This window comes from Paenibacillus radicis (ex Xue et al. 2023), from assembly GCF_024722015.1.
GTDB lineage: Bacteria > Bacillota > Bacilli > Paenibacillales > NBRC-103111 > Paenibacillus_S.
Map to the genome: position 1 here is coordinate 57,672 of NZ_JANQBD010000032.1, position 45,193 is coordinate 102,864.

At 46.8% G+C, this 45,193-nt stretch carries 42 protein-coding genes, 1 rRNA gene and 1 riboswitch (1 of these 44 running past the window's edge); of the genes, 36 read left to right on the top strand and 7 right to left on the bottom strand.

Annotated features, from left to right (window positions below):
• Positions 1–2,148, top strand: partial view of a cyclic nucleotide-binding domain-containing protein gene (locus tag NV381_RS32035; protein WP_258217377.1) — the 3' portion only. Its footprint begins 1,527 nt before the window's first position; the window shows 2,148 of its 3,675 coding nt (coding positions 1,528–3,675); its start codon lies beyond the left edge, outside the window; it ends in the stop codon at positions 2,146–2,148.
• A gap of 72 nt (positions 2,149–2,220) precedes the next feature.
• Here the strand turns inward: NV381_RS32035 and NV381_RS32040 are convergent, their stop codons facing one another.
• Positions 2,221–2,976: a polysaccharide deacetylase family protein gene (locus tag NV381_RS32040; RefSeq protein WP_419182322.1), complete on the bottom strand. Its 756-nt coding sequence runs from the start codon at positions 2,974–2,976 to the stop codon at positions 2,221–2,223.
• A 258-nt stretch (positions 2,977–3,234) separates the two neighbouring features.
• Complete coding sequence (gene namA / locus NV381_RS32045) at positions 3,235–4,245, bottom strand: NADPH dehydrogenase NamA (RefSeq protein ID WP_258217378.1); 1,011 nt, start codon at positions 4,243–4,245, stop codon at positions 3,235–3,237.
• A gap of 466 nt (positions 4,246–4,711) precedes the next feature.
• Between namA and NV381_RS32050 the strand changes: the two genes are divergently transcribed.
• The 13 genes from NV381_RS32050 (at position 4,712) to NV381_RS32110 (ending at position 18,366) form a co-directional block, all read left to right on the top strand.
• Complete coding sequence (locus NV381_RS32050) at positions 4,712–6,628, top strand: serine/threonine-protein kinase (protein WP_258217379.1); 1,917 nt, start codon at positions 4,712–4,714, stop codon at positions 6,626–6,628.
• 14 nt (positions 6,629–6,642) lie between these two features.
• On the top strand, positions 6,643–7,347 hold the full coding sequence (locus NV381_RS32055) for an SAF domain-containing protein (RefSeq protein ID WP_258217380.1): 705 nt from the start codon (positions 6,643–6,645) through the stop codon (positions 7,345–7,347).
• 27 nt (positions 7,348–7,374) lie between these two features.
• Positions 7,375–8,718, top strand: coding sequence for a hypothetical protein (locus tag NV381_RS32060; RefSeq protein WP_258217381.1), 1,344 nt, complete (start codon positions 7,375–7,377; stop codon positions 8,716–8,718).
• A 4-nt stretch (positions 8,719–8,722) separates the two neighbouring features.
• Positions 8,723–10,378, top strand: coding sequence for an ATPase, T2SS/T4P/T4SS family (locus NV381_RS32065; RefSeq protein ID WP_258217382.1), 1,656 nt, complete (start codon positions 8,723–8,725; stop codon positions 10,376–10,378).
• A 109-nt stretch (positions 10,379–10,487) separates the two neighbouring features.
• Positions 10,488–11,480 carry a hypothetical protein gene (locus NV381_RS32070; RefSeq protein ID WP_258217383.1) on the top strand — a complete coding sequence of 331 codons (993 nt, stop codon included), beginning with the start codon at positions 10,488–10,490 and terminating at the stop codon, positions 11,478–11,480.
• Positions 11,481–11,509: 29 nt separating this feature from the next.
• Complete coding sequence (locus NV381_RS32075; protein ID WP_258217384.1) at positions 11,510–12,403, top strand: hypothetical protein; 894 nt, start codon at positions 11,510–11,512, stop codon at positions 12,401–12,403.
• A gap of 23 nt (positions 12,404–12,426) precedes the next feature.
• The gene (locus tag NV381_RS32080; protein ID WP_258217385.1) at positions 12,427–12,696 is read left to right on the top strand and encodes a hypothetical protein; all 270 of its coding nucleotides are present in this window, start codon (positions 12,427–12,429) and stop codon (positions 12,694–12,696) included.
• The gene (locus NV381_RS32085; protein ID WP_258217386.1) at positions 12,693–13,091 is read left to right on the top strand and encodes a hypothetical protein; all 399 of its coding nucleotides are present in this window, start codon (positions 12,693–12,695) and stop codon (positions 13,089–13,091) included. Before NV381_RS32080 ends, NV381_RS32085 begins: the two co-directional genes overlap by 4 nt.
• A 7-nt stretch (positions 13,092–13,098) precedes the next feature.
• Positions 13,099–13,593 (top strand): hypothetical protein, encoded by a 495-nt coding sequence (locus NV381_RS32090; RefSeq protein ID WP_258217387.1) that lies wholly within the window; start codon positions 13,099–13,101, stop codon positions 13,591–13,593.
• Positions 13,594–13,619: 26 nt separating this feature from the next.
• Positions 13,620–15,464 (top strand): hypothetical protein, encoded by a 1,845-nt coding sequence (locus NV381_RS32095; protein WP_258217388.1) that lies wholly within the window; start codon positions 13,620–13,622, stop codon positions 15,462–15,464.
• Between the two features lie 97 nt (positions 15,465–15,561).
• Positions 15,562–16,227 (top strand): S-layer homology domain-containing protein, encoded by a 666-nt coding sequence (locus tag NV381_RS32100; RefSeq protein ID WP_258217389.1) that lies wholly within the window; start codon positions 15,562–15,564, stop codon positions 16,225–16,227.
• 143 nt (positions 16,228–16,370) lie between these two features.
• Positions 16,371–17,141 (top strand): alpha/beta hydrolase, encoded by a 771-nt coding sequence (locus NV381_RS32105; RefSeq protein WP_258217390.1) that lies wholly within the window; start codon positions 16,371–16,373, stop codon positions 17,139–17,141.
• Positions 17,142–17,166: 25 nt separating this feature from the next.
• Positions 17,167–18,366 (top strand): M24 family metallopeptidase, encoded by a 1,200-nt coding sequence (locus NV381_RS32110; RefSeq protein ID WP_258217391.1) that lies wholly within the window; start codon positions 17,167–17,169, stop codon positions 18,364–18,366.
• Positions 18,367–18,524: 158 nt separating this feature from the next.
• On the opposite strand, the gene NV381_RS32115 is transcribed toward NV381_RS32110, so the two are convergent.
• Positions 18,525–19,160 carry a DUF2306 domain-containing protein gene (locus NV381_RS32115; protein WP_258217392.1) on the bottom strand — a complete coding sequence of 212 codons (636 nt, stop codon included), beginning with the start codon at positions 19,158–19,160 and terminating at the stop codon, positions 18,525–18,527.
• Between the two features lie 130 nt (positions 19,161–19,290).
• Positions 19,291–20,253, bottom strand: coding sequence for a LysR family transcriptional regulator (locus NV381_RS32120; protein WP_258217393.1), 963 nt, complete (start codon positions 20,251–20,253; stop codon positions 19,291–19,293).
• A 203-nt stretch (positions 20,254–20,456) separates the two neighbouring features.
• On the opposite strand from NV381_RS32120, the gene NV381_RS32125 reads away from it, so the two are divergent.
• The 6 genes from NV381_RS32125 (at position 20,457) to NV381_RS32150 (ending at position 27,299) form a co-directional block, all read left to right on the top strand.
• Complete coding sequence (locus NV381_RS32125) at positions 20,457–21,545, top strand: extracellular solute-binding protein (RefSeq protein WP_258217394.1); 1,089 nt, start codon at positions 20,457–20,459, stop codon at positions 21,543–21,545.
• Between the two features lie 12 nt (positions 21,546–21,557).
• Positions 21,558–23,261, top strand: coding sequence for an ABC transporter permease (locus NV381_RS32130; RefSeq protein WP_258217395.1), 1,704 nt, complete (start codon positions 21,558–21,560; stop codon positions 23,259–23,261).
• A 48-nt stretch (positions 23,262–23,309) separates the two neighbouring features.
• Entirely contained in the window at positions 23,310–24,398 is a 1,089-nt protein-coding gene (locus tag NV381_RS32135) for an ABC transporter ATP-binding protein (protein WP_258217396.1), read from the top strand.
• Entirely contained in the window at positions 24,391–25,017 is a 627-nt protein-coding gene (locus NV381_RS32140) for a metallophosphoesterase (RefSeq protein WP_258217397.1), read from the top strand. The genes NV381_RS32135 and NV381_RS32140 overlap by 8 nt, the downstream gene beginning before the upstream one ends.
• Before the next feature lie 126 nt (positions 25,018–25,143).
• Entirely contained in the window at positions 25,144–25,401 is a 258-nt protein-coding gene (locus NV381_RS32145; protein WP_258217398.1) for a YqkE family protein, read from the top strand.
• Positions 25,402–25,658: 257 nt separating this feature from the next.
• Complete coding sequence (locus NV381_RS32150; RefSeq protein WP_258217399.1) at positions 25,659–27,299, top strand: stalk domain-containing protein; 1,641 nt, start codon at positions 25,659–25,661, stop codon at positions 27,297–27,299.
• Between the two features lie 59 nt (positions 27,300–27,358).
• Here NV381_RS32150 and NV381_RS32155 read toward each other — a convergent pair whose 3' ends face one another.
• Positions 27,359–28,474: a HupE/UreJ family protein gene (locus NV381_RS32155; protein ID WP_258217400.1), complete on the bottom strand. Its 1,116-nt coding sequence runs from the start codon at positions 28,472–28,474 to the stop codon at positions 27,359–27,361.
• A 107-nt stretch (positions 28,475–28,581) separates the two neighbouring features.
• On the opposite strand from NV381_RS32155, the gene NV381_RS32160 reads away from it, so the two are divergent.
• The 6 genes from NV381_RS32160 to NV381_RS32185 all read left to right on the top strand — a co-directional run bounded on the left by NV381_RS32160 (position 28,582) and on the right by NV381_RS32185 (position 34,246).
• The gene (locus NV381_RS32160; RefSeq protein WP_258217401.1) at positions 28,582–28,962 is read left to right on the top strand and encodes an ATPase; all 381 of its coding nucleotides are present in this window, start codon (positions 28,582–28,584) and stop codon (positions 28,960–28,962) included.
• A 415-nt stretch (positions 28,963–29,377) separates the two neighbouring features.
• Complete coding sequence (locus tag NV381_RS32165; protein ID WP_258217416.1) at positions 29,378–29,932, top strand: DoxX family membrane protein; 555 nt, start codon at positions 29,378–29,380, stop codon at positions 29,930–29,932.
• A gap of 373 nt (positions 29,933–30,305) precedes the next feature.
• Positions 30,306–30,593 (top strand): Asp-tRNA(Asn)/Glu-tRNA(Gln) amidotransferase subunit GatC, encoded by a 288-nt coding sequence (gene gatC / locus NV381_RS32170; protein WP_258217402.1) that lies wholly within the window; start codon positions 30,306–30,308, stop codon positions 30,591–30,593.
• 54 nt (positions 30,594–30,647) lie between these two features.
• The gene (gene gatA, locus NV381_RS32175) at positions 30,648–32,108 is read left to right on the top strand and encodes an Asp-tRNA(Asn)/Glu-tRNA(Gln) amidotransferase subunit GatA (RefSeq protein WP_258217403.1); all 1,461 of its coding nucleotides are present in this window, start codon (positions 30,648–30,650) and stop codon (positions 32,106–32,108) included.
• A 26-nt stretch (positions 32,109–32,134) separates the two neighbouring features.
• The gene (gene gatB / locus NV381_RS32180; RefSeq protein ID WP_258217404.1) at positions 32,135–33,580 is read left to right on the top strand and encodes an Asp-tRNA(Asn)/Glu-tRNA(Gln) amidotransferase subunit GatB; all 1,446 of its coding nucleotides are present in this window, start codon (positions 32,135–32,137) and stop codon (positions 33,578–33,580) included.
• A gap of 195 nt (positions 33,581–33,775) precedes the next feature.
• Entirely contained in the window at positions 33,776–34,246 is a 471-nt protein-coding gene (locus NV381_RS32185; RefSeq protein ID WP_258217405.1) for a GNAT family N-acetyltransferase, read from the top strand.
• On the opposite strand, the gene NV381_RS32190 is transcribed toward NV381_RS32185, so the two are convergent.
• Positions 34,212–35,951, bottom strand: a complete 1,740-nt coding sequence (locus NV381_RS32190) for a hypothetical protein (RefSeq protein WP_258217406.1) — start codon at positions 35,949–35,951, stop codon at positions 34,212–34,214. The genes NV381_RS32185 and NV381_RS32190 overlap by 35 nt on opposite strands.
• A gap of 257 nt (positions 35,952–36,208) precedes the next feature.
• Here NV381_RS32190 and NV381_RS32195 point away from each other — a divergent pair, with 257 nt between their 5' ends.
• The 6 genes from NV381_RS32195 (at position 36,209) to NV381_RS32220 (ending at position 41,706) form a co-directional block, all read left to right on the top strand.
• Entirely contained in the window at positions 36,209–36,811 is a 603-nt protein-coding gene (locus NV381_RS32195; RefSeq protein WP_258217407.1) for an RNA polymerase sigma factor, read from the top strand.
• Positions 36,762–37,238, top strand: coding sequence for a hypothetical protein (locus NV381_RS32200; protein ID WP_258217408.1), 477 nt, complete (start codon positions 36,762–36,764; stop codon positions 37,236–37,238). Before NV381_RS32195 ends, NV381_RS32200 begins: the two co-directional genes overlap by 50 nt.
• 33 nt (positions 37,239–37,271) lie before the next feature.
• Positions 37,272–37,904, top strand: a complete 633-nt coding sequence (locus NV381_RS32205) for a hypothetical protein (RefSeq protein ID WP_258217409.1) — start codon at positions 37,272–37,274, stop codon at positions 37,902–37,904.
• A gap of 36 nt (positions 37,905–37,940) precedes the next feature.
• Positions 37,941–39,197 carry a DUF4097 family beta strand repeat-containing protein gene (locus tag NV381_RS32210; RefSeq protein ID WP_258217410.1) on the top strand — a complete coding sequence of 419 codons (1,257 nt, stop codon included), beginning with the start codon at positions 37,941–37,943 and terminating at the stop codon, positions 39,195–39,197.
• Between the two features lie 108 nt (positions 39,198–39,305).
• Positions 39,306–39,743 carry a Fur family transcriptional regulator gene (locus tag NV381_RS32215; RefSeq protein WP_258217411.1) on the top strand — a complete coding sequence of 146 codons (438 nt, stop codon included), beginning with the start codon at positions 39,306–39,308 and terminating at the stop codon, positions 39,741–39,743.
• A gap of 226 nt (positions 39,744–39,969) precedes the next feature.
• Entirely contained in the window at positions 39,970–41,706 is a 1,737-nt protein-coding gene (locus NV381_RS32220) for a glycosyl hydrolase family 18 protein (RefSeq protein WP_258217412.1), read from the top strand.
• A gap of 156 nt (positions 41,707–41,862) precedes the next feature.
• Here NV381_RS32220 and NV381_RS32225 read toward each other — a convergent pair whose 3' ends face one another.
• The gene (locus NV381_RS32225) at positions 41,863–42,204 is read right to left on the bottom strand and encodes a DUF2614 family zinc ribbon-containing protein (RefSeq protein ID WP_171650843.1); all 342 of its coding nucleotides are present in this window, start codon (positions 42,202–42,204) and stop codon (positions 41,863–41,865) included.
• A 121-nt stretch (positions 42,205–42,325) separates the two neighbouring features.
• On the opposite strand from NV381_RS32225, the gene NV381_RS32230 reads away from it, so the two are divergent.
• The 4 genes from NV381_RS32230 to NV381_RS32245 form a co-directional block, all read left to right on the top strand.
• A complete protein-coding gene (locus tag NV381_RS32230; protein WP_258217413.1) occupies positions 42,326–43,195 on the top strand; it encodes a nucleotidyltransferase-like protein in 870 nt (289 codons plus the stop codon).
• A gap of 68 nt (positions 43,196–43,263) precedes the next feature.
• Positions 43,264–43,401: riboswitch (TPP riboswitch) on the top strand.
• Positions 43,402–43,504: 103 nt separating this feature from the next.
• Positions 43,505–43,705, top strand: coding sequence for a sulfur carrier protein ThiS (gene thiS / locus NV381_RS32235; RefSeq protein WP_258217417.1), 201 nt, complete (start codon positions 43,505–43,507; stop codon positions 43,703–43,705).
• A gap of 52 nt (positions 43,706–43,757) precedes the next feature.
• The gene (locus NV381_RS32240) at positions 43,758–44,531 is read left to right on the top strand and encodes a thiazole synthase (protein WP_308862384.1); all 774 of its coding nucleotides are present in this window, start codon (positions 43,758–43,760) and stop codon (positions 44,529–44,531) included.
• A gap of 448 nt (positions 44,532–44,979) precedes the next feature.
• A 16S ribosomal RNA gene (locus tag NV381_RS32245) occupies positions 44,980–45,193 on the top strand; the annotation flags it as partial.

Consider the following 45,193-nt stretch of genomic DNA (forward strand, 5'->3'; position numbering starts at 1 on the left):
CCGGCGGGGCTGGAGCAAGAATTGCAGGAGCTTCTAAGCTCATCTAACCCTCAGGTTAAAGCCCAAGCTTTATTGGCATTAGCTGCTTATTCCAAAGAAGAGTATTTGGATCAAATAACGCTTCACCTTGAGGCGGATGAGGTCGGGATTAAAGCAGGGGCGATAGCAGGATTAATAAAATTTTATGGTATAGAGGGGATGTTTCGCGCTGTTGGAACACTCAAGCAATTAATTGAAAGTACGGATGAAGAGGAACGGACGGCTATGGCCGTCTTATTTGGTCGGATTGGAATCCAAAGCTTCTACAAGCCGCTGGTTCCGATGCTGAATGATACCTCATCAAGGGTACGAATCTGTGCCTTGGAATCTGCTGCATTGCTTTGTGTGCCTGCTTTAGTACCCCATATTGTGCTTATGCTTCAGGATAGCCGGACGCGGCGGCATGCTATTGAAGCGTTGGCCCGTTATGATGAGAAAGTTATCATAGGGCTGCTGGAGCCCTATTTCATTGAGGATGGCGTATCTCTGCTGCATTTGCCCAAAGTTTTCGAACGAATTGGAACGCAAGGGGCTTTCGATACCTTATTGATTCATTATCGCCACTCGAATTATGAAATGCGCGATAAGCTGCTGGAAGCTTTGAGAAATTTGCGTCATGGGATCCGGCAGGTGGACGAAAAGCTGGTGGAGGAATTAATCCTCCAAGAAATCCAGCTATATTGGCAATTTGCGGAGCAGAGTTCAGGAGTCGTTGGAAATAAAGCTTATACAGCCATTTCGGAAGCGGTAGATCAGATCCGATCCTCGATGACCGGGCGTATTTTTGGGCTAATAGGGCTCGTCTATGAGTCCAAAACCGTTCAGGCGGTTTACGCTAACTGGTCTGAAGGAGAAGCGAGGCATCAAGCGAATGCAGCAGAGGTTATGGATCAAATGCTGTCCGGAAATCTCCGTATGGAAATAATCAAGATCATGACGTCTCCTAAAACAATAACAGTTGCCATGAAGAAGGAAGCTTTAGAGGATGAAAAGCTGATATGGCTCTATGAGAATGGAGATGAGTGGCTGCGTCAAATGATTCAACTGGACGTTATGCAGGAGAAGAGGCTTGTGAAGAACACAGCGCTTAAAACTCGGCTGGATTCATCCAAGGATATTTCATTAGAATGGCTGGCTGACCAGATGGAGCGGGTCCATTTGCTGAAGAAGGTGTCTTTGTTCCAGGGATTGACGAGCAGGGATTTGTTTTTTATTGCCCAACAGCTGAAACAGATCAATGAAACAAGCGGAGCTACCGTATTCAAAGAGCGTGATCCGGGAGATTCTTTATATTTAATTCAGAGCGGTAAAGCAGGTGTATACCGTAATCAAGAGAAAATTAGTGTACTCGAAGCCGGGGATTGCTTTGGCCAAACAGCTATTCTAACCAAAAAATTAAGAACGGCGACAGTCCGCGTTGAAGAGGACATTCAATTGTGGCGGCTTGATTCCACAGCATTGTATGAGTTGATGTTCGACCGAACCGGGATGGCTCTGGAAATGATGAAATTGCTATCTCGCCGCTTGCGGTCTATGCTTGAACGCAGTGCTCAGCCCAAGGAGGAGACGGATCAACAAGACAGAGCTGATAAACATCAAGTTGTATCTTCATTGCCAGAAGCAGCCGCTGCAGCTTCGGCCGAGTCGGGACATGCGGACTCAGTAGCCGATTCGACACATAACAATAAAATTCTACGCCGAGTATTGATTCTACAAAAGATTGAACTGTTTTCCCACCTAACCCAGGATGATTTCATTCGGTTGGCGCAAATGGTGGATGAGGTTGAATATGAGGCAGGAGAAGCTATATGCAGTGCAGGTGATTTCGGTGACTCCATGTTTGGAATCATTGAAGGAAACGTTCGCGTTCATAGAGGAAGTGAAACTTTTGCGACTTTAGGCGAAGGGGAATATTTTGGAGAAATGGCTATTATCGATAGCGGCCCTCGGTCTGCTGATTGCACAGCGATAGGTCAGACTGTACTGCTTCAGCTTCAAAAAGATCAGGTTTTCTCCTTCTGCTTCCAAAATATCGACTTGCTCCGCAGCATGATGCAGGTACTTGCAGACCGGGTTAAAGGAATGCTTCATGAAGACGGAAGTCGTTAAAACATATGAATATAAAACAACGGTCTTCCTTCAGGAGGGCCGTTGTTTTTATAGTAAGCATCTGAGTATCTCTTAATCCATTTGCTTAACTGGGCTTAGCTTACGATAAGTCAGCAGCTCCGAAATCGTTACAAAACGGTAGCCCCGGTTTTTGAGCTCTGGCAAAATTTGCTTAAGTGCATCAACCGTTTGCGTTTTCCCTTCAACCCAATCGTGAAGGAGCACGATATCGCCATTTTTCACATTATTTAATACGGTGTTTGTAATCTTGGATACCCCAGGCGTAGCCCAGTCTCTTGTGTTGATATGCCAGGACCACATAACTACCGTATAGCCCGCTTTTCTCGCCGTTTGGACGAGTGCTTCGTTATAGTACCCGCCTGGCGGCCGGAATAAATGGGACTTCTGCCCGGAAGCTTTGTAAATAATCTCCTCCGCACGGCTTATTTCCTCGGAAATTTTATTCTCGGGAAAAGACCGATTGAAGTAAGTATGATGGTATGTATGATTGGCGAGCTCATGTCCTTCGGCAATCTCACGGCTTACAAGCTCAGGGTATGCCTCCGCTTTATTTCCTACAATGAAAAAAGTTGCTTTAGCCTCATATTGCTTCAGCAGCTCCAATATTTGTGGAGTGTCCTCTGGATCTGGACCATCATCAAAGGTTAATGCAATTACCTTTTCATCGGTCGGTACCTCCCATACTACTTCTCCTCGCTTCTCGTAGTAGAATCGATTTTTCTTTGGCGTTTGGGCCGCGCTCAAATTGCCGCTTAAACCAATTAACATACAGCACGTCAATAGTAATATTTTTGTCGAAAATTTCAACATGGTGTTAGATTCTCCTTCCCAGATCAGGCCCAGGGCAAACCGGCGTATGCTGGAATTAGCTCCTCGAAAGTGAGTGCTTTTTAGTTTTCCCGCTTTCTTCCTTATTAACCAAGCATGTATGAAGAAATATAGGATATCGCAACTATTACAACAAAAAACGCCCCTTGTGTTAGGAAAAATGGTGGAGTCAAAATATCCATTTTTCCGCAAAGGAGCGTTCTTTTATAAAGAATGAGGCTATAGCAGCCGTTGTACTTACCAGCCTCTTTGATACTGTTTCGGAGCTGCAAGCTCGGCGCCTAATTGCTTGGCAGCGGTTCGCGGCCAATATGGATCGCGCAGCAGCTCTCTGCCTAGCAGTATGAGGTCGGCACGACCGTTGGAGATAATTTCCTCGGCCTGCTCGGGCGCTGTAATCAATCCGACAGCTCCTGTGGCTATGCCGGTGGATGTTTTGATTGCATGTGCGAGAGGAACCTGGTAGCCCGGATATGCATCGATTCTGGTAGGTACGACGCTGCCTGAGCTGCAATCGATTAGATCAATTCCCTGTGCTTTCATTTGTTCGGCAAAATAAATGAAATCATCGATCTGATTGCCTTCCGGATGGTACTCGTTGGCAGAGATTCGGACAAACAACGGGCCTTTCCAAAACGCGCGGATGCCGTCAATTATTTCTCCAAGGAAGCGGTAACGATTGTCCCGGTCTCCACCATAGATGTCTGTGCGGTGGTTGGCTAGTGGTGATAGAAATTCATTAATTAAATAACCGTGAGCCCCATGAAGCTCCATGGCATCAAATCCTGCTTCCTGGGCTCTCCGCGCTGCTTGAATGAAAGATTGCTGGGTAGCTTTTACCTGCTCCAGACTCATGGCTTCAGGAGTTTTCGAGCTGTCATTGAAGGGGATCGCTGATGGTGCGATGATTGGACTGTCCAATACTGCTTTGCGGCCTGCATGGGCTAATTGGATAGCAATTTTGGAGCCTTGGCCTTGCACGAGTCCGACCAGTTCCTTCAAGCCTGCTACATGCTCATCACTCCAAATACCAAGGTCCTGAGGTGAGATTCGGCCCTGCTCCGTTACTGCTGATGCTTCAACGATAATCAGTCCGACTTGGCCTACTGCTCTTGCAGGATAATGGACCTTATGCCAATCCTGCACCTTTCCGGATTGATCTGCGCATGAATACATACACATCGGCGACATAACAATACGATTTTTGAGCGTCATCCCGTTTATCGTAATCGGGGAAAACAATTTCATAGCTTCTTTGCCTCCATCCTATTGTTTTAATAGTCGAATATTAAGTAAATAACTCTATAATAGTAAGCTGCTTTCATAACAATAATTATACATGATTATTAGGGTGTAAATCTATTTTTATGTTTATTTTTATATAACATCCAAGTCATTCCTATAGCATCCCATATTTAACTTACTGTATGTATTTTACATAAAATGACTGATGAGAATTAAGTGCATACATTTTTTATTTAGAGTTTGACCGGCTGTCATACCGTGCTGAAACGCATGTCACGGGTTTGGGAGCTTTAAGAAAAAGAAGAAAATTACTCGAATCGTGTTGCAATAACATGAAATATGTGGTAATTTATAGTCAATATTGGTAAATAGAGCGGAAGAACCGTCTCTCCCATGTTAACGCATGGTGGGGGGCGGTTTTTTTTGTGTCTATACAAAAGGTTCAAATGATGGGATTGGAGGGATGTGTATGCTTAATCAGCAGTCAGGCAAACATGCCGGAGATGTACTGGGGGACCGGTACAAGATTGTTACTGTACTTGGAAGCGGGGGGATGAGTACTGTTTATTTGGCAGAAGATTTAAGGCTCGCTGGCAAGCGTTGGGCAGTGAAGGAAACAAGGACGACGGAGAAGGAGGCTCTTGCTTGTGTGGCTGAGGCGGATATGCTGATTCGATTGAACCACCCGAATTTGCCGAAAATTGTAGATTTTTACCCGGCAGGCAATGAGGGCTTCAGTTATCTGGTGATGGATTACATCGAAGGGGAGACATTGCTTCAACGCTTTGAGAGACAGGCCAAGAGGATGCCGGAAGGTCAAGTTATCGGTTATGCATTGCAGCTTTGCGATTTGTTTCAGTATTTGCATACCCGGAGACCAGACCCGATCATTTACCGCGACTTGAAGCCGACTAACTTAATGATCGATGTAGAGGAGCGGGTGCGCCTCATAGACTTCGGCATTGCCCGCAGCTTCAAAGCAGGGCAGATAGCCGATACAGTAAGCATCGGGACGATAGGCTTTGCCGCCCCTGAGCAGTTCGAAGGGAGGCAGACGGACTCGCGCACCGATCTGTACGGGCTTGGTGCGTTGATGTACTTTTTGTTGAGCGGCGGTCAATATTATTGTGCCGCCTATAAGCGCCTTCGTGAGCACGACGCGGGACTCTCGGCGAGCCTCACAGCGCTCGTGGAGAAGCTGCTGCGCACTGAGCCCGGCGAGCGCTGCCAGACAGCCGCGGAAGTGCGCAGCGAGCTGCAGCAGGTGCTGGCAGTGCAGCGTGCGCACGACGGCGCAGCCGCAGGCGCGGAGCGCCGGGCGCCGGGCAGCGGCGCAGTAGCCCGTGGGCACGCGCGGGCCGAAGCAGCCGCGGCTGCAGGCGCTGCGGGCATGGCGCAGCCGCCGCGCATAATCGCGGTAGGCGCGCTGTACGCCGGCGCCGGCGCGACATTCGCGGCGCTGGCGATAGCCCGTGCGCTGCATGGGCTAGGCGTGCCGCACGCGGTGCTCGAGCCGCCGGGGCGGCAGCCGGAGCTGTACGCGCTGCTGTACGGCGAGAGGCATGCGCCCGCAGGCTATCGCTGCTACAACGAAGCGGGCGGCGGCGAGCCGCAGTGGGCGGACGGCTGCACGCTTTGGCTTCCAGCCAAAGCGCTTCCGTACGCACAGCCCGCAGACTCAGCAGCGCCGTCCGGCAGTGGACGCAGCGCCGACGGCACACCGCTTCCCTACGGCGCAGGCAGGGTAGCTGACGCCTCGGCTTCGTCGGCTTACTACCTCCAGACCTACGGGGGTCCGATCATGGGTGACGCTCTCTATGCGCCTAGCATAGGCCCTGGCTCGGGCACATATCGCCATGAGAATAACGGTTCAGGAAGTGGTCTTCGCGGAGCGCAGGAATACTGGCTGGAGCTATTTGAGGGCTTGGCACGACCCGTCATTCTTATTGATATCGGCTCCGACTGGCAGGGCCCTGCTGCCAGAGAGCTGCTAGGGATAGCTACCGAGTTGGTTTATGTAGCCGATCCTCTGCTGCACAAGCTGGAGCTGCCATCGGCAAGGCGCAACCTCCGGCTCCTGAGTGAGCTTCGGCAAGTGGGCAAGGCTGTTTATGGCATTGCTAACAAAGCCGTTGCATCAAGCCATACCGCTCACTGGCTGCGCGTTCTACCGGAGCAGCCGGTGTGCCTGCTGCCAGCCATTCATCAGGGTAAGCTTGCCGAGGCAAGCTGGCTGGGCGTTTTGGCGCAGGAACGGCCTGGCGTCAAACAGCCGTTGAACAGGGCGCTGCACTCATGGCTGCTCAGTTTGCTGCCGCAGACCCGGGGGCAGGAAAAACCGGACGGAACTAAACGGATGCTCAATAAATTTCTGAAAAATGGATAGAGCGGGAGGAGGGCATGATGAGCATTGGTTATAGATTCCTTTATTACATTTTAGTTATTGGGTTGTGCTTATCCGGTCCCGCTTTATTAATTGGCTGGAAATGGATGATTGAGCCGAATTGGGGGACGGTTGAGGTCATACAGGCCGCACGTTCGGTAGACCGTGGGGTCCGGTTGTCGGAAGCTGATTTGAAGATGGTGAAAATAAAAAAAGATCAGCTGGTCGACGGTGCGGTGGTCAGAATACCTTCCGCACTTAAACAAGAGACCGCTCGTGCGATTCGGCCCAATGAGCAAATAACGGATGCGATGCTCAATACGAGTCATCTGCTTCCTGCGCCGAACGAGTGGAATATGCCGCTTCCTGCGGAATGGGTGTTTGGCAAGCCTCCCGGAAGTCTGCTGCGAGGTGATCGAATTTCTCTTTTGCCGGTGCTGAAGGAGGACATTAAACGAGCGGGTGAGCAAACGGCAGAGCAGACGTTGTCCAAAGAGAAGCTTATACAGTTGGAAGTGCCTTTCGAGGAGGAGAAGAAGCTGCAGGAAATCGTGGTGAGCTTTGCCAAAGGTACGAATAATCAGGAAATTGCTGCTTCCGATGACCGAAAGAAACCAACTGGCGCTGTAAGTACTATAGAGCTGATAGTGAATGACGAGCAGAAGGAGCTGATTCGTAAATACGGTACCAAGGGATATCGGTTTCTGGTTGTCTATCGATAATACTACAGTAAGGGAGGCGAAGGATATTTGAAAATGTATGCTGTGTCAGCAGACCGGAGGCTCCTTGAAGCACTGCGATTGTCCAGGCACTATGATTCGGTGACATCTGTTACTAAAGAAATGGTGTCCGTATTGCTGATGGACGAGAGTGAGCAAGGTTGGGATCCAGAAGAGAAAAGCTCCTCTTTCCTTCAGGAGGGTAACCAAGGTGGAGCAAAAGGTTTAGAACTGACTTCCAACAGGCACGGTTCGGGAAAAGAACGTACTGGAACTGCTATCGTTCATGGAGATGTATGGCTAGTGAGCGATACTCTGTTGGATATTCACGAGGCAGTCGCTCTGCGCAGACGGTACCCGGCCAATAGGCTCATCTATATGCTGAGCAACCACGCAGATACACTTGCGCTTAAAGCAGTACAAACCCTTTGTGCTGCACATGGCATGCATTATGTACTTCCGTATCGGACACCTGAGCAGGTGGCGGAGGAAACGGCAGGAATATGCTTGGACAGAGAAAAAACGGTCAGCAAGGTGATAACTGTAATCGGGGCGCTCCCGCAGACGGGGTTAACCTCAAGCTTGATCGGCTTGGGGGTTATGCTGTCGCGCTTGAGTGGAGTCCGTATCGGCATATTGGGGATGAATGGCTGGAATCCTGGAGATAGCGGCTTGCGCTATAACGCCAAATATTTGGACGAGCTGTGGGGCAGCTTGCAGGGGAAGCAGCTTCAAGCTGCCGAGCTTCACAGTAAGATGCAGCAGCTCGCTCCAAGAGTTCATTATATGGCAGGAAATCGGGATTTAAAGAAGCTTTACTATTACCAGACAGACGGAGTTTCCTGGCTTATTGAGAAAGCCCGGGAATGCTTCGATATTGTCTTGATAGATGCAGGCAGCTATGTGGATCATGCTTTGGCTGCACAGAGCATTCATGTTTCCGATCTGCTGTTGGTCCAGATGCACCAAGGCCAGCAGGCGAGGACACAGTGGCGCCGAATGCATGAGCATATTTTGCAGCCTGTGTTCCGATGGAATGAAAGACAGACGATGCTGCTTTTTAACAAAATGCACCGCTCCCCTAATTTCGAGAATGAAAAGCAGCTGTCGCGTCAGATGGATATGTCCTACATAGGCAGTCTTCCTTATGTAGCATCGTTTCACCGAAGCGAGGCGGAGAGCAACCTGCTAAACCTGCATTGGCCAGAGTATGATAAGGAGCTGCAAAAGGTAAGTCAGGCGATCATGCATTATTACTCTCTGCCATCGGTGGGGGTTGAAAAGGAAGTGAACCGCGGCCATTCGCAAATACTGCAGGGCAGGGAACGAAAAGTGTCCTGGTTTGGCTGGATGAAGTCGGCAAGGGAGGCTTGAGTTGATGGGCGACGAGCCTTTACCTCTAACTTTACCTTTAACAAGATTTCAGATTGGTCAGTATCGCCCGGACAGGGCAAGCGATCCTGCTGCTGAAATGGTAACTGCGGCATCTGTTGTCCAGCAATCGCAGGAAGCTGTGGCCGCTTCCAGAAAAGCTGCATTTGAGCAGGCTTGTCTGGCATTTAAAGAAATGTCCGGAGCCCGCTTTAGCCATGCTGTACATCGTGGCGATGCGGCTAGACAGCAATCAGGCCGGACATCCGTTGATGAAGCGGAAGCCTTTGTTGAGCTGGAAAATAAAGCTATTATCGGTGTGCCCGAAACGGTGACAACCATAATGGAACAGATTCAGTCTTATGTTGAACAGCATGGCTTGCATCAGATGGAGCTGCCTGATTATTATTGCGGTCTTAGAGCATTCGCACGCGCAGAACAGAAATGCTATTCCGAAATCACACACGCAATGTTTCATGAGATTTATGGATTCAAAGCTCTGGCTTGCTGGCAAAAGTACCCGGATAGCTACGCGGCGCAAGTGATAGGGACTGCTATTTGGATTCATCATAATGGCCGGCATGAGCGGATGCCGTTTCAATTCGCTTCCACTCAGGAGGTGGACAAAATTATCCGGGCGCTGACACGGCAGAAGGAGGATGCCATCGTTAATTTGTACAATACGACTCTGGAGATCGATTTGTACACAGGTGAACGAGTTACGCTGACGGTCAAGCCTGATGTTCGGCATGATGTAATCACGTTTCGCCGATTTCTGATCGGGCGTGTGACCGTGGATGATTTAGCGGATGAACGGCGCAGAACCATTCCCCTGGAAGCGGCTATGCTGCTGAAAGGAATTTCCAAGACGCATTGTAATTTCATTGTCGTCGGGCCACCAGGCACGGGTAAGTCTACAACTTTGAAGGCGATGCTTGCTGAAAGGGCCGATCATTACACGGGCGCAATCATTGAGAAGCATTATGAGCTGGCAGCAGGACGCGATTTTCCAGAAAAAAAGCTGATAGAACGCATAACACATGAAGGTACTTTTCATCATGCAATGGATCAAGTACTGCGCATTGACGTCGATTATGCCATCATCGGGGAAGTTCGGCGTGTGGAGGCAGAGGGGGCGATGCTTGCTTGCGAAAGACTGCTCAAAGGCTTTGGCAGCACTTATCATACCTGGAAGCCGGAGACATTGCCCTCTCAGTTTGCAAGGCTGCTGTGCAGCTTAAATCCTGGCGTACGATTTGAAGAGGAGGAAAAGCGGGTCGCTGAAAATATTGACCTGTTAATTGTTCAAACTCAGGATTCAAGCCGTACCCGTAAAAGAATCAAGAGTATTATGGAGCTTCGATACGATCGCTACAACGGCGAGATCAGTACGCATGAATGGATGCGATGGGATGAAACGAACGATACATGGAGCTACTGTGATGATATTAGTGAGCGGCTGATTAAGGAAATGCGTGAGGTTCATCCTGAGTGGGCCGAGCTTACGTTAGCACTGCTTCATCGATTGTCTGAAGCTTCACCGATCCCGGCGGCGAAGGGAATCATTGTTTATAATCCAGCTGCTGCGAATCCACTGTCCCGAATAGACAGTTCCTTGCAACGGATGGTTGCATCCTCCTTCACGGGCAAAAGGGATTGTTGATGGTGGAAGAGGCATTGCTCATGCCAGGTTTCAGAACCCTCTATTGATTAGCTGTTGCTGTCAGTCATTACTTTATTGCTATGAACACAAAGTAAGGGAGGCAGGCTTAGTGCCGGCAGCGTATACCGTTATCAATATCGCCTTACTTGGGGCGTCAGCTCTTCTATTTACATGGGGGATGTATCTGCTGCTGCATCCATTGCTGGATTACATGAGCGCGCTGCTTCGTACCGAACGCAGGCATCGTTCAGGAATGAAGCTGCTGCAGGATCAGCGTCTTCGTCAAGTGAAGCTTGCTGGGCTTATCGTGGTTTACCGGAGGCTTATGCGTGAGCTGGAGCTGCTATTGAAAGCGACGCAAAAAGAAGACGTTAACGTTTCTGTTCAAAGGTTCATATTGCTTACCATTTCCTGTGGTTTATCTGCCGGGCTCATCAGCTATTTCTCAACTTATGATACTAGATTTAGCCTGTTTATAATGGGGCTCACGAGTATCCTGCCGATCATGTACTATCGCTTAAAGCTTCGCAGCTTGCAGATTCAAAGCGGTTATGATCTAGCTGAGGTTGTCGGTATTTTAACAAGCAAATATAAGGTGACACGCGGTAATATGCGCATAGCTCTGCAGCAATCATGCCTCGAAATCGATTCGGGACCTATCCGACGCCACTTTATGAATTTACTTAGAGAGGAGTTAAATTATGTGGAATCGAGCGAAATGGAGAAAGCGGTTGAAGAATTTATTTACAGCATTCAGACATCCTTTGCCAAACAACTGGGCTTAACGATACTGAAGGGGCTGCTGCGCAACGAGAATGTCGAAAGCACCCTGATGGCTATTGATAAAAACATTCACAAGCAGATCGATATGCTGCGAGATGAAGGCGACTCAAGCTCTGAAGTCATACAGCTAAGCTGGCTTCATGTAATTTTATTTCCTTTGCTTTTGCTTATGATGGTTGTGTTTATGGGTTATAACAGCACGGTGTATTATCAGTTGGGAACGGAGCAGGGGCGGTTTTGGTTGACAGTGACTGTTTGTTTTATAGTGGGGTCGCTGATGCTTGCAGTGTGGTTTCGTCGGCCGCCTAATGATTATTAAATCAACTGTTAGGAGGTCTAACAACGCTAATGGAATTGCGGCAGCACCTGTACATGCTCTCTGGCGTGGGACTAAGTATATTTATTTGCTTGCTTTATGTGTGGGCCGCTTATTTGGTGCACCGCAGGCTTCGAACACCTATTTCGATCAAGTATATGTCACGTCTTCAGTATATGCGCCTTAAAAGCTGGCTGAATCACCCTGAGCTGGAGCGCCGCTTGGAGCATACAGGCTACCCGCTGAAGCTGAATGCATTGAAAATCCAGTCGATTCGCTATGGTTTAGCTTCGCTGTGGCTGCTGAACAGCTTGTATGATATGACTGCTCGCTGGGAGGCGTTATCAGTGCCAACCCTTCTAATGTATGTCTGGGGACCGGTTGTATTGCTTTTGCTGACCAATACGAAAGCTTCCTTGCTAACTTATTTTTTAAGCAAATGGAAGGAAGTCGATGACGGCGAAAAAAACCGTGAGCTATTTATGATCTACAGTATGATAGCCGACGAGCTCAAAGGGATTGGACGGCGCAGGCTTAACCTGCATACTTTGCTGACCAAGCTGCGTGATTATACGGTACGAATCAAACCGTCGTTGAACAAAGGATTACGTTTGTTTGATGAGGGAGCGCAGGCAGCTCTGCATGTGATAGCAGAGGATATAGGCACGCGGGAAGCGAGGGAGCTGTGCAAGCTGCTGGCCGATTTGGAGCTTACTCCTCCCGAGGAGATATCCGCATTGGTAGATGCGAGGGAGGAGAGCTATACCCAGATGCTAAGGGAGAATCGCCGCCGCAGGCGCAAGTTTTTCGGGAACATTGCCTATGCGGTTGCCTTCAGCCCGCTGCTCATCTATTTGTGGAATGCACTTAATATTGCCCAGCAATATGTAACGGATTTGGCTAAAAGCACGAATCATTTTGGATGATAAACAGAAGGAGCGAATGAATCATGAAACCGGCATTGGAGAAGTTTTTGTTAATTGCGGCAACCTTGGCTGCTATTGGGCTGTTTGTTTTTGTTGCGATGTGGAGCTCTATCAAGGAAAAAAAGACGCAAATGGACGATTTGTTCAATAACACGAATGTTCCAACCAGCTTTTATTATGAAAAAGAGATGATGGATTCTTTAATTGCACTTACGTCATTTGCATCTGCATCCATCGATAGCCAATCAGAAATTAATTCATCTCCGTTGCCGGCACCCAATTTGGCAGTATGAAAACCGCTTTGGTAGAGATGCTGACGGTATACATTTTGCTGCTGCTGCTCTTTCAGCCGGTTTTGCATGATATCTACTCGACAAGAGCGAATGCGGTAGAGATGGTGCTGGATAGCGCAATACAGAAAGCGGCTAACGCTGATAATGGCCATTTTACACCAGAAATTATCGCTCAAATGCGCAATACGCTGGAGCATACTTTTTTACTGGATGGCAATGATATTCGCTTCATTGGTACGACGGAACTAACGCCAAGAGGCGAATATATTGAAGGAACCTTGTCTGTCAAAAGCACTCCGAGATGGCTGCTGCGTACATTGTTCGGCAGTGTGGATCGGGAACCGCCCGAAATTGTCCGTTATGCCAAGCAAATGAGCGAGGCGATTGTGCGATGAATGATTTATGAATCGGGCATTGCTGTTGATGTTTGTTGTGCTTCTATTTTTGTATACGACAGGCTTTGAAGCCGACCGATATATAACCGTTACTACTCACAACCGTCTCAAGTTTGCATTAAATCGTGGAGGGCATGACGCTTCGCTGCAAATCAATAAAGAACTGCTCGCGGAAGGGGAAATTGTCTTTACAAGACTTTCAGCGAGGCATGCTTTTGAGAAAGCATTGCAAAATAATTTGCAGCTTGGGCTGGATGGAGCTCCGTTAGTGGGAAGCTTGCTGAGCGATCCCCCAATCATTGTGTTTGAGGATTACGTGGATGACCATACACCAGGCGCGGACTTTCCGTTTAATTATGTCAATGAGAGCGAGCACATCGTAAAAATGTTAAAAGGACCCGCTGTTATTTATAAGGTGAAAGTAAAGCTCCCGCGCCATCATGCGCTTTCTTATGAAGGTGATGTATACAAGACAGTTATTTATGAATACCGATTTGATTAAATGTTTCCAGATCTAAAGGAGGTGCTATGTTGAGATCAAGCTCATTTTCCAAGCGTTATAGCTATTATGGCTTGAGAATTTTAAGTGTTGTTTGTCTCGTATGGTTGGCATTCCCTGAATTAGCGGCTATGGCTGCAGCTTCGACTCCGCCTTCTCCAGGAATGATTCGAGTAGAGAACCGATTGGCAGGGACACAAGATGTCGTCACCGTTACCGGCTTATCAGCCGGAGATATAGTTAAAGTATACGCTGATGCAGGTGCGTCTTCTCCACTAGGCAGTGCAACTGTCAGCAGTGGTTCAACAGGAGCAAGCGTGACTATAGGTCAGCTGGGAACGGCGGCGGGCTATGTGTACGTTACAGTGACGCAGCCTCCTTTTTCGGAGAGCAGGCGTACGATTAAGCTATATTCCGCCGAGCCGTTATCGGTTGCTCCCTCAGCAGCTTCGATCCGTGCTATCAATCATGCGAGCGGAACTTCGGATCAAGTTGTAGTGAGGGGACTGCATGCAGGCGATGTCGTTAAGGTTTATCGCGATGCACAGAAAAACGAGCTTCTCGGAAGTGCTGCAGCAGCAGTCGGAACTTCCGATGAAACAACGGTGTCTGTAGGGCAGCTTGGAGCAAACGAGGGGATTATTTATATTACGGTTACGGTACCAGGCCAAGGAGAAAGCAGGGTTGTGGAGAAAGCACATCCGGGAGAACAGCAGACAGCTAAACCGGCTTTGGGCGATATCCGTATCATGAATGAATATGGTGGTACGGGAGATCGTGTTGAGGTCAATCGAATTAACGGTGGAGATGTGGTAAAAGTTTATGCCACTGAGCGGGCTGCGACCCCAATAGCTCAAGCAGCCGTGCCTTCAGGAGCGGACAGAGTGAATGTTATATTACCGCAGCTGGGAATAGGCGAAGGTACCTTGTATATTTCTTTGACGCGCTCCCCCATGCTGGAAAGTGCACGTGTATCGAAAAAGTATCTTAATGAACCTGTTACTCCTGCTCCTGCACCAGGGATGATAGTTGTTACGAATGAAAATGAGAATACAGATGACAGGGTGGAAGTATATGGCTTGTCACCTGGCGATAGGGTCAAGGTGTACCGGGATGCGACTACAGCTACTCTTCTGGGCACATCGGCACCTGTATCTAATTCTACGAGAGCAGCCGTAGCCATCCCTCAGCTAGGCAAGCAAGGAGGTACCGTTTATATTACAGTAACTTCTTCTTCCAGAGGTGAGAGCATACGTGTTGTCAAAACCTTTGCTGCAGAGAATGCCAGTAAAGCTCCGGAGAGAGCTGATATAAAAATTCAAAACGCTGTTGGTTCAGATGATGTAGTGACCATAAATGGACTTCAGTCAGGAGATAGGGTGAAGCTGTACTCAGAGGAGGCCTCAATGGTTCCTATAAGCAGTGCACTAGTAGCTGACGGCGCAACCTCAGTCACCATACGCACAACTCTACCCCTCACGGGGTATGGTGTCTTGTATGTCACTGTAACCCATTTAAACGATGAAGAAAGCGTTCGGGTATCCAAGATATACCCTGCTGAACCCGTCTCGCTTCCTGTCTCTCCCTACCAAATCAGGGTCATTAACAATATGTTGGGTTCTGGTGACGATGAAGTAAGTATCTTGGGACTTAGGGAGGGCGATAGAATACGCTTGTACTCTGATGCAGCAGCAACCATGCCAATTCAGACGGAAGAAGGGGGCAATGCTGAGGCTGCGGTTGGAAATGGTGAGTCGTCCGTAACGATTAACCGGTTAAAACTTGAGTCTAAGGGGGGTGTGATGTATGTCACGCTTACTTCCAACGAAAAACGCGAAAGCAGCCGAGTAATGAAGGTATATGAAGCGGAGTAAGAAAGAAAAGATACATTCGTTCTCGGTTCTCCAAAATCCCAGAGTTGCAATACTCAACTCAATAATAGATGGACTTATAGGGAAAGGGCGATATAAGATGAGTAAATCCAAAATCCGTATGCAGAGAAACCGGCTAAAGCTGATGTTTGCTGCTTCTTCCATAGTTTTAATGCGTAGAATTGTTTTTTTAACAACTTTGCTTTCATTACCGGTTGTTTTGTTGTCTGCAGGAAGTCCATTATTGGCTGCGAGTAAGCACGATGAAATTCATTTTAGCGATGTTGAGGGGCACTGGGCTGAGAAACCTATTATCGAAGCGGTAATTAGCGGTATTGCATCAGGGTACGAAGACGGAACCTTTAAACCGGATCGGGTAGTGAGCCGTAGGGAATTTACTGCTATGCTTGTGTCCACCTTGCGGATTCCACTTGTTATTGCATCTTCAAAAAACGAACAGGGGACGGATGACCCATACCTGCAATCGCTTCAGGATGCAGGCATATTGCATGAAGGCGATTTTCCTGTTGAAGAAATAGATAAGGGGCTGCAGCGTTCGGAAATGATGAAGCTTGTTGTAAACGCTTTGGAGCCGGAAGCGGCTTTCGGGCAGCCGGAAGAGATTAAGAAAAAAGCTCAAGCCGCCGGGCTGCTTGAAGACGATCAAGTAGGGCAAGCTGCTTCAAGCTCGCTTGAAGCGACAGCAACGAGGGCTGAAGCCATTATTGTGCTTCAGAGATTGCAGAATTTGCTTGGACTCGGTTAACCGGATCATTTTTCACCTATTCTATATAACTTTAGCAATTGTTATCCCACGCTCAAATCACTTATTCGAGGTAGAGTAATGTTGAAAGGATGTAATAGATGAGTTACTCTTATTTTAAATATACGATAAGAGGAGGCTAGTACATGGCTTTTTTCGATTGCCACTTTTTCTCGGAAACGCTTGGTGTTTCAGCATCCATGCATGTGATTTTGCCGCAACAGACGACTCGGCAGATCGGCATGGAGGCTCAGGCTGTTAAGGAGAAGCACCCAACGTTATACTTGCTGCACGGACTATCAGACGACCATACAATTTGGATGCGTAGAACCTCCATTGAACGGTATGCTGCGGAATACGGATTGGCCGTGGTTATGCCTGCGGTAAATCGGAGCTTTTATACCGACATGGCTCATGGATATAAATACTGGACTTTTATAAGCGAAGAGCTGCCCGCTTTGGCCAGATCCTTCTTTCCATTATCGGAAAAGAGGGAGGACACATTCGCAGCAGGGCTATCGATGGGAGGATACGGTGCTATCAAGCTTGCTTTATCTTGCCCGGATCAGTTTGCCGCAGGTGCAAGTCTGTCAGGCGCAGTCGATGTGGTAAGCTTGGCTAACGAGAGGGACCCGGTTGAGTTTGGCAATATGTTTGGCGATCTCGACCAAATCCAAGGCAGTCGGAATGATTTATTCCATTTAGCCGAAGAACTGGTGCATCTCGAAGGACCTCGCCCTAAGCTTTACCAATGCTGCGGTACAGAGGATTTTCTGTATGAGGGCAATGTGCGTTTTCGCGAGCATTGCCGCAGCTTGAACTTGGAATTGACCTATGAAGAGGAGCCTGGCACTCATGAATGGGGTTATTGGGACCGGAAAATCCAATCCGTACTAAAGTGGCTGCCGATTCGTTAATAGACAGGCATCAGGAGGGACTTGCATGATCAGCGAATTTATTATGCGTATACAACGGCTTCAGGCTCGGCTGCAGGAGAAGCGGATCGACGGCTGCATGATTACACAAAACGTCGATATTTATTATTTTGCAGGCTCCATGCAATCAGGCTATTTATTTGTCCCTTCTGCAGGGGAAGCTTTATTTTTTGTGCGCCGCAGTGTAGTAAGGGCACAAGGCGAAGCGGCGGTGCAGGTAGAGCCGTTAGGCTCCTTCCGAAGCTTTGGCGATCGGCTGGCGGACACTTACCGCGCCATATTCGATGATGCCGCCTCATCATCGCGCAAGCTTCGGCTGGCCGCCGAATTTGACGTGCTGCCGGTGCAGCAGCTTCAGCGGCTGGAAGCGGTACTGCCTGGAGCCGAATGGGTGGATGGCTCCATGCTTATACGCGAGCTGCGAATGATTAAATCCGCAGCAGAGCTTGCGTGCATCCGAGAAGCTGCGCGCGTGATCGATCTGGCCTTCAACGATGCTGTGCAGACTCTTCGGCCTGGCACTACAGAGCTTGAACTGATGAGCCGCATCGAGCTGTTCATCAGGCGGCAAGGGCATCTCGGGATTATGCGCATGCGCGGATATAATCAGGAAGTTATCACCGGCATGGTGGGTGCCGGCGAAGCCGCCGCGATGCCGACCTATTTTGACGGTCCGGCTGGTGGCCAAGGGCTTAGCGCTGCAAGCCCGCAAAGCGCCGGCCGCAGGCCTATCCAACCCAATGAGCCGATTCTAATCGATATCGGCTGTTGTATAGAAGGTTATGTCATCGATCAGACGAGAACGGCTGTCATCGGCACTTTGCAAGATGAGCTTGTCTTCGCATACGATACTTCCGAGCAGATCATCCGCAGCGTAGAAGAGCGCCTGAAGCCAGGCACTATCTGCGAGCAGTTGTACATGCATTCGCTCCAAATGGCTCATAAAGCAGGACTAAGCGATCATTTCATGGGATACGGCGATGATCAAGTGAAATTTCTTGGTCACGGCATTGGTCTGGAAATTGATGAGCTGCCAGTGCTTGCCAAAGGCTTCAGCTATCCGCTTCAGCCGGGAATGGTCATCGCCATTGAACCTAAGTTTACGTTCCCTGGTCGCGGTGTTGTAGGAATTGAAAACAGCTACGTGATAACTGAGAATGGTTATGAAAAGCTAACTGTCACACAGGAAGGTCTAATTGTATTGTAATAATCGTTCCAAATGAGGCTGCCTCTAGAGTCATTTTTGGAAATTACTGCCTCACTTTGGTCGTAACCATGCGGTTGCAAAAGAACCTTTAATTCCACTTTTACAGTGGAGTTGAAGGTTCTTTCTCTTTTGCACATTATAGGGTATTGCTTGCCTCGTCAGAAAAGCTGCTTTTTCATCATACACCACTCAACGATAACAATATTCACAACCAAGCCAATCCAAATATTGACCTCCAAAATATTCGCTATCATGGACTCGCGCCCGCCAGGGATAGTGAATCCATGCAGCGCGGCATAGAGAAGGATACACAACGGGACGATCAGGCGTGCTGTTACCGCGACCAGAGTAATTGCATAGCTTCGCACCATCCATAGCCTATGTGCATCGAATTGTTTGCTGCGGGCTGTTCGGTACCCTTTCCAGACGGTAAACAGCCACAAAATACATAAGGTAAGAAAAGCGAGCGCTTTGACGAAGCTTGTGATATACAGCGTAATAACAAGCCCCAGTATCCCGCTTATGCCTATGCATATTACGTATAAACGGCCCAATGTCCGGTGAAGCACAGGTTGTCTGGCGCGTAAGCCCTTGCTGAATTGAAAGGGACCTGAAGCCAGCGCGATGAATGCAGTGATGATATGGGCTACCAACACCAAGTAATACCAAGAGAAGGCAGGATTGAGCGCGACTCGGCTGTTTTCCGGGTTCAAGGTCATGTAGGGAGCAGCCGCAGCAATTCCAACGGCAATGGAAATTCCAAACAGAAGGTACCAGCCTGATTTATGCTTCATAAGTGCAGCAGCACTCCTTTCGATAGAAAGCTCCCTCCTCACTTTAGCATCCGTTTCTAAACAGACTGTAAACCATTTCTTAAAAATTGATAAAAAGCATGGCTGCAAGTTCTGCTATTGGTACATTCAGTCAAGCATCATCTTTATTAGAACTAAGACCGAAGCCGGAGGCAGGGTTATATAAGGAATGGTTTTGCTTTGAATAAGGGAATGCTGCCGTTAGCATTGTCCAAAACATGGATATCGCCGGTGTGACAAGCTTGTTTTTATGGCGAATGGCATAAATGTATCGCTCAGGAGTCCAACTGGGAATAGAACGGACCGCAAGCTTACCTTCCTTCCAATCGGATTCTACTGAAGCTTTGGAAACCATTGCATAGCCCATATGGTGGTAGACGGCAGCTTTCATCGCTTCAGACCCTGAAACCTCCATGGAAATGTCAAGTGAAATGCTTTGCTGCTCAGCCCAGCTGTCAATGAGCTTGCGGCTGATGGAGCCAGCTTCATGCGATATGAATGGATAGGCGGACAAAATTTGCGGAGTCAGCTCCTGTTCCTGAGCAAGTGGATGCTGCGGATGGAATATGACGACGAGATCATCCTGAACGAGCGGTTCGTAAACCAGATCGGGATCGTTGATGCTAGTCTGGGATATGATCCCGAGGTCAAGCTCATAACGTTTAATTTTTTCCACAATGTAAGGAGCTGGTTTGACATCAAGCAGAATCGCCAGGCGGGGATATTTATTTTTTAGTTCACCGAGCAAGGGTGGCAGCATATAGGTTGCGGGTGTATGTGTACTTCCTATGGACAAATGCCCCTTCACCATAGCGCGGTGACCATCCATCAGCGTAGCAATTTCTGCCGACATGGCGCTTATTTGTGAAGCGTAATGATACAGCTCTTTCCCGGCTTCCGTCAGCTTGATAAGATGAAAAGATTTTGTATGAAACAGAGCAACACCCAGATCTTCCTGAAGCTTATTTAAATGAAACGTTACTGTTGGCTGCGTAATTTCCAGCTTTTCCGCCACCAGGTACAATTTTTGAAGCTGTACAGCCAACACAAATACTTTCAACTGCTGTAAGTTCATCCTCTTCCTCCTGAGTCCCTGCCATCCCACATGTATGTAAAGCAGCGCCTAATAAAAATAGATACTATCTATAATATCATATATAACATAGATATTATTTAATTTTCTGTTAACGTACCGATAATCTTAGGATGAATTTCACTCTTTATACTAAACAAAGTAAGCAGATCCCCAATGGATCAATTCAATAGACGGAGGAAATTATGAAAACGAAATTTATCGGATTGCTGCTTTGTTTAAGTGTATCAATCGCTTTAACTGTTACTGGCTGTGGAAACACGGGTCCGCAGTCGACATCAGCAGCTGTTGGCGGAGGGACAGAGGGGAAGACCGGCAAAGGGGCAGAAGACAGCTCGGAGGATACGGGTAAAAAGATTTACTTATACGGCAACGATTTTGTCGATCTTATCGCACCCAAATTTACGGAAGCTACCGGTTTTCAAATGGAGGCCGTACATTATGGTGGAGGGGAAGCATTGGCCAAAATTGAAGCGGAGCAGGGTAATCCTCAATGGGATATTTTGATGATGGACGGGCATGGCTCGGTTCGCAGTTTGGGCGATCGGGATTTCCTGATGAAGAATTGGAAGCCGGCCAATCTGAATGGATTGAATGAATACGGAGCTTCACTCGTTCCTCAGGACTATGCTTATTTCCCAATCGGTATTCACGCATCCGCCGTCATCGCTTATAACACAAAGCTAGTTCCGGCTGATAAAGTGCCGAAAACCTGGGATCAATTTTTTGCTTATCAGGGACCGGTTGGTCATGCAGATCCTGCTGTAGCTGCCCCTGCGTATCCTCTTGTCTCGTCTTTCTTTCACAAGTGGGGGATTAAACAGGCGGAGCAAATGTATACGCAGCGGTTTAAAGACGGCATGCGGGTTTATCCGAAGAACGGCCCGGTAGGCAAAGCGCTTCTGAGCGGAGAAATTCATATGGCGGCACTGCAAGAGCACAATGCTTATGAATTAAAGCTGGCGGGCGAGCCTGTAGAGGTGGTTTGGCCGGATGAAGGAGCTCCGGGCAGCTTGCGTGTCGTCGCGATCAATAAACGGACGAAAAATCCGGCTGCAGCCAAAGCGTTTGTCGAATTTATGCTCAAGCCGGAAACGCAAAGCCTTTTAACTTCGCTTAAAACGACGGATAGCTTTTTTACCCCGCTTGTAAAAGGTGTACAGATGAGAAAGGAACGCAGGCAGGACGGAACGTTTCTGTTGCCTCCGGCGGAGTGGGCGGCCAAGAATGAAGTGGAAATAAAAACCTGGTTCGCCGATCAAAACGTAAAGTAGGGGTAACAGTCGATGAATTCTTCTGAAGCGCGTTGGGGAGGCGGGGTCACCCTCCTCTTGTTCGTTTTCATTTTCTTGCCTTTGCTTGCTGTGCTGATAAACGTTGTATTTCCCGGCTTGTTTTTTGGAACCTACCAGTACAATGGGCTAGGTATGGTTGCCGAAATTTTCAATCGCCCATTGTGGCGACAATCTCTCTTTAATTCCGTGACGCTAGCCTTAGGTGCAGCAACGCTTGGCACCGTTATCGGAGGGGTGCTGGCCAATGTTCGGGCGCAGTGGGATTTTGCCGCTGCCCGTCTGTTGGATGGCGCATCCTGGGTGCTGCTGATAGCTCCTTCGTTCATGATAGCCCAAGGCTGGGTGCTGTTTGCCAGTGCGGACGGGCTAGTCAACCAATGGCTCGGCTGGACATGGGTGACTTCGTTTATTTTTCAACCAACGGGACTTGTGTTTGTTATGGCGTTAAGCAAATACCCGCTCGCTTATCTCGCCATACATGCGGCAACGGAATGGAATGTCCGCCAATTCGGACAAGCGGCGCAGCTATGCGGTGCAAAGCCGTTTACGGTTTGGCGGACGATCCAGCTCCCTTTGTCCATGCCCTCCTTTCTGGCGGGCTGGACGCTTGTTTTCATGGATACGGTAGGCGATTTTGGACTTCCTGCTGCGTTGTCTACCGTCTATAAATTTCCTACGCTGCCGTATTCGATTTATTCAGCTATCTATCAGTCTCCTGTGCGCTTTGACATGGCTGGAGTTTTGGCTTTTTACTTGGTGCTTATACTAGGAGCCGCGATGCTTATGCTTGTAATCGCTATTCGCCGTTCCCGGTTTGATTTTCTGAACGCAAGAGCGGTTCGAATGGTCAAGAAGAAACCCCGTCGGGTGTGGCTGGCGAATTTGACGTTAGGCGGATTTATCGCGCTCTGCCTTGGTATTCCGATAGGAACGAGTGCCGCCGTATCTTTCTTAAAGCAAGCTGGAGGCGGTATCACGGCAGCTAATCTGACGCTGGGCAACTATGCGGAGCTATTTGCCGGGGGAAGCGGGGATCACCGGACACTCGGCTATTTGGAGGGAATGACCCATTCATTGACGATCGCTGCGGTTGCGGCTGTTTTAAGTATGGCAATCGGATTCATCGTTGCGTATGTTCTGAGTTTTACCGAATTCCGGTTCAAGGGAGTTATCCAGTTGTTTTCCATCGTTTCATTGGCTGTTCCGGGAGTTGTACTTGGAATCGGGTACATTTTCATATGGAACCAGAAATGGCTTGAGCCGATCGGGCTTCATCTGTACGGTACGCCGTCGCTGCTTGTCATTGCTGCCATTGCCGGTGCCATCCCCTATGCTGTTCGGCTGCAGATGGGAGCATTCGCGAACTTGTCGAGCTCCATGCTGAAGGCGGCAGCCATTCAAGGAGCAGGTATATTCGACAGGATGAGGCATATTGTACTGCCGCTTGTCCGTCAATCACTGCTCATCGCTGTGTTGGCTGCATTTGGTACGGGCATCTTCGATCTGGCTCTCGCTTCAATGCTCCAGCCGCCCAATTATGTGCTTATGCCTCTCGTCATCGATCGTGCATTCGAATTTTCACGTTATGGCTACGCTACTGCAGCTACGGTTTGTAGTGGAGGAATAGTCGTTGTTTTGCTCCTATTGTTGCAATTTTTAGGCAAGCGGCTGTTCAACTATTTTGACCGGAGATAGGTAAGCAAGCAGGTAAATGAATGATGAATTTCTCAGGAGGTTTTGAATTTGAGCTTTGTTCTTAAGCTGAAGGATGTTAGCAAATCTTTCGGTCAACAGCGGATTTTAAATCCTATTTCGTTTGAGGTCGGTAAAGGAGAGCGCATCTGCATTCTCGGACCATCCGGATGCGGCAAGTCAACGCTGCTTCAGATTGTAGCTGGTCTTCTGCGCGCCGACGGCGGGGAAGTGTCGATAATGGGGAAAACGGTCGAGAACGGCTCTCTGTACATTCCCCCGGAGAAACGCCCTATCAATATGGTATTTCAGGATTACGCGCTTTGGCCTCATATGACGGTCAAGCAAAACATTGAGTACGGGATGAGACGAAGAAAGACGGAAGCGGCTGTTATGAATGAACGATTACAGCGGCTGCAGGCACTACTCCGTTTGGAAGGTCTTATGGAGAGGCTGCCGGCCCAGCTATCCGGGGGTCAGCAGCAACGGGTAGGGATTGCCAGGGCGATTGCAACGGAACCGGATTTGCTTCTCATGGATGAGCCCTTATCCAATCTGGATGTCAAGCTGCGGACGGATATGCGCAATGAGCTGGCCCGACTGTTGGGCGAGCTGTCCATTGCTTCGCTCTATGTTACACACGACCGGATGGAAGCCTTCACGCTGGCTGACAGAATACTCGTATTGCGCAACGGCAATATTGAGCAGCTGGCAGAACCGCGTGAGCTGTTCGAAAAACCGGCAACTCCGTGGGTTGCCCAATTAATGGGCTATCATAACCGGCTAACCGGATATTTAGCAGAAGGTGGAGCACCAGGTGCTCATTTGGCGGGAAGCCGAATATCCGGAACAGTGATGGCTGCCGGCACCGGTAAAGGAGAAGCTATTATTATGCTGCATCCCGAATCTATATTTGTCTGTGAAGTGTCAGATGTTGAAAAAGGAAATTGTTTACCGGTTAAAGTTGTTCAGTGCATCTATGAAGGCACATGCTGGAGATTAATCGTGGAGACGAAGGATGGACAGCCGGTGCATGTATTTCATGACAGAAGGGTGGAAACGGGCGAATGGCTGGAATTGTTTCTTCAACCGGAGCGGGCGATGATCTACGCGAATTCCTCCGGAGCGGTTGATGGGTAGATTGCTTGCGGTTTCAGACATACACGGATATGGGTGGCTGCTGGAGGGACTTCTCAAGCATGCAGACTATAATTCCGCTAAGGATCATCTTTATTTGTTGGGGGATTATGTAAATAAAGGTCCTGATTCGGCAGGCACACTTGAGCTGATCCGCAAACTAATGGACGGGGGAGCGGTTGCCTTACAGGGAAATAACGAACGCAAATGGCTGCACTGTATTCCGGATCAATCAGTGGACCCCGCTCAGCTTATATCGTTTATCTCCAGCCTTCCGCTTGTTGCCGAATACGGACCTTATTTATTCGTCCATGCAGGATTACGTCCGGGCGTGCCGCTTAATGCGCAATCCGAAAAGGATTTAACGGAAATAAGGGATGAGTTCCATCATGCTCCGGTTGAACGAGGGCGGATCGTAGTTTTTGGACATACCTCAACCTTCCGCTTTGGAGTAAGTCCGGACGAAATCTGGTTTGGATATGGTAAGATTTGTATTGATACAGGAGCTGGGCATGGGCATTATTTAAGTCTTGTCGATTTGACGAATGGCATTCAATATTATGTTTCCGTGCTGTCTCCGCATACAATTCGAACTGCTTTACTGCAGCCGCTTCGCCGGTAATGAACCGATTTCCTTAGACGCTCTGTCATTTAACCTAACTTTAGGGACCCGTATGACCGCTTGGCTTCATAGAATCTGCTAAAGAAAGCTGTTATACTGTTGGTATACTTTAAAGAGGTGAAAACAATGGCGAAAAAAAGAGTGCAGCTGACTCCCAAGCCAGCTTCCGAGGACAAACCCGTCACTTTGAAGGATTTGTTAAATCCCGAAATTGTGGGGAAGCTGAAAATGCAGGCTGATGAGATGAAGGCAGCTGAGGAAAAGCGCAAGGAAGAAATACGCAACCAAGCCGCAGAGGCGCGTAAAGCCGAACAGAAGCGTCTGGATAATGATTTCGGGCATCTGCTTGAAAAAAGTGGGATGGACTGGAAAAATTACAAATAGCAGCTAGTTAATAAGACAAAAAAAGAGACCCACCAGCAACGGGCTGTGTGGGTCTTCAATATATATATATCAAAAAAGGGGTCATAATTAGTATAACCGCATTTTATTAAAATAAGATGTGTACAACATTTCATTTATATTACAATCTCATTCATACTGTTAAATAAATATTTCGTTCTTCGAAAAATATGAAGGGGAATGAACGCGCTCTATCGAATTGTTTTCGATGAATACATTTACAAGGGGGATGACATGTAATGCGGAAAAAAGTAGTGGTTTCATTAGCGGTGGCATTGGCTTATATGGGTTCGCTAACCTCATCGGCAATGGCAGCTGATGCAGTTAAATCGGACTTAAAGGTATTGCTGAGCGGTAAGGCAGCAGAGTTCTCGGATCGCGCCTATTTGGTAGACAACAGCTTGTACGCACCCTATGAATTAATTGCTAAAGCGGTAGGAGCTGAAGCTAAATGGAATGCAGCTACCAAGACACTTGCTTTGAGTAAGGATGGTAATACCGTTCAGCTTACGGCTGATGCAGCAGCGCAGAAAGTCAATGGACTGACTGTGGCCACAGGAACACCGCTTCAGCTCATTAATGGCAGCGCTTATGTGCCAGTCCGCCTTGTCTATGAAACATTCGGAAATCAGATAAGCTATGATTCTCAAATTAGAACGGTGAGCCTGGCTACCTATACTCAGCCCGGTTTTAAAGTATTTGGCGTTGGAGAGCAGCAACATGTGACTGGAAGCGAGCTTCGAGCTTCTATTGTTACATTAAATCATAACTTGAAGGATTATACTCAAAATAAAGAATCCAAAAAAGGTGAAGGCCACCTTCTTGCAGCATTGGATGCTGATCCTCTTGCGGAATCGGCTTTGAAAATAACTAAAGGCGAGCCCATCGTATTTAAAAACCTGAAGCCAGGCGAGCACACTTTGAATGTCCAGCTGGTAGGCAATGATCAAAAGCCAATTCAGCCTGAAGTGAAGCAAGCTATCAAGTTCCGTTCGATTGGAACGTCCATTCTGACGGATCTGGATCCTGAGCAAGCGACCGGCATGCGGATCGAAGGAGTGACGGGGGACAAGCAAGGCAGATTGTACACCATTGACATGGATTCCAAACAATTATTTCGCATTGCTCCTGAGACAGGAAAAGCTGAAGTGCTGACTGTTTTACCTCGCTCAGCCACGGGTATGGTTTTCGATAGTAAAGGCAACCTCTATATGGCAAGCGGTGGCGGTCAAGGTGTAGAAGGAGTCGTTTTACGTGTGCCGGCAAAGGCTTTAGAGGGTGGAGCTTTTGATTCAAGCTTGGTGGAAACATTCGTTAGCGGCACTAACGGGGCTAATGGATTAGTATTTGACGCATCTGGAAACCTGTATGTCAGCGGCGGTGCAACCGGAAATGTGTATGTCGTGAAGCCTAATGGCGAAAGCAAGGTTTGGGCTAGCGGCATTGCGGCAGAGCGTAAGGAGCAGTTAATCACTGTGAATGGCCTCGACTTTGGTAAAGACGGTCTTCTCTACATTGCCAATACGAGCTCAGGCGAGATTCACAGGGTTAAAGTAAATGCCGACGGTTCGTTCGGTAAGGTAGAGAGTGTTGCTAAAGATCCATTGCTATACGGTGCGGACGGCATTATGTTTGGCCCGGATGGGGATCTTTATGTATGTGCCAATGAGCGCAACGCAATTGTTAAAGTAACCGTGAATGGCAAGGTAACTGAAGTAACGGCGAATGATAATAAAGGAATACTGGAGTTTCCGGCAAGCTTGCATTTTGTAGGAACTACCATGTACATTAGCAACTTTGATGTGCAGCGGGGCGCGAATAATCCGAACACTCCAGGAATTGGCGCTTCCATTGTCAAACTTGAATTAGGCGGCAAATAATTGAATATAAGATGAATTAACGGGCATCGGCTGAAAAGCCGATGCCTTATTTCACGCTGTTATCCCCCTCCGGGAAGCATTCCCGTTCTTTCAAGCAGCCACCAGAAGGCGCGGATAAAGATGAGAACGGAGCCTGCGATAATAATGGTTCTTCGCCATTTTCCCCGCCTCACCCATAGCAGCAAAGGAAGCACGGCAAATACAACTGCCAACTGACCGATCTCAACTCCAAGATTAAATATTAGCAGTGAACTGACGAAATAGGCTTTAGGAAGCCCGATTTCCTCCAACGCACCGGCAAAACCGAGACCATGGACAAGTCCGAAAATAAAGGTCAGTACCCAACGCATAGCGTATTTGCCGGATACTATATTTTCCAAAGCCACATAACAGATCGACAGAGCGATAGCAGCTTCAATCCAGACTGGATTCAGGCTCACATATCCCAAGGAAGCGAGCAGTAGAGTGATGCTATGCGCCACAGTAAATGCAGTGACGATTTTCACGATATCCCGATATCCTGCCGCTACCAGAATGAGTGAGAATAAAAACAATAAGTGATCAAAGCCTAGTAAAATATGCTCGATGCCGAGCAGGAAATATTTCCACAGAACAGCAGTCTGTCCGGCAGTATGCAGTGACTCGAAATGATAGGAGCGGTGCATGCTGTCAAAGATGGTTTGGTCCACATCCTTGCCGTTCATAATGAGGGCGAAATTAAGATGGTTAGGATCTTCTTGGTCGAACAGCATTGTATACTCAATGGTAAACCCGAAGATAGGTTCCCTGCTTGTATAATTAATCAGAAAGGTTATTCCATTAATGGACTCCTTGGTGCTTTTCTCCAGGGACTCAAGACTGAAATCCATGGGTTCCAAATTTTGCAGCAAACGAACCTTAGCTCTTAGTTCATTTTCCAGCTCTGTTTTATATAAGGTGATTTCTTCTGTGGAAAGGGAGCCGTCATGGTTTTCATCATACTTTTGCAGGCTGTATTCAGGGATAAATAGCTCATATTTAACGCTATTTTGCATCACCGTCAGCTGTGAATAACCATTATTTAACGGATGAGCGCTAGCGGCCTGTCTATCATTGCTTACAGCTAAAAAAGATGCTAGAATTAGTAGAATTATTACCCATTTTATTTGAGAGCAGACTCTCATAGCTCTGTTCATTAGCCACCTCTGCTTGTTGTTGTTACTTATTGTCATTGCTAAGTTCATAATAATCAAATTCGGGCAGGAGTCAAACTCTGCGCGTTAGTATTGAGGAGGAATGGTATATGCTGCGTTTGGGACAAAAGGTATATATCGTAGCAGATAGCTTCGAGCAAAATTTGCCCGTCGGTGATTACGGTTATATAATCGCTTACGACCGCAATTCGGATAATGTATTTGATTATGTTGTTAGAGTACCCAAAATAAACAAGCATTTTTTTGTGCCTACTGTGGATATTGAACTGGAGGAAGTTTTGGTTCAGCAGGAGGTAGACAGACTGGAACGCGAGGCGTTGATAGATTTTGCGCTGGCTACTCGTAACGAGGAGTTATTCCGCCGTATCATGAATGGGGAAGAAGCGGAAGCGGAGAGTGTAGAAACCGTCAAGGAAGTACAGTCGCAGGCTGATTTTATTAAACAGGTTAATCTAAAAGCATGGATTTAAACTAAGCAAATACTTGGGCAGCTTTAGGCGGGAAAGTACATGAACCGCAGAAATGCTGTTTTTTTGTGCCAAAAAAGCGGCTGTCAGGATGGTTTGGATTGCAATGGAGGACGGCAAGTTTTTTCTGTTCCATGTGATTTTGCTCACATCGCAATCTGTCAGTCCATGGTAAAGTAAAGGTGTGGAAGGGAAGCAACAACCATTCACAATCAAGATTTTAAAAAAGAAAGGATCATGTGCCATGGTGAAGAAAATGACCACTTGCTGCAAATCCCAATCATCGATAATCCGCCTGCATATGCACTCAATAGGATGAAAATTTTTTCGACTGTTATGTGAAAATAATCACAATTCTTACAGCAACTAGCTTTTTCATATTAAGGATTGTCAATTCTACTAAATAGGGAGATGGATGATCATGTTAAAATGGGTTCAAGAAAATGTTTATGCTGCTTGGCTGCTGCTGATTGTCAGGTTATATGTCGGTTATGAGTGGGTTACTGGCGGGTGGCACAAGCTTACAGCCGGATTCGATGCCACTGGATTTATCAAGGGGGCCGTTACAAAGCCACTCGTTGATAAAGCTACTAATGAGCTTATCTATCCAACGTATACCGCATTTTTACAAAACTTTGCACTGCCGAACGCTAAATTGTTTAATATAATTATACCATTCGGTGAACTGCTGGTTGGGTTGGGGCTAATCCTTGGAGCTTTGACAACAGCAGCAGCATTCTTCGGAATTCTAATGAACTTCATGTTCATGTTCGCAGGAACGGTTAGCACTAATCCTTGGATGATCCTGCTTGGAACCATCGTATTTGTGGCTGGCACGAACGCGGGAAGATGGGGCGTCGATTACTACCTGATGCCTTACATCCGCAAAGCGCTGCACAGAAGGAATAAAGGTGATAAGCCAAAGGCTGTAGGCGGGGGCACTCATACTCCCAATACTGCAGCTCATGCCTAAAAGAGTCTAGCCAAAGCAGGCTGGCATAAAGCAAGTCTTGATGACCGTGGAGCTTCCAAGCCACGGTCTTTTTATAATATCAGACTTTATAGTTTCCAGCGGAGCTGAAGAAGTCTGATATTGCAAGAAAAGCTACAACTAATACACGAATGTGTCTTCCTGGAAAGGGCTTCGATCAGAAGCTTTTCTTATGGGCAGAATTTATATGTTTTGGAGTGAGCGAAGCTTATCCCTTATTTCAATTTTTGTTATCGCAGCACTAACCAATTCTATAATTGAGTTCAAATTCTATCTAGTCTATAATAAGAAGATGAATTTTCGGCTATGATGTCGAAGTATGCAAAGGAAAGTTATGAAAGGCGGGGGGCATTCGATGAGTATTACAATTAAAGATGTAGAGCATGTAGCTAATTTGGCCAGACTTGAACTGAGTGAGCAGGAGAAGCATAAGTTCACCCAACAGATGAATGCTATTTTAAAATATGCGGAAAAGCTGAATGAGCTTGATACAGACCATGTAGAGCCGACTAGTCATCCGGTGCCGCTTGTCAACGTAATGCGCGAGGATGTAACCAAACCATCGTTGTCAATTGAACAAGTAATGCTGAATGCTCCGGACGAAGAGGATGGACAAATCAAAGTGCCGGCTGTTCTGGAATAATGCCTGAACTGCATTAGCACGGAAATGTACGATATTTGAAGGGAGGATGCTGTTTTGTCTTTATTTGATCTTAAATTACAAGAAATACATAATCGGCTGAAAGCCAAAGAAATAACGGTTTCCGACTTGGTGAATGAATCCTATGGACGGATCGGACAGGTGGACGGCAAAGTTAAAGCGTTCCTGACGCTCGATGAAGAAAATGCCCGCTCGGCAGCGAAAGCATTGGACGAGCAGCTTGGGTCCAGTGATTCGAGAGGATTGCTATTCGGCTTGCCTATCGGTATCAAGGACAACATTGTGACCGAAGGTGTTACTACTACATGTGCGAGTCAATTCCTGCGTAATTTTAACCCGGTCTATGATGCTACGGTCGTCACCAAATTGAAGGAAGCACAAGCCGTTTCCATTGGTAAATTGAATATGGACGAGTTCGCCATGGGAGGCTCCAACGAGAATTCCAGCTTCCATACTACCTACAATCCGTGGAATTTGGAGCATGTTCCCGGCGGTTCAAGCGGCGGCTCGGCTGCGGCGGTTGCTGCGGGAGAGGTTTACTTCTCACTTGGCTCTGACACTGGCGGCTCCATCCGTCAACCGGCGGCGTACTGCGGTATCGTTGGCTTAAAGCCTACATATGGCCTTGTATCGCGCTTTGGATTGGTTGCCTTTGCGTCCTCTTTGGACCAGATCGGTCCTTTGACCAAAAACGTTGAGGACAGCGCTTATTTGCTGCAAGCAATTGCAGGCTATGATCCTAAGGATTCCACTTCCGCTAAAGTGGACATTCCAGACTACCTGAGCGCATTAAGCGGTGATGTTAAAGGCTTGCGGATTGCTTTGCCTAAAGAATACATGGGCGAAGGAATCGATCCTAAAGTCCGTGAGGCTGTACAATCTGCGCTCAAAGTTTTGGAAGGCTTGGGAGCTGTGGTTGAAGAGGTTTCCTTACCGCATTCCGAATATGCCGTTGCCACCTATTATTTGCTTGCGTCCTCAGAGGCTTCCTCCAACCTGGCTCGTTTTGACGGCGTCCGTTACGGTGTCCGTGCAGAGAATCCGAGAAACCTTTTGGAGTTGTATCACAGGTCGCGCAGCGAAGGCTTCGGGCCGGAAGTGAAGCGTCGTATTATGCTTGGAACTTATGCGTTAAGCTCGGGCTATTATGATGCGTATTACCTGAAAGCGCAAAAGGTGCGCACCTTGATCAAGCAGGATTTTGACAACGTATTTGAAAAGTATGATGTCATCATCGGACCAACGGCACCAACTACTGCTTTCAAAGTAGGCTCTCAGGTGGATAACCCATTAACGATGTATTTAAACGATATTATGACAATTCCTGTGAACCTCGCAGGTGTTCCGGCAATCAGTATTCCATGTGGTTTTGCAGAAGGCTTGCCGGTTGGTTTACAGATCATTGGCAAGGCTCTTGATGAATCAACTATTTTACGTGTAGCTCATGCTTTCGAGCAGAACACGGATTTCCATAAGCAGCGCCCTGCATTAGACTAGAAAAGCTGGAAAGGAGCATATCCCCTATGTCGGTAACGGAAACAAAATACGAAACGGTCATTGGGCTGGAGGTTCACGTTGAACTGCACACCCAATCCAAAATTTTTTGCGGCTGCTCCACCCAGTTCGGAGCACCGCCTAATACTCATACATGTCCGGTATGTCTCGGCCACCCGGGTGTACTGCCAGTGCTGAATAAGCAGGCGGTTGAATATGCGATGAAAGCTGCAATGGCGCTTAATTGCCAGGTTGCTACAGACAGCAAGTTTGACCGAAAAAATTATTTTTATCCGGATTCACCTAAAGCCTATCAAATTTCCCAGTATGACAAGCCAATTGGTGAGCATGGCTGGATAGAGATTGAAGTGAACGGGCAGACCAAGCGTATCGGGGTTACTCGCGTGCATCTTGAGGAAGACGCAGGTAAGCTGACGCATGTTGATGGAGGCTACGCAACACTTGCCGACTATAACCGTGTTGGTACTCCTTTGATCGAAATCGTTTCGGAACCCGATTTGCGCTCTCCGGAGGAAGCTCGCGCTTACCTGGAGAAGCTAAAAGCGATCATGCAGTATTGCGATGTATCCGATGTGAAGATGGAGGAAGGCTCGCTTCGCTGCGATGCCAACGTCAGTATCCGTCCTTACGGACAGAAGGAATTCGGAACACGAGCTGAGCTGAAAAACATGAACTCCTTCCGCGGTGTGCAGAAGGGACTGGAGTATGAGGAATGGCGTCAAGCCGATGTATTGGACAGCGGCGGCAAGGTAGTACAGGAAACGCGTCGTTGGGATGAAGCCCAAGGCAAGACGATCATGATGCGCAGTAAGGAAGAGGCGCATGATTATCGTTATTTCCCGGATCCGGATCTGGTGCGGCTATTCATTGATGACGAGTGGAAGGCACGTGTTAAAGCGAGCATCCCTGAGCTTCCCGATGCGCGTAAGAAACGTTATGTAGCTGAATACAATCTTCCAGGTTATGACGCCGAAGTCATTACGTCTTCGATCAAGCTTGCGGATTTCTTCGAGGAAAGCTTGAACTACACTAAAGATGCCAAAGCTGTATCCAACTGGATTATGGGTGACTTGCTCGGCTTCCTTAATGCCAATAATCAGGAGCTGGAGCAGGTTCAGATTACAGGCAAGGGCCTTGGTGAAATGATCGGCTTGATCGAAAAAGGGACTATTAGCAGCAAGATTGCCAAAACCGTGTTCAAAGCAATGCTTGAAACCGGTAAGGGGCCATTAACGATCGTTGAGGAACAGGGTCTTGTACAAATCAGTGATGAAGGAGCGATCAAAGCTGTGGTTGAGCAAATAGTTGCTAATAACCCACAATCTGTTGTTGACTTCAAAGCCGGTAAAGACAAAGCCGTAGGTTTCCTGGTAGGGCAAGTCATGAAAGAGACTAAAGGCAAAGCCAATCCTGGCTTGGTTAACAAGCTAATTATGGACTGTCTGAATCAATAGCAGTAGAGTAATTATACAAGGAGCCTTCCGCTGAATAGCGTGAAGGCTCCTTGTTATGGGTTGGCTCAAAATTAAATTAGGAACTATTATATCGGTCGTATTGGGAGAAATTTCAAATAGAGAGTGGATTGTGATAGAACGCTGTTGTATACTTTGGCTAATCAGCTTTAGTTAATGCGCATGAGGGGGACCTCTATGATTCGCCAAATTGATTTGAATGATAACTCTCAAGTGCTGGACCTGCTTATGCTGCAGCAGTTGTCCTATCGCATTGAAGCCAAGCTCATCGGCTTCAAGGAAATTCCGCCGTTATGGGATTCGCCCAAGACACTGCGCGAATCCGGGGAATTATTTTTCGGCTATTATGAAGATAACCGGTTGGCTGGCAGCGTTTCAGTTAAGCAATCACCCAAGGAATTGACCATTTGCCGAATGATGGTCCACTCCTCGTATTTTCGCCGCGGCATCGCAAGCAGCCTGCTCGAATATGCTGAAAGTCTGGCAATTCCCGGCATGATGATCAAAGTATCGACAGGCACGAAGAATGAACCGGCAGTTAACTTATATCGTAAGTACGGCTATGAGCCTGATCAGACTATGGACATCGCAAAGGGGGTAACGCTCACCATATTTACGAAGGTAGCTCTCCCGTTGGATAATCAGTAAAAGTGACAGGCTGTCCGTTAATCATTTTTTCATTATTACTAGTTCCAACGGTTAAGGAAAGCACATCATTCCTTCTAGTCTTGTAAACAATGTTAAGCTTACCATTCGTCTCTGCGAAAGGGATTATTGTATAAGCTGCTCTTTGGTTATTCATGCTCTTAGCCCAATCAGCGAGACTGTCTATACCAAGAGCAGCCGCCTCTTTACAAGATACAACCTCCATTACAACTCCGTTCAACCCGTCTTGCAAAGGACTTGTAATAGAAATACGGTCTATTTTTTCTATGTGCGTATAATCGTTCATTAAATGAAACGCCATATATACATTACCTACGCGTCCATACCCGCTTTGCTGATCAAAATGCCACTCTCCCTTGGGCAAGCAGCCCACAAGCTCCTGGCATGTTTCATTCATTTCTAAGCTGGGTAAGCTTGAAGGAAGCTCCCACAATTGGATTATGCAATCTTTATGAAACAACACCTCACCGTAAGGACTTGCGTGACGATCATCTCCGCTTTTATATTTGGCCCCTGGATGAAAGAACAGCGCTTGGTTGACATGGTTATTGTCTTTAAGTGCTTGAGAAGTTAAGGGAAGTGTAATATCCCATCGCTGCTGCTCATTATCAAACTCGGTCCGCCGTTCCCAGACGCCTCCAGCTGCGTAATCTTCCGTAATATATACATAGGTATGTGCCTCTTCCGTTACTACGCCATCCACGCCCGCGAATTGGATAGTCCGCTTTACCTCCTGTGGCAGTTGACGGTTAACGGCCCTTTGTACAATATCCTCAGCGACCTCATAAGTGAACAATGAGGCTCCCTCCAGCCGGGTAATAGCGACCGGTTCCGGAAAATCACCGAAAGCAATGTAATCAAGCAGGGTGTTGTTGTCCAGCGGCCCATCGTGCGGCCATTGGCGTGATTGGGCGCCTACCCAAGTACCCTTTAAATAATAATCGGCACGTATGCGCCATAATGTGTCCAGCATTTCACTTACAATCCTCTGAACATTCGGGTTATCCACCAATTCCCATACACATGTAAAGGCTTGAATCCAATGCCAGTGCCACGGCAGACATCCATATTCTTTAAATCCGAATTTCTTAATGTGCTGCAGCTGCTGCTTAAGAAAGCTCAAGCCCTGCTCCAACAGCTCCTTGTCGTCAAATTGATGGGCTAGAAGCAGTTTTAATGCTGTATGTTTAGCCTCATGATGGTGGATTTGCTGCAGCGGGTGACGGTACACATCACTTTGATAAATATGAAGTATCGCAAGGCTTAAATCGCTTTTCAGTCCTATTGGCAATGTGTGTTGATATTTGTTGTAGAATAAAATAATTAAGCAGCCCATAAGCTCGACTGGCAATGGATGCGCTTTGGCTGCCGCTGGATTGTCTCCAAGTCCTAACGGCCAATGTCCGTACATGGGATGGTTTGAATCCTGAACCTGAAGCTTCAAGACGTTCCCGATCATATCGACAGCTAATTGCATTGCCGTATTTCTCTGTTCTTCATTCATATTGTCATCCCCATTCCGCTCAACGCATGAAGCGAAAAGGTGGGTAGCATAGTAGAAATTATCGCGAATATCGCTATGGAACCAGAATCCGCTTGGCAGCAAAGGAAGCTCAATAGCCTTGCGTGCAGCCAATTTGCGTATGGCATTTCTTCGTTCAGTTACACTATGTGTTTGACCAGTCATTACAGTTCCTCCCGATTTCTTATCTGTCTTACTTCAATAGCAGCAATTTGGATCCTTGTGTCATTATATTAGTGTAACGGAGCTGAAATGGAAGTCAACCGTTCTTTTGTCAAAAACATCTTTAAACGAATAACGTCAACCATGGTAAAATAAACTTCTACCTTCCCTACTTTCATAAAAATGTTCTTCAAATTTGAAGGGTTTCTTCGAATGATATCGTCTAACTGAAAAGAATGAAAAATAAAGGCGGTGAAACGATGGAACAATTGACGGATGAACAACTGGTTGACCAAATCCGTCAAGGCGATGAGGAAGCTTACCGCTTCTTGATAGAGCGTCATAGCCAGTATATTTATACGCTCGTCTATCGCATGGTTGAGCATCGCGAAACCGCCGAAGATTTGACTCAGGATATTTTTATTAAACTGTACAGGTCATTAGGTCAATTTCGGGGGGATGCCAAATTTACTACATGGTTGTATCGCTTAACCGTTAATCTGGTTACAGACTTCCGGCGATCGCAGCGGCGCAAGCCGTACGAGGCTATTTTGGATAAAGTAAAGGGATGGATGGGCAAGCGGCAGGAGGAGCCTGAAGCCATGGCATTGCAAAAAGAAGAGCAGGAGACAGTGCAGCGGCTTCTTGCGGAGCTTCCAGATAAATATAGGCTTATTTTGTATTTGTATCATTTCAAACAGCTATCGTATCATGAAATTGCAGAAGCGACCCAGCTACCTTTGAAAACAATTGAGACCCGTCTATATCGTGGCAAGGCTTTGCTTAAACAAAAATGGCAGGAGGTGCGCAACAATGAAAAACTTACATCTGAACGATCGTCAACTGCAGCGGTATCTAAATAGAATGTGCTCGGAACTGGAATTTAATAAAATGGGAAAGCACATTCATGGATGCACTAGCTGCCGAACTCGTCTGCATACCCTTCTCGAAATGGAATTTCTGCTTGATCAAATGCCGTTGCTTGCTGCTCCGCCTATGCTTGAGGACCGTATTATGGAGTCCATTAATGCCGAATCCAGAGCAACTTTAGGTAACCAGGCGGTACCACCATCCGCTAATCAGAAGCCAGGAGCATCTAAGGTAAAGCGCTATCGCTCCGAGCTTGTCAATGGGCTTATTGCTGTGGCAGCAACCTATTTATTTATTAATTCTGGTATAATTGGGAAAATCATTTCAATTAATGCAGATAGTTGGGGAGCAGACGTTCAAAATCGGGTTGCTGCTATCGAATCTGTCGTTACACGAATTTCTATACAATTGTTATCCTAATAAAACTACGCTCAGGATCGGAGGTTATCCTACATGGAAGAACCAAACAAAAAACCGTATCAAACGGATGAAGACCAAGAAGAAGCATTTATACGAGAGCGAATGGAACGGTGGAATTCCAACTCCTCCAAGCAGCAGAATACATTCGATCCATTCAGGATTCGGCCTCGCAAAAGTAAAGTTGTTTCAGGAATTCTTTCTTTTCTAGTGCCAGGTACCGGTCAGCTATATTTGGGTTTAATGCAGCGTGGGATGACGATCATGCTTTTGCTGATCTTAAATATTTTTGCGATAGTGTTTTATGCCACCAATGCCAGTACAAGTATTCCATTGATTGTTTTGTTCTCGCTGTTTATCCCGGTCATTTATTTTTACAACATATTTGACGCATTGCAGCAAACGGATAAAGTGAACGGCCAGTGGAGCGGGTCATATACGGATCCTATAGATGATGCTGACTCATCGGTAAATCGTTCCTTCAAGAAGCTGTCGAAGGGAAGCGGCCTTGGTTATTTACTTGTTATAGGCGGTATCATTTTATTCCTGGTCAGCAGTAAGCCGGCGTGGCTCAATAGTATCTTCGAACTGCTTGGATCTTCGATTGGTGCGATTATTCTGATCGTTATCGGCGTTGTTATGTTTTTAAGAGAATCGACCAAAAAATAATACAATGCCTCTATGAGAGAAAGGAGCGCAAAGATCATGCGCAAAGCGGGGCGCTTTACAGCGGCGTTATTATTGATAGCTGTCGGTGCTGCAGTGATGACGGACCAATATGCCGGAACCCATTGGACGAGTCTGCTTATCGACTGGTGGCCGGTCTTGTTTATTACATTGGGCTTGGAGTACATCGCATTCAATATGAAGTATGGAGAAAGTGATAAGCAGCTGAAGCTGGATGTTGGCGGCGTGGTATTTGCAGTACTTATTTCGGCGGTTGTTATTGGCAGTACGCAGTCTACGGAGACGATTCGTGGTTGGTTTGGCCAAATAAATCTTTCCAATCATTGGGGATCAATGATGAGCGGGGAAGGCAGCAAGTTTCAGAAAGAGACTGTTTCTATCCCCATCCCTGCGGGAGTTGATCATATATCTGTCCTTAATCACAGCAACGGGAGTGTAACCGTTAAATCGGGTACCTCGGACCAGCTGCTAATTGATATGACCGTTTATGTTGCACTGAGTGACGAGAAAGAGGCGGCTTCTATTGCCGACCAAACCCAGTTGAAGAATAGCCTGGATGGCAATAATCTTAAGCTTATTACAGAAGGCAAGACGTTCGGTGATGGACCGCCATGGATGACCCGAAGACCAAGTATAGATATGGTTATTACGGTGCCGTCTCGGGTACAAGTTAGCATGGATCTTGAAATGTCCAACGGTAAATTTAAAGCAGATCAGCTCACATTCAAAAAAGACTTGAAGGTCCGCACAACCAATGGTGAAATTCAGGTAACCTCCATTAATGGCAATCTGGATTTGGAGTCTACCAACGCAGCCATCAAAGCAGCGAAAACAAAAGGAAATATGCAGCTTGGGACGACCAACGGCTCCATTGAGATAGATGACCATCAAGGAAATGCGCGGATTACATCTACTAACGGAAGATTAAGGACAGCTGGCGTAACAGGCTCTATAGAAGCCGGGACAACGAACGGAGGCATAATAGTCACCGATGCCCCTCAAGAGCTGAAAGCTCATACAACCAATGGCTCCGTTGAAGTAACCAGCCGCATTGTGAATGGAAACTGGGATGTGGAAACGAGTCATGGTAAAGTTACATTAAAGCTGCCGCCAAGCGGAGACTACAAATTAAAAGGCGAAGGGCAAAATAGCCAAATCCATTCAAATTTGCCGCTCCAAATTCGTAAAAATAAGATCGAAGGAACTATTGGAAGTGGAAAGCATGATATACGTATCGAAACAAAAGGCTCCTTGTCCATCCAAGCTGTAGAATGATTTGTAGAGGAATTGTGAAATGGACTGTTAACTTGATTGACAAATGGAAACAATGCCGCTTACAATAAATCAAACCCTTTTTTATGAATTAATAGGCGGTGAGGCAGCATGGATTCCAGGATGGAGCAAGCATTAACCAAGTTAAAGATGACAGGCGTGCGTATGACTCCACAAAGACATGCGATTCTTGCCTATCTTTTAAAAACGATGTCACATCCTACTGCAGATGAGATTTACAAAGCCTTGGCACCCCGTTTTCCAAGTATGAGTGTAGCTACCGTGTATAATAATCTCAAGGTTTTCATTGAAGTGCATCTTGTCAGGGAAATGACTTATGGCGATCATTCGAGCCGCTTTGATGCCGACATGTCGGATCATTATCATGCGCTATGCGAGGAATGCGGCAAGCTGGTTGATTTTACTTATAAACCACTTGATGATTTGGAAAGAACGGCTGGTATTGAAACAGGGTTTTTAGTAAAAAGCCATCGTGTTGAAGTGTATGGGCTTTGTGCTGATTGCGCAACAGTGCGTCATACTCATTAAATACAGGTTCTGTAACCGATTAATAAAGAGTCCGTAGCGTGCTTGAGTTCCTTGTTATCAAGGTCTCAAGCACGTTTTGTTCATAGACCTTTTGAGGGCTTCATCTGAAGTCAACCGGAATCGCCGCGAAGAGCTTGTCCAACTTTTAAGGGAGTTATTGCAACTTATCCTTTTGAATTAACGTATAATGATATGATCTAAAAACCATCATCATGGGAGTGAAAAGATGGAACCGGAATACCCGACGAAATTGCCTGGAAGAAAGAAATCGAGAAAGTGGCCTTTCCTTTTAACATTTACAGCTATTATTTTTGGTGCTGGAGCTGTATTGTATTTTAACCAATTTATCCCGTCCAGCGAACATGAAACGCCTACCTTCAATGAAAATTCTAAACCGGTCTTCTATAAGGGGGCAATGCTCGATAAGCCTGCTGAAGGTAAAGAGGAAGGGTTAAAGCTGCCTTTTGCAACGGTGCAGGAGCTGTTGGACCCGACTATGATTTATGAGGAAGCAAGCGAATCAACCATTATTACTACACAGGATAAAGTCATCCGTTTACGTACAAGCCAATTGACAGGCATGCTTAACGAGAAGCCCTTTAATTTAAAATTCCCGCTTGAGAAAGTGAATGGAGCTTTATATTTACCTATGGAGCCGCTTAAGCAGCTGTATTCCTTCGAGCTTCGTGAATCGAAGGACACAGGTGCGGTTATTTTGGTTAAAGAAGGCGATTCGATAGAGTGGGCAAAGACGGCGTCGTACACGGATAAGCCAACAAAGACTATTCCGATGCGCAATGGACCGACAATCAAATCCCCGATTCTGGTTGATGTAGGCCAGCAAGAAGAGGTGATGATCTGGTCTGAGGAGCAGGAATGGTACAAGGTTCAGTTAAAGAATGGTTACCAGGGCTACATTAAGAAGGATCATCTGCAGCAGGAGCATCGCAAGGAAGTCATTCCTGAGCAGCCAACACCACCACCATTTGTCCCGCTCAAGCCAATTAATGGGAAGATAAACCTGACTTGGGAGCAAGTCGTAACCAAGACGCCGGATGCTACTAAATTTGTGCCAATGCCTGGTTTGAATGTGGTTAGCCCAACCTGGTTTCATCTTGAAGATGGACAGGGTAATTTGAAAAATATTGCTGATCCCGCTTACGTTAAATGGGCTCATAGTCAAAATATCCAGGTTTGGGGATTATTCAGCAATGGTTTTGAACCAAAAAGAACGACAGAAGCTCTCGCTACCTACGATAAACGGATGAAAATGATCAAGCAGCTTCTGAGCTTTGCCCAATTATATTCGCTTCAGGGCATCAATATCGATTTTGAGAATGTAAATGTCAAGGACAAGGAAGAGCTTGTGCAGTTCGTTCGCGAGATGGTTCCATTGATGCATGAACAAGGACTTGTAGTATCTATAGATGTTACGCCGAAATCAACCAATGAAAATTGGTCCTTATTCTATGATCGCAAAGCATTAATTGAATCTGTGGATTATATGATGCTTATGGCATATGATGAGCATTGGGCCAGCAGCCCAACCTCGGGTTCTGTGGCTTCTCTGCCGTGGGTGGAGAGCAGTCTCACTCGAATGATGAAGGAAGACCGCATACCTGCCTCCAAGCTCATTTTGTCCATTCCTTTCTATACAAGGATATGGACGGAGGAAACAGTTGACGACAAGGTCAAGGTGAGCTCCAGAGCAGTGTTTATGGAAAATCCCCAAAAGCTGATCAAGGATAAAAAGCTGACGCCTGTTTTTAAGTCGGATGTAGGACAAAACTATGTTGAGTACAAAGAAGGAAACAAGCTTAACCGAATTTGGCTTGAGGATGAAGTCTCAATTAAAGCGAGAATGGATCTGGTCAAGAAGTATGGACTGGCAGGAGTCGCATCCTGGAGAAGAGGCTATGAAACTCCACAAATTTGGGGCATCATAGATGACGCGCTTAAATAATATGAGAAAAAGAGCTCCTAACGCTGCGGATTGCAGTAGAGGGGGCTCTTTTTTTGGTAGAAATAGGAAGATAGGATTGTGCTTTGTATGCTCAGCCTCGACAAGTATGCTTGTTTTGTGGATGAAGAAGGCATCTGTTATTGATTCATTGTCTGTTTAAACATTTGCATTAGGATCGTGTTTAGGATCCAGGGATAAGATTGTTTTACAGAACATACAACGGTCTGTTTTGCCAAGCAGCTTGGTTGGTTTGCCGCATTCAGGGCATTCGATCACGGTTGTGCTTGTGGACATCATACCGGCCCAGAAATACACTGCCATGCTTGCTAGCATAGCTATTGCTCCCAGAACCATAAAGATACCGGCCATAATTTTACCGGCAGCCCCCCAGTTAAATACAATTCCAGCCAACCCGACAATCATAAGCAGCATGCCGCCCATTGTTAACAAAAGGCCCCATAACCGGAACTCATTGACTTTACTTGATTTGAATTTCATCGTTGTCACTTCTTTCTTCCAAAATAAATTGTGATAGTTGTCACATAATTAATGCAGGAAACCGACCAACTTTGTAGAAATAAGATGTATCAACGAAAAGTGAGTTTTGGAGGCTGCAGCGATGAATGCCATAAAGGAACAGCTGGTTGCCAGGCTCCGTGAAGATGAAGCAGTTATCAGTATATTGGCGGTGGATAATCCATCATTGTTTTCCGCTATCACGGACGGATTTGATCTGCTTCTGCTGGTCATCTCAAAAGAAGACCTGAAAACCGATCAACAATATCATTATATAAAAGACAACTGCCGTATACAAGAAAGATGGATAAGTCCTTCTGATCTTGAGAGCTTGATTCTGCACGGGGAGCATCGAAACCTTATCTACTGGATCTTAAAAGGAGAGATTCTTCTGGATCGAGAAACGTATTTAGAAGGCTTGAGGCACCGTACTTTGGAGTTTCCGGCAGAATTGCGCGAACATAAGCTGATCATTGAATTTTCCAGATTTTTGAGAAGATATTTGGAGAGCAAGGAATACATTTTGGAAGATCACGTTCTGGATGCCTACAATAACATCTTGGATGCGCTGCATCATTGGGCCAGGATTGTTATCATTGAAGCGGGAATTCATCCTGAAGTAACCGTTTGGCGCCAGATCAAGTCGATCAATCCCGGGGTTTACAAGCTGTATGAGGAACTGACATTAAGTACAGAAACTCTGAAGCAGCGTGTGCAGCTGGTACTGCTCGCTTGTGAGTTCTCTGTCATGAACAAGATGGAACGCTGCTGCAAAATGTTATTGGATGTTCTATCAAGCCGTGAGCAAGCCTGGAGCTTATATGAGCTTCAACAGCATGTGAAATTAGCGGATATCCGGATGGAGCTTCCTTTATTGCTCAATAGATTGGTGAAAAAGTCATTGGCCAAAGAAATCATCTACACTTCAGATATACATGTTTCTGAATTGGAAATCCGTTATATGAACATGTAAGGTTAGTTTGATAAGATTTTCACAATAAAGCGACATGCAAATTATTTTCTGATATAATCGTGTTAATTGAATACCACTAGGGGAGCCCTTATTGCAAAGCGGGGCTGAGAGAAGGAAGCTTGTTCCTTGACCCTTGGAACCTGATTTGGCATGCGGCCTGCATGCTTCTGGATGATACCAGCGTAGGGAAGTGGACGAAAGTAATCAAGCTGATTTTTCAGTGTGATTTACAGAGTCAACCCCTATGGGGTTGGCTTTTTTTGTTGATTTTTAATTGGTATAAGAGGTTAGGAAAGCGGGGTGTGCATGGTGCAGTTGGTCATTAATGGCGAGAACAGAGAAGTAACGGAAGTTTCAACGATTACTGATTTATTGGTTTTGTTTAAGCTGGAGCAAAAAATTTTGGTAGTTGAGCTTAATCGCGAAATCATAGAACGGACACAGTATGACTCAATGGCGCTTAAGGAAGGGGACCGGCTCGAAATCGTTCATTTTGTAGGCGGGGGCTAAAGAGCTGTAACCCTGATTTTATTCTAAACTATTCTATTGGAGGCTTAACGCTATGAGTGACATTTTAAAGATAGGTCCATATGAATTTAAATCCAGACTGCTGTTAGGAACGGGGAAGTTTACATCTCTTGATATTCAAAATCAAGCTGTACAGGCCTCGGAGGCCGATGTATTGACATTTGCGATTCGACGTTTGCCCATTGACAACCCTGAAGCGCCTAATTTTCTGGAGACCTTGGATTTAAAAAAGTTTACCTTGCTTCCTAATACTGCTGGAGCTTACTCCGTAGAAGAGGCTGTACGTATTGCCAAGCTGGCTAAAGCTACAGGTTTATGCGATATGATCAAAGTGGAGGTTATTGGTGATCCAAGAACGTTGCTGCCTGACCCTATAGGTACATTAGAGGCTACCAAGATTTTGGTGGATCTCGGCTTTATTGTGCTGCCCTACACATCAGACGATCCGATATTGGCTCGCAAGCTTCAGGAGGCAGGTGCTGCTGCGGTAATGCCGGGAGCGTCACCGATTGGTTCAGGACAGGGTATAGCTAATCCGAATCAGCTGCGCTTTATTATTGAAGAGGCCAAAGTTCCTGTAATTGTGGATGCTGGGATTGGAGGGCCTGCAGATGCTGCTCTGGCTATGGAGCTTGGGGCTGACGGAGTATTGTTGAATACTGCAGTTGCAGGTGCAGGGAATCCGGCATTAATGGCTGAAGCATTTAAGCTTGCCGTTATCGCAGGGCGTAAAGGCTTCTTGGCAGGACGTATTGCAAAAAAACGCTATGCTTCTGCAAGTAGTCCTGAGGAAGGCATGATAGAATAAGGGGCATAGATACCGAACATATTTGTCATAATAAGTGAGGGATAGTGGGAGAGAGCCAAGTCCTTGTTAATGAGGCGGTTCTCTTTTTTCTTCTTTTTAAAAAAAGATTAGTTTTATGCTTGACTTTATATATTAGCCCATGATATATTACTCCTCGCCGCTAAAAAGGCAAGTTGATTTAGAAAGCTTTACCAAGTGATGTTATGAAATAAATTAAAAAATAACACTTGCAATCAACTGGGTCGATGTGGTATATTAAGAAAGTCGCCGCTAAAAACAGCGACAACAAATGACAAAAGAAGATATGGAACAAAAAGTATCGCTTTGTCAACGATTGCCCTTTGAAAACTGAACAACGAGTGAGTGTTAAAATAGAGAATGTAAATTCTCGCTAGTATTACTTTTGAGCTTAAGACAAGCTTGCGTTAAACGGTCTTCGTGACCAACTTTAATGGAGAGTTTGATCCTGGCTCAGGACGAACGCTGGCGGCGTGCCTAATACATGCAAGTCGAGCGGATTGTTCCTTCGGGAACAGTTAGCGGCGGACGGGTGAGTAACACGTAGGCAACCTGCCTGTAAGACCGGGATAACTATCGGAAACGATAGCTAAGAGCGGATAGCTGGATGGAACGCATGTTCTGTTCATGAAACACGGAGCAAT

Excerpts from the sequence above, each read along its gene's own strand:
- NV381_RS32140 (WP_258217397.1), top strand. The coding sequence starts at position 24,391 with ATGGGTAGATTGCTTGCGGTTTCAGACATACACGGATATGGGTGGCTG.
- NV381_RS32085 (WP_258217386.1), top strand. The coding sequence starts at position 12,693 with ATGAAAACCGCTTTGGTAGAGATGCTGACGGTATACATTTTGCTGCTG.
- NV381_RS32065 (WP_258217382.1), top strand. The coding sequence starts at position 8,723 with ATGGGCGACGAGCCTTTACCTCTAACTTTACCTTTAACAAGATTTCAG.
- NV381_RS32105 (WP_258217390.1), top strand. The coding sequence starts at position 16,371 with ATGGCTTTTTTCGATTGCCACTTTTTCTCGGAAACGCTTGGTGTTTCA.
- NV381_RS32210 (WP_258217410.1), top strand. The coding sequence starts at position 37,941 with ATGCGCAAAGCGGGGCGCTTTACAGCGGCGTTATTATTGATAGCTGTC.
- gatC (WP_258217402.1), top strand. The coding sequence starts at position 30,306 with ATGAGTATTACAATTAAAGATGTAGAGCATGTAGCTAATTTGGCCAGA.
- NV381_RS32230 (WP_258217413.1), top strand. The coding sequence starts at position 42,326 with ATGAATGCCATAAAGGAACAGCTGGTTGCCAGGCTCCGTGAAGATGAA.
- NV381_RS32115 (WP_258217392.1), bottom strand. The coding sequence starts at position 19,160 with ATGAAGCATAAATCAGGCTGGTACCTTCTGTTTGGAATTTCCATTGCC.
- NV381_RS32120 (WP_258217393.1), bottom strand. The coding sequence starts at position 20,253 with ATGAACTTACAGCAGTTGAAAGTATTTGTGTTGGCTGTACAGCTTCAA.
- NV381_RS32160 (WP_258217401.1), top strand. The coding sequence starts at position 28,582 with ATGCTGCGTTTGGGACAAAAGGTATATATCGTAGCAGATAGCTTCGAG.
- NV381_RS32190 (WP_258217406.1), bottom strand. The coding sequence starts at position 35,951 with ATGACTGGTCAAACACATAGTGTAACTGAACGAAGAAATGCCATACGC.
- NV381_RS32155 (WP_258217400.1), bottom strand. The coding sequence starts at position 28,474 with ATGAACAGAGCTATGAGAGTCTGCTCTCAAATAAAATGGGTAATAATT.
- namA (WP_258217378.1), bottom strand. The coding sequence starts at position 4,245 with ATGAAATTGTTTTCCCCGATTACGATAAACGGGATGACGCTCAAAAAT.
- NV381_RS32220 (WP_258217412.1), top strand. The coding sequence starts at position 39,970 with ATGGAACCGGAATACCCGACGAAATTGCCTGGAAGAAAGAAATCGAGA.
- NV381_RS32200 (WP_258217408.1), top strand. The coding sequence starts at position 36,762 with ATGAAAAACTTACATCTGAACGATCGTCAACTGCAGCGGTATCTAAAT.
- NV381_RS32080 (WP_258217385.1), top strand. The coding sequence starts at position 12,427 with ATGAAACCGGCATTGGAGAAGTTTTTGTTAATTGCGGCAACCTTGGCT.
- NV381_RS32205 (WP_258217409.1), top strand. The coding sequence starts at position 37,272 with ATGGAAGAACCAAACAAAAAACCGTATCAAACGGATGAAGACCAAGAA.
- NV381_RS32145 (WP_258217398.1), top strand. The coding sequence starts at position 25,144 with ATGGCGAAAAAAAGAGTGCAGCTGACTCCCAAGCCAGCTTCCGAGGAC.
- NV381_RS32090 (WP_258217387.1), top strand. The coding sequence starts at position 13,099 with ATGAATCGGGCATTGCTGTTGATGTTTGTTGTGCTTCTATTTTTGTAT.
- NV381_RS32215 (WP_258217411.1), top strand. The coding sequence starts at position 39,306 with ATGGATTCCAGGATGGAGCAAGCATTAACCAAGTTAAAGATGACAGGC.
- NV381_RS32150 (WP_258217399.1), top strand. The coding sequence starts at position 25,659 with ATGCGGAAAAAAGTAGTGGTTTCATTAGCGGTGGCATTGGCTTATATG.
- NV381_RS32110 (WP_258217391.1), top strand. The coding sequence starts at position 17,167 with ATGATCAGCGAATTTATTATGCGTATACAACGGCTTCAGGCTCGGCTG.
- NV381_RS32195 (WP_258217407.1), top strand. The coding sequence starts at position 36,209 with ATGGAACAATTGACGGATGAACAACTGGTTGACCAAATCCGTCAAGGC.
- NV381_RS32225 (WP_171650843.1), bottom strand. The coding sequence starts at position 42,204 with ATGAAATTCAAATCAAGTAAAGTCAATGAGTTCCGGTTATGGGGCCTT.
- NV381_RS32075 (WP_258217384.1), top strand. The coding sequence starts at position 11,510 with ATGGAATTGCGGCAGCACCTGTACATGCTCTCTGGCGTGGGACTAAGT.
- NV381_RS32240 (WP_308862384.1), top strand. The coding sequence starts at position 43,758 with ATGAGTGACATTTTAAAGATAGGTCCATATGAATTTAAATCCAGACTG.
- NV381_RS32050 (WP_258217379.1), top strand. The coding sequence starts at position 4,712 with ATGCTTAATCAGCAGTCAGGCAAACATGCCGGAGATGTACTGGGGGAC.
- NV381_RS32130 (WP_258217395.1), top strand. The coding sequence starts at position 21,558 with ATGAATTCTTCTGAAGCGCGTTGGGGAGGCGGGGTCACCCTCCTCTTG.
- NV381_RS32125 (WP_258217394.1), top strand. The coding sequence starts at position 20,457 with ATGAAAACGAAATTTATCGGATTGCTGCTTTGTTTAAGTGTATCAATC.
- NV381_RS32185 (WP_258217405.1), top strand. The coding sequence starts at position 33,776 with ATGATTCGCCAAATTGATTTGAATGATAACTCTCAAGTGCTGGACCTG.
- gatB (WP_258217404.1), top strand. The coding sequence starts at position 32,135 with ATGTCGGTAACGGAAACAAAATACGAAACGGTCATTGGGCTGGAGGTT.
- NV381_RS32095 (WP_258217388.1), top strand. The coding sequence starts at position 13,620 with ATGTTGAGATCAAGCTCATTTTCCAAGCGTTATAGCTATTATGGCTTG.
- NV381_RS32100 (WP_258217389.1), top strand. The coding sequence starts at position 15,562 with ATGAGTAAATCCAAAATCCGTATGCAGAGAAACCGGCTAAAGCTGATG.
- NV381_RS32055 (WP_258217380.1), top strand. The coding sequence starts at position 6,643 with ATGATGAGCATTGGTTATAGATTCCTTTATTACATTTTAGTTATTGGG.